This window comes from Helicobacter pylori SA221C, assembly GCF_000476855.1.
GTDB classification, from domain to species: Bacteria; Campylobacterota; Campylobacteria; order Campylobacterales; family Helicobacteraceae; genus Helicobacter; species Helicobacter pylori_DK.
Genome location: NZ_CBPT010000006.1, coordinates 1 through 57,671, shown reverse-complemented (window position 1 = coordinate 57,671; position 57,671 = coordinate 1). Strand labels below are relative to the sequence as shown.

Here is a 57,671-nt window from a genome sequence, read left to right as displayed (position 1 = left end):
ATCTCTTAAAAGGCGCTTAAAAATTTCTTTTTAATCCCTAATTTAGTGGTTTTAGATTGTTTTGAAACCAACAACCCACTCAAGGCGTTTTCAAATAAATTTTCATTTTTTGGTTGTCTAAAATGAGTGTGTCCTTACCCTTAGTTACCGTAAAATTACCCTTAAAATTCTCCATAAATTCCAATTCAAACGCCATTAAATGCTCATCTTTACACACTTTTCTTGAAATCCCGCTATCTTCAATCCCAATGTGCCTATCGCCTTGCCATACATAGCTAGCAAAATACCGGTTGCAATAGCCTTTCCCATAAATACGATTTTCTTTTTGATCAAACACAAACTCTCCCATAGAACTTTTGGGCTTTGGTTTCTTTTTAAAAAGCTCATACCAGTGTTTTCTTTTTTCTTTTTGCTCCTGCTCTTTGGCTTCAATCGCTGTTTTATCTTCAGGCAAAGCGGTATTTAGAGAGGAATCTTGCTCTTCTTCATGCTCTCTAAAAGCGCTATCAGCGAGCATGGTTTCAATGTCATAGACTTGATGGTTCATTTCTACTTTTTGGATATGCCAATCGTTACTAGAAAGTTTTTTATCAAACATTTTTAAAAAAAAACACCCTGAAAAGACACAAGCCGTTAAAACGCTTGCTCCAGCCAATCGTAAATTCAAACAATTCCTCCTTATTTTTTTAACGGGCTTACGCTTTGCGCTTCAATGGCTTTTTTAATCAAAGAAATCGCTTCTTGCATCGCTTGCGTGCTGACATGTTGGAGAGATTGTATCGCGCTTTCTTGAAAATCTTGATTGCCATTTTTACTCGTTTTGGTTGTTTTATTTTCCAAGCTAGAAATATTTTCATGCTTAATGATCACTCCAGAATGCGAATCGCCTTTCACGCTAATATCATAGCCTAGCGCGAATTCCGCCCTATAGGTAGAATTTTCTTTTTCTAAAAGAGAAAACGATAAAATCGTAAAACGAACCGCATAAGTGGGTGCACCTGCGCCATAAGGGGGCAAAGCCACGCCTAAGCATGCTTTTTGCGCTTCTTGCATGAACATGGTTTTTAACATGTTGCGAGGCAAGTCTATCCATTTTTGGTGCTTCCCATGCGTGATCTGCCCATCTTGGGCTTTAAACACGATCTCTTTAGTGTTGAATAAATCCGCGCTCAAAATGCTAATGAGTCTCACTTCAGTCAAAGGTTTAGGGCATTGCGTGATTTCAAAAGAACTCGCATTCAAATCATAAGTTCTGATTTCTGGCAGCATTTGTTTTAAATTGATGCTCAAGCAACCCTGAAGCAACAACGCTAATGCTGATGAGAGTGAAAAGATTTTTATCGCCGTAGCTCTCATGATTATTTCCTTTCTCCAAAAATCGTTTTATAGGGGTTAGCGTCAAATTTATCTATCAAAGCAGAGCCTTTTTCCACAAAATTATCAATGTTTCTTAAGCTCAACTGTGCTTGCATGATTAAGGGAGTAAACATCGCTTTAAAGTCGTATTGCCCCTGTTTTAGGCGTTTATCCACATCTAAAGCCACATTATTGACATTAGAAACAAGGTTGTTAGCGTTGCTGATTAGCGAATCAAATTGAGTCTTTCTTGAATCCAAGTTAGCGATGAGATCATCCACTGAAGCGAGAATGTGCTTGAATTTTTCCACATTTTCATCGTCTAAAATCCTATTCACATTCCTAATCGCTTTCATCACTTCTTGCACCACTTGATTAGCATCGCCGCTCAAGCGATCCATAAGCCCTTCTTTAAAGATTAAAATCCGCTCCCCCTTATCGCCACTACCATAAAATTCTTCATTGTGGCTTTGCTCTAAGGCTAAAAATTTTAACCCCATAAACCCTCTAGAAGAAACCGCTACTTTAGAGTCTTTACGGATCTTAACGCTGGATTTGATCATCAAATCCAAACGGACCACCCCCACTTTATCCTTTGCAAAACCCACTTTGATGACATTACCCACTTGAATCCCTTTGTAATTAATGGGCGAGTTGGTCGCAATGCCTCCCAAGTCTTTGTCCGTATAGACCACATATTCATAATACTTCCCGTCATCTAATCCCAAATGGCCTAGCCATAAAATAAAGCCTACCATGCACACTAAGCATAAAAAGAAGAGCCCGCCGATTAAAGTGTAATTCACATGCCTTTCCAAAATTTCTCTCCTCGTGTTGAATTGAATAAATTGCCTTCATCTAGCCCTTGAGTTTGAGCCTTTTTAATAAAATCTTTTAAATCCCCATTAAATTCTAATAGCCCGTCTTTGAGCATGATAAATCGATCCACGCAATCATGCACGGAGTCTAAATCATGTGTGATCATCACCACCGTAAGCTGTAAGCTCTCTTTGAGCGTCATGATGAGTTCGTCAAATTTGCCCGCACTATAAGGATCTAGCCCACTTGTTGGCTCATCTAAAAATAAGATCTCCGGATTAGTCGCCATAGCCCTAGCTATACCCACGCGCTTTTTCATCCCCCCGCTCAATTCATAGGGGTAAAGGTGGTAAGCCCTAGGGGGCAAACCCACTTTTTCAATCCACATTTTAGAAATTTCTTCAACAATTTTTTTAGAATAAGCGCCGTATTGCTCTAGCATCACGCCCACATTTTCTAAAACCGTTAAAGAGCTATAGAGTGCCCCAAACTGGAAGCAAATGCCGCAACGGTTAAAAATCTTTTGCTGCTCTCCTTCTTTGAGTTTCCATATATCTTCCCCAAAAAGCAACACTTCCCCCTTTGTAGGGCGATTGAGCAAGATCATGCACCTTAAAAGCGTGCTTTTACCGCTCCCTGAACCCCCTAAAATCGCCATCACTTCGCCCTTATGCACGCTAAAACTCACGCCCCTATGGATAATGGTGCTTCCAAAAGCGCTATGGAGATCCTTCACTTCAATTAAGATTTGGTTGTTAGTAGCGTTCATTATATGTTCAACTTAGAAAAGATAATAGAAAAAATAGCGTCTAAGAAAATGATCCAAAATAACGCGTTCACGACACTAATGGTGGTCAAGCGCCCAATGCTCTCAGTATCCCCCTTGACTTCAAAACCGCGCATGCACCCCACCATCGCAATCGCAAACCCCCAAAAAGGGGCTTTGACAATCCCTACCAAAAAATGATTCCAACCCACTGTGTCATGCAGTCTGTCTATATAGCTTGGAAAGCCTAGATCCAATTGGTATTTAATCGCAAACATGCCCCCAAGAATGGCGAACGCATCAGCGATAAACACCAATAAAGGCAAAACAATCACTAAGGCTAACACCCTAGGCAACACTAAAAATTCAAAAGGGTTAAAGCCCATGGTTTTCATCGCATCCAATTCTTCAGTGATCTTCATCACCCCAATTTGCGCGGTAAAACTGCTCGCGCTCCTCCCGGCCACCACAAGGGTTAAAATGAAAGGGCCGATTTCTCTTAGAGCGAGTTTGGCCGTCATTTCCACCGACATCAAAGGCGCGCCCAAGTCTTGTAGTTGTAAAGCCCCTTGCAAAGCAACGGCAAACCCCACGATAAACACCGTTAAAATACTCACCGGCAAAACCTTAAACCCGGATTCATTAATATGATAGAGCAAAGGAGTGATGCAAAAGCGTTTGGGGTTGAAAACGCTTTTAATGAAGTAAAATAAAATCATGCCGCAAAAATTGAATGCGTTTAAAAAGGTGTTATAAGTCTCTACAAGACTCTTACCCAATTTAGTGATCATGAGTTCGTATTTTTTGCCCGCTTTTTTAGATTCCAAATCGTCTTCTTTTTCAAGCCAGTCTTTAACCACTTTCAAAGCGCAAGCGTTATTCTCACTCACATTACACAATTCAATGTTTAAAGAACGCTCCTTGATGAGATCAAATAAAAACATGCCAAAAACAAAATCTATTTTTTGACACCCTGAAAAATCCATTTTTAAAGACCCTTGATGATCTAGTAAATTTTTTTTCAACTCATCTAAACGAAACACGCTCGTTCTAAAATCCCAATCCCCTCTTAAAATCAGCACAGAGTTAGCCCCATCTTTACGCATCTCTAAAAATTTTTGTTTCTCTGTCTTCATTAAAATACATTCTCTCTTAGATTAGGTAAAATCTATTAACAAAATTTTGTTTGTTAAAACGACTATTTTAACACAATGATAAACCAAAAAGTTAAACAATGCTCTATTCAATAAAGGATTAATTATTTTTAAAATGTTTAAAAAAATCATTTTTTTGTGCGTTTTTTTGATAGGGGGATTTGTCATTCCACCCCTTGATGCCATGCCTATTTTGCGCAATAAAACCCCCAAAAAAAATTACCAAGAAGCCCATGAAAAGCTCTATAGAAGCATCATTAACCGCCAAAAGCTCACACGTAAAAAAAGCGGGTGGTATTTTTTAGGGGGGGTTGGCGCTGTAGAAGCCATTAAGGACTATCAAGGCAAGGAAATGAAAGATTGGATCGCCACGCTCAATTTAAAAACCGGCGTGCAAAGTTTTTTTAAAAAATACATCGGGATCAGGGGGGTTTTTGCATGGGATCTTGGGTCAGGAAAAGTGAATTATCAAAGCTATAAAGATCCTACCAACTCTTTTTTTACCATGCTTGCGGTGGGTTTGGATGTGATTATGGAATTTCCTCTAGGGAGTTATAAGCATTATTTAGGGGCGTTTGGGGGAGCTAGGGGGGCTTTAGTCGTTTATACAGACAAGCAAAATTTCAAGTTTTTTAAACATTCTGTGGTTTCAGGGGGATTAGCGATTAGTGGAGGGGTCATGCTCACGCTTTTTTTAAGGCACCGCATTGAATTAGGGTTTAAGATCTTGCCCACCGCCAGATTGCTTTCTAGCTCTAGTCGCTTTGAAACTTCGCCCCTATTTTATGCGGCATACAGCTATAAATTTTAACCTTTTAGCCAACTTCAAAAATCCAATCTTTGGGGGCTTCTTGTTCGCCTTGCTGGATGGATAAAAGCAAATCATAAAGTTGTTTAGTAATATGGCCCGGTGCTTCAAAAAAATAAGACTTGTTGTTGTGCGTGATTTCTTTAATGGGCGTAATGATTGCGGCTGTCCCGCATGCTCCGGCTTCTTTAAACGCACCCAACTCATCAATTAAAATCTCCCTCTCTTCTACTTTTAATTTCAAGTATTCTTTAGCCAAAACCATCAAGCTTTTTCTGGTAATGCTTGGCAGAATGCTTGGCGAATGCGGGGTGATAAAGGCACTATCATGCGTGATGCCAAAAAAATTCGCCGCCCCCACTTCTTCAATTTTAGTGTGCGTGGTGGGGTCTAAATAAATGCAATCATCATAGCCTTGCTCTGTGGCCATTTTGTGGGCTAACAGGCTTGCGGCATAATTCCCCCCCACTTTCACCCCACCGGTGCCTTTAGGTGCGGCTCTATCAAACGCTGTAGTGATAAACCTAGCCCCCCCTTTTTCTATACCCCCCCTTAAAATATGCCCCCACCGGCGCGCAAAACACGATAAAAAGGTATTCATTGGCCGGCTTTACCCCCAAATTATCCCCCACGCCTATGACAAAAGGGCGCAAATACAAACTCGCCCCGCTTTTGTAAGGAGCGAGCCATTTTTGATTCGCTTTGACTACTTCAGCGCATGCCCTTAAAAACAGCTCTTCGCTCACTTTGGGCATGAGCAGTCTTTCGCATGAAGTTTGCAAGCGTTTGGCGTTTTCTAAAGGGCGAAAAAGTAAAGCTTTTCCGTTTTGAGAGCGGTAAGCTTTCAAGCCTTCAAAACAAGCCTGCCCGTAGTGTAAGACCGGCGAGCCTTCACTGAGCTGCAACACATTTTCGCTAACCAATTCGCCTTGCGACCAAGAGCCGTTTTTATAACTAGCGATGAAGCGAAAATCCGTTTTAATATAGCTAAAGCCTAAATTTTTCCAATCTAAATTTTCTAAATTTGCCATTTTCACACCTTTAAATGGATAGTTTCAAGTGTGATTGTATCTAAAAAGGGGTTAAAAATCCCTCAAGTAACTGATCTGAAACGCATAAACTCTACGCACATCAGCCTGTAAGGTGTATCCCTTTTCGTTGGTAAGAGAGAAAAGCTGGTGCGTGATCGTAGGCACTTTAATCCCTAATTCTAGGCTATTGTGTTTAGCGATATGGGTGCGGATCCCAAACTTCCATAAAAACTGGAAATTCGCCGGGCTGTAACTGGAACCGCTGTGGTGCTTTACATAATTAGCGATTTCTTTACTGATGCTCGTTGCCCAACTATCCCCAGCCAATTGAATCCCCACCACAAAACCAAAAACCATGTTTTCTTTATTCACAAAATTCCACAGCGTATCCAACCCTACACCATAAGTGAACAAATTGATATAGTATTGCCCCTGATAGGAATCCCTTTCGGTTAAAGTCGTCCCTCCAAAACTAAAGCTATTGTAAATAAACCCGCTCTCGCCCACCGGAATACCCTTTTTCATCACGCCAAAGCGGTTGTGCGCGTAGTCAAAAAACCCATAATAACGCGCACCAAACCATTTTTTCTTACCAAAAAATTGCTTATAGCCCACTTCAAAACCCGCTCCTGCATAAGGCGGGAATTTTATCAAAGGCTTTTGCAAGCCGTTGTCATTCACCATTTTAGTCTGATTTTGTATCATGCTCACCTGGTAATTGACTCCCACAAAAGCCGCGCTCTCTTCAGCGTTCGCTAAAACACCCAAAGCCCCTAATAATATAATTCTTTTCAACATTCAGTCTTTTCCCTTTATTTTTTGATAATCGCTCTATATTATATTAGCTTAAAATGGCTAAGTATTACTTATAAAGAAATAATAATATATTTTTTCTTAAACTCAATTAAAAAACTAACCTTTTAGTTCATTCCAACGATTCGCCACAAACGCGCTCGTTTCTAACGGCACCCTCAAAGGATACACTTCATCATTGAGAATGCGTTGGATTTCTTGCTGCAACTCTGGGGCGTTTTTTTCTTCAATCTCAAAAATCAATTCGTCATGCACTTGCAAAAGCAGCCTCACTGAAGGGTTATTTTTGAAACGCTCGCTCACTTTGAGCATGCCTAATTTCAATAAATCACTCGCGCTCCCTTGAAAAATCGCATTCACGCCCTCTCGCAAATAATTGCCCTTAACATAGTCATTTGCGCCGGTAAAATCAAACACCCGATAACGCCCAAGCAAAGTGAAGGCTTTAGAAGTTTTTAAAATCTCTTCTTTCATGCGGTTTAAATAATCTTTGATGCTAGGGAATCGTTTGAAATACGCTTCTATGTAGCTTTTAGCCTCATTTAAAGAGATGTTTAAAGTTTCGCTCAATTTCTTACTCCCCATGCCATACACCAGCCCAAAATTAATGCTTTTAGCGATGGATCGTTTTTCTTTGGCCAAATCTTCCCCAAACAACGCCTTAGAAGTTTCTAAATGGATGTCTCGCCCCTTTAAAAACGCATCCATTAAATCCTTATCCTGGCTAAAATGGGCTAACAAGCGCAATTCAATCTGCGAATAATCCACCCCTAACAAACAATATTCTTTAGAGCTAGCGATAAAGCCCTTACGAATGAGTAAGCCTTTAGGGGATCGCACCGGGATATTTTGCAAATTAGGCGAATGCGAGCTTAAACGCCCGGTAGCTGTGCCGGTTTGGATGAAAGTGGTATGGATTTTATCGTCTTTGTCTTTTAAGCGCAATAAGGGGGTGGTATAAGTGTTAAAAAGCTTATTCAATTCTCTGTATTCTAAAATCAAAGCGATGCTTGGGTGCTTGTCTAGGATTTTTAACAAATTTTTTTCATCGGTAGAATGGCTTTTATTTTTAGGAAGCCCTAATTTTTCATACAAAATCTCGCTGAGCTGCTTAGGGGAGTTGAGGTTAAAATCCACGCCAATTAGTTCCAAAATTTGGCGCTCTAAAACATGCAATTCATTCTTAAACTCCTGCTCTAAGCGCTTGAAATAAGGCGCATCAATCTTAAAGCCTTGAAATTCCATATTAATTAAAACTTTCATAAACGGCGTTTCAATTCCACTAGCTAAAGTAAGCAAACCCTCTTCTAGCCCCCCTTTTTCAAAATATTCGCACAAACGCTTTAAAGCGCTTAATTCCCTATCCAATTGCTCTAATTTTTCCGCCTTGCTTGTTGTTTTAAAATCTTTGATTTTTTCATGCGGAATCAATTCTTCTTTTAAATATTCCTTTAAAACCTCATCAAACCCCACTTTTTCCGGATTTTTTAAAAACGCTAAAATTTGAGTGTCCTGGATGCGGATGTTTTCTAAAGACACCTGATATTTGGCTCTTAAAAAGCTCAATAAGGGTTTTAAATCATGCCCAATGATACACGCATGCTGTAACATTTGAGAAAAAGCGTTTTGCAAAAACTCTAAAGAAAAGGGCGAAAATAACGCCTCTTCTAAAGGTAAAAAATAGCCTTGATCTTGTAATAAAAACGCTAGGGCCAGAACTTTTTTTTCTTTATTTAGCACCAAACGTATAAAAACCCTTGCGTTAGGATTTTTTAATTTTTCTAAAAACATGCTCAAAGGCTCAGCACTTTCTAAAACGATCATGCGCGATTTTGTAGGGGCGTTTTCTAATGTGGGAGCGTTGTCTGAAATTAAAGGCGTAGGGGAATTTTCTAAATCCCTTAAAGTAGAAATAAAACCATATTCTTTCAATTCGTCTTTAATTTTCAATAAGGGGTTTTCGCTAGGAAAAGCGCAACTTAAAAAATCAAATTCCTTAATGCATCCTCTTTCTAAAGTGGCTAATTCTTTGCTTAAAAACGCGCTTCCTTTGTCTTGTATCAAGGCTTGATACATTTTAGGGCTGAGTAAATTTTTCGCCAAGTCTAAATTTTCATAGATTTTTTCCAAGCTCCCTAACCGCTGCAGCAATTCCTTAGCGTTCTTGCTCCCAATGCCTTTAACCCCCTTGTAATTATCGCTGCTATCCCCCACAATGCCCTGATAATCCGTGAATTGACTCGGCAAAATCCCGTATTTTTCCACGCAATCTTTCGCCAAAAACTCCGTTTTACCATCAAAAAGCGCGATTTTATCGCTCAAAAGCTGGTTAAAATCCTTATCTTTAGAATAAATGCGCGTTTTATAAGGGCTTAGCGTGGCCAGGCTTGCAATCACATCATCGGCTTCAAACCCGCTCACTTCTACGCAAACAAAACCCATTTTTTGCAACCATTCTAAGGCGATAGGGATTTGCAAAAGCATTTCTTCAGGGGCATCTTTACGATTTTGTTTGTATTCGCCTAGCTTTTCAGCTCTTTTGGTTTTAGTCTGGCTTTCTAGGGCAAACACGATAAAAGGCATGTTTTTTTTATCTTTATAAAATTTTTTAACCATGCCCACAAGCCCCGTTAAAAGCCCTGTAGGAAAGCCCTTATCGTTGGTTAAAGGCTTATTTTTAGCGCTCATGTAATAGCTTCTAAACAAATACGCAAAAGTGTCAATTAAAGCTAAAGTCCCCTCTCTAATGACTGGCTGCTCCATTATCCAACCCTCTTCAATCAAGCAAATTTTAAATTTATTGTAACACAAGCTTGACCTCATCTCTTTCAAAATAACGAGTCTTTTTGAATGGGTGTTTCTTAGCTGATAACTTCTTTTGCGGCTTGGATTTTAGCGCCGCAGTATTGAGCCACGCCTTGAATGGTTTGTTTCATTAGAGCGTTTATAAAGGTGCGCATGAAATTGAAATCAATATCCTCAAGGGTTTGAGTTTTAGCGGTGGGTTTTAGGGGTAGAGAAATTAACTCGTTTTTAACTTTATTTCAACTCGCCTTATTTTCATAACTAAATTTTAGTTTAATAGCCTTATAAATACAGGGTGTAAAAAATAATAGCGTTTCTCTTGTTGGCGTGAATTTTGGTTTTATTAAATAGGCATTATAAAGAACTCCTGTTTTAAGCAGTTGCGGATAAACATTAGCGGTTGAAACTGCTCCATCATTGACAATATCAATTGTCATTTCTGCACTTTCAAAATCACTTGATCTACCGTAATACATGATTCCATTATCACCATTTTTAGCATTGACAAGCGGTAAATCAAACTCGCTCGTTTGGACTTTTGAAATATCTTTTTGCTTATTAAAGGTTTTTTTCTTAAACTTTAAGTCTAATTTTTCAAACAAATCCCCTAGTTTGAAGTGTTGCCATGTCAAGCCGCATGGGGGTATTACCCCCCCCCCAGAATTATTGAAAACATTAAGGGCGTTTTCTTCACCGCTAGAAAGGGTGGTGTTTTCTAGCCCTGCAGCTTTTAAATAAGCCTCAAGTTCGGCGAGCCGACACTGCTCAAGTTCGGCTATGAATGTTTCCATGAAAGGAAAATCAATATCCTCAAGGGTTTGAGCGTTAGCGGTGGGTTTTAGGGGTAGAATGACTTTATCGTTTTTAATTTTTGCCCATGAACACATGTTTTCATAGCCGAATTTTTTAGGGTAATCAAAAAATAGCGTGGATAAAAACAAGCCGATTTTATGGTTGATTTCAAATTTAGGTTTGAGAGAAAATACCCTAGCATGTGTTACCATTTTGTAGGGAAAACTGCGATAAAACGCACAACCAAACATGTCAATAGTAATGGTATGGCTTTCAAAAACTTTTGCTTTTATATCGCTTTGCCCTAAAACGCCATTATTGCTAAGCCCTGCAGTGATGACAAATTCGCCCTTATGATTGATGTGGCGTTTTTGAATGTCAAAATCGCCGTTACTCGCTTCAAACAAATCCCCTAATTTGAACTCGCCCCACTTAATAGCGTTGAGTTGGCTACTAAGGGGGCCAATCACTTTGGGGGCGTTTGGTTTTTTAAAATCAAGCCCACTTCATAAGAAAGGTAATCGGCTATCGTTCTTTTAAAATCCTCTAATTTCGGTTTAGTCTCATTCTTTTGGTGGGCTTCAAAATTAAAGTCTTTAGCATGCTTGTTTTCGCACGGCTTAGCGATAAAATCTTCAATATAGATTGTTTCTAAATCGCCCCACAGCTCTTTAGAAACTTTAGCGTTTAAGCCGGCTTTGTAAATTTTAATGATTTCTTCGTAGCGTTTGGTGGGGTTAGAGGTTTCATTCAAGCCTCTTTTGGTGCGTTTGAAACCATCGTTTCTAAAGTCTATGAATTTAACAGGCTTTTCATAATCGTGTGGCTCATGAGCTTTAAAAATATAAACGCTGGTTTGCACCCCGGCTTGAGGCATGAATAAATCGGTGGGCATTTTAACGCTCGCTAAAAGCGAATGTTTTTTTAAAATTTCAACATTGGATTTTAACGCTTGCCCGCTCCCTGCGCTGTCTTGGATAATGATCGCTCCTAAAGCGCCTTTTTGCATGTGCTCTAACCCGAACTTGATAAAAGGCATGCCGTTTTCTTCGTAGCTAAAAGGAGGGTTTAATAAAAGGACATTGGGTTTAAAATCTTCATAAATCTTTTTACTGGTTTCAAAAGTGTTGCCTTTGATGATTAAACTTGATCCATCGCCTCTTAAAATCATGTTAGTGGTGGCTAGAGAGAACATTTCAGCGTTAAGCTCCACGCCTAAAAGTTGCGTGGTTTTTGCGTCTTTTATTTTTTCGTTAGCTTTAGTGGTGTTTTTGCCATAGGTTTTTTCAATGTCTTCAATCATTAGCACCATAGAAGAAATTAAAAATCCCGCGCTCCCTGTGGCTAAATCCATCACAAAAGATTTCGCATTAACCCCTAAAAGTTCGCTCATCATTTTAGTTACATAAGGCGGGGTTAAAACAATGCCCAATTCCTTACCATCCCCTAAAGCGTATTTTAAAAATTCGCTATAAAGTTCGCCCATGATGTCTAAATGACCGGTATTGTCGCTTTCATTAATGGGCTTATGGACAAATTCATAAAGAAAAGTAAAAATTTGCTTAGTGATGCTTGAATCTTTTTTTAAAAGCGTGCTTATGGCTTTATCAAGGCTCGTTTCTTTATCGCGCTGTGGGTCTTTACTGATTTCTTTAAAACTAGCGAGCATGAGATCTCGTTTTTCTTCGCTCAAGTTTTTGGTTTTCAAAAATTCGCTGATTTGGTTAAACACTAAAACGCCATCACGGCTAGTATCGGTTATTTCGCCTTTTAAATCGCTTGGTTTTAAGCCCCCTTTTTTGCCCTTAATTTCTTGCATGGATAAAAGCATGCCGCTCACGTATAGCACGCGCTGAGGCGCGGTGATGTTATGGTTATGCATAAGGCGGTTGAGTTTTTTAGCGGTTTCGTTTAGATCGGCTTTGGTTTTGATTAAGATAAAATGTTTTTCTTCTTCAGTGAGCGTGCATTCTTTATAAAAAGCGTTAAACGATTCCTGATTTTCTAAAAAATGCAGGGTTTTAGCGCTAGTGAGTTTGTGCGAATTGATCCCGCTTGCAAAAACATAATACACTTCTATCAAAAGGTTTTCTTCATCATCACCGGCTATGCCTATAGCGATACATTCTTTATATTTTTCTTTGTCTCTTAGGATATTTTGAGCGTAGTGTAAAGCCCCATTCACGGCGAATCTTGAAATGGAATTATCATCGTTTTGCAGCGCGTCGTTTTTGAGCTTTTTTAAATTTTTAGCGTAGAGTTTGTTTTCTATGATTATGGGGATAACGCTCTCTTTATTTTTAGGGTGCGTGTATTTTTCTAAGCTAAAATCTGGCTCGCCATAAGAATTTTTATCTTTAGTTTTACTCGCATTCAAAAGGGCGTTTTTAAGGCTAGGACTCATTTGGCTTTTAACATTAAAATCCTTATTTTTCATAAGCCCTAAATTGGTCAATTCTTTTTTGACATAGTCATCAACATCATCTTCTAACCGAAAAGCTTGCATGGTTTTATCCTTTTAAAAAATAAAATTATAACTCATTCATCCGCGCTGCAAAGCGCGATCGCAAAGTGGGCTTTGATGTTTAGGGTTTTAAGGTATTTTAGGGCTTCTTTTAGGGTGGTGCCGGTGGTGATAATATCATCTAATAAAAAATAATCTAAATTCTCATCGCCTTTGAAGGTGAAATTCCGTGGGTTATTGGCACGAAATTCTAAGCTTTTCCCGGCATACGAAACAGCGTTAGTCGCCCTTAAAGTCCCGTAAGTGGGCTTTAAATTGCCTTGACAAAAGCCTTTTAAAAGCGCGGCTGAATGCGAGTAAAAGGATTTGATTTTATCATCAATGGCGATGCCATAAAGGGGGGTAGTCAAGCCTTGTTCTTGCAGGATTTTCACAAATTCCGCACCGGCTTTTTGAGAAAGCAAGGGCAAAATGCGAGAGCCAATCAGCGCGTATTTGCTTTTAATGAGTTCTTCTATTTCGCTATAAGCGTAAAAACTATACACGCTCACGCCCTCTAAAACCCTTACTCTTAAGCTTAAGGGCAAATCGTTTAGGCAATTTGAGCAAAGGGGCTTAAAAGAAAGCTTCAAACAAGTTAAACAACGCATTCAATAAAAGCGGCGATTTTTTCGTGCAAGTTTTTAGCGCTTTCTTTGGCGTCTAATTCCAAAACTTCGCACCCGAATTTTTCTTTTAATAAATAAGCGTGAGCTTTGAGCTTTTGCTGGATTGTGAGTAATTTTTCTATGCCTTGGTTTTCTATTTTGTCTAAACTTTTAAGGCTTAAGCGCTGTTTTAAGCCCTCTTTATCTATCACTAAAAGAATGATTTTTTCAGGCAAGACGCTTTGAGTGGCGAGCAGGTTTAATTCTAAGCTTGAAAATTGGCTATAAGCCATGCCAGAGATCAAACTCCTGTCGCTAATGATGAGCTTTTTTTCTTTCAATGCCGGTTTTATCACGCTTTCTGTATGCTCAGCCCTGTCGCTTAAGAATAAAAACGCTCTAGCCAATTCGCTGATATTTTCATTTAAAGCGATATGCCTTAAACTCTCGCCCATTCTCGTCCCCCCTGGCTCTTTGGTAACAAGGGCGTTTTTAAACCGGTCTTTTAATAACCCTACTTGAGTGCTTTTGCCCGCGCCATCAACGCCTTCTAACACCACATACATTTTAAACCTTTGCAATAAAAGGGTGAATTTCTTTAGGCACTAAATGGCTCGCATCGCCCTTATGCGCGATAATGGATCGCACGATAGAAGAGCTGATGAAAGCGTTTTGCAAAGTGGGCATGAAATACAAGGTTTCTAATTCGTGGTTTAAGGATTTGTTCGCATAGCCCATTTGCAATTCGTATTCAAAATCGCTCACCACCCTTAAACCTCTAACTAGCACCTTGCAATGGTATTCTTTAGCCAGATTGGCTAATAGCCCTTCAAACGCCACGCATTCTACATTTTTAAAACTTTTAGTGGCCAGTTGCATCATTTTTAAACGCTCATCTAAACTAAACATGGGGTTTTTAGCGCTTGAGTGCGCCACAGCAACAATGAGCTTTTCAAACAATTCGCTGGATCGGTGGATAATGTCTATATGCCCGTTAGTGACCGGATCAAAAGTGCCTGGGTAAATGCCGATTTTTTGCATCAGTTCATTCCCCATCGCGGGTATAAGTCATTTTCTATCCCTAAGCTGTCAAACCACTTCCCCACTAAAAAATCTTGCATCGCTTCTAAAGTCTTGCTCTGGGTGTAATAAGTCATCATCGGCGGCGCAATGATTGCATCAGAATGGGCGAGTTTGAGCAAATTTTCCAACATGATAGCGCTTAAAGGCATTTCTCTAGGGGCAATGAGTAAGGGGCGCTTTTCTTTAAGCATCACAGACGCGCTCCTAGAGATCAAATCCCCCCCAAAGCCATGCGCGATTTTAGCCACCATGTCCATGCTCGCTGGAATGATCGCCATTTTATGGATACCATAGCTCCCTGAAGCGATGCTCGCATGGATGTCTTGCTCGTTGAAAAAAGTACCACTAGGCCGTAAATCTTTCATGGCGTTTTTAAGGTTGATGTTAGATTCTTCTAACGCCACGACATGCGCGTTTTTAGACGCCACGACAAAAACTTCAATTTCTTGGGGTAATTTTTCTAAAAACCGCAAGGCTAGGGGTATCCCGCTCGCTCCACTGATGCCTAAAACCAATTTCATGAATGTCCTTTATAAGATTTGCGCTTTAGAGCTGCTCAACACTTTTGCTTTTAAGATTTTATTGCTTTCTAAATTCTTGGCTTGAATGATTTGATTGAGCGCGCCATTTTCTAGGGCTTTTAGGCTTATTTCTATGCTGATTTGCCCCTCTTCATACACCCCGGTGATGATGTCGTTTTTACGCACGATGATTAAGGCTTGGGTTTTATCCATGCTTAAAAGCGTGTCAGGGGGGATAAAATGTTTCGCGCTCACTCTATCAATCGCGCCCTCTAATAAGGGGTTAGAAAGCGTGCCAAACAAAACGCGTTCTTTTTTGGTGTTGTTAGCGGTGATGTTTTCGTCTTTTTTAATCGCTCCTATGCTTTTAAAAGCCTGCATGCTGCCTATCACGCTATAACGCACCGGTAGGCGTAAATTAGGCTCATTTTCCAATTTTAAAAACACGACCCCATCTTTTTTAAGTTTATGAGAAGCGTTCAATTCATAGCTTAAAATGGAAGCGTGAGAAAAGCGCTCTGGGATTTCTAAGTTAATGGTTTCAATTTCTAATTTTAAGTCTTTGTATTCTTTGAGGTAAGTTTCTTTAATCTCTTTTTTAAGCGCGTTCAAATCTAAGGCGAAGAGCGCGTTTAAACCTATCAAAAAAAGGGTTAAAATTTTCAAAATTCGTTATCCACTTTTTCTACAAATTTTTCTGAGATTTTATCATAGACATTCCCTCCGCAATTGATTTTCAAGCACAAACCGCTCAAGCCTTTTTCCACGCCCAAAACCCTACCGGTGCCAAAAATCTTATGTTTGATCAAATCCCCCACTTTAATGGGCACGTCTTTTTGATGATTTTGTTTAGGGGCTTGATCGTTTTTGAGCAACTGGGCTTCTTCTAAAAACACAGAGGGCGAGCAAGAAATTTTCCTCCCAAAATACGAACGCTCTTTGACATAAGAAAGTTGCAATCCTTCTTTAGCCCTAGTGATTGCCACGTAAGCCAAGCGTCTTTCTTCTTCCAAATCGCTTTCTTGATTGAACCCCCTATGCGGGAAAAACCCTTCTTCTAACCCGATCACAAACACATGCTTAAACTCTAATCCCTTACTCATATGCACGCTCATGCAACTCACTTTTTGCGCGTTTTCTGTATTATGGACATCTAGCACGCTTTCATTCAAAAAATCCAGTAAAGAATGCGTGGGGTTAGTTTTAAAATGCTCTTTCAATAAGGTTAAAAGCTCTTTAACAAAGCCCTCTCTTTCTTCATAATTGTCTTCTTTTTCATAGCTTTTTAAAAGGTTAGTCTCTTCTAAAAACTGAGTGCAAAACCTCTCTACTGAAATTTCAAAAGCCTCCCTCAAACGCCCTATCATGGCCATGAATTTCTTTAAAGCGTATTCGTTTTTAGGGTTTAGTTTGTCTTTAAACGCCCCAAGTTTTAACACTTCTTCTAAATTCAAATCCTCTTTATCTAAAAGAGAAAAAATCCATTCTTGAGTGATCTTGCCAAGGCCTCTTGGGGGCTTGTTTAAAACACGCTTAATAAAAAAGCGATCGTCTTTTTTCGCCACTACATGCATGAACGCCAAAGCGTCTTTAACCTCAGCTCTTTCATAAAAACTCAGCGCCCCAATGAGCCTATAAGGGATATTCAAAGCGTTTAGGCTCTCTTCAATGCTGCGGCTAAGCCCGTTTAAGCGATACAAAATAGCGATATTTTCTAAATTCTCGCCCTTCTTTAAAAGGGCTTTGATTTGATAAGCCACATCCAGGCTCTCTTCTTTTTGCGTGGGGTATTCCTTACAAATCACGCTTTTATGCGAGCCTTTGAAACTTTGAAGCGTTTTAATATGGCGGTGTTGGTTGTGGCTGATAAGGGAGTTAGCGCACGCTAAGATTTCAGCGCTGGAGCGGTAGTTGGTCTCTAATTTCACTATTTTAGCCCCTTTAAAATGCTTGGAAAAATTTAAAATATTAGAAATATCGGCCCCCCTAAACCCATAAATGCTCTGATCGTCATCGCCCACCACGCACAAATTATGATGCGTGCAGCTCAATTGTTTTAAAAATTCTAATTGCAAGGCGTTCGTGTCTTGATACTCATCTACCATGATGTAATGGTAGCGCTCGCTAGTTTCTTTGGCAAGTTTTTCATTATCTTGTAAAATCTTAAGGCTTAAACAAAGCAAATCGTCAAAATCCACTAAATTGTCTTTTTTGAGCGCGTTTTGATAAAGCTCATACGCTTTATGACATTCGCTATCTTGCATGCTCAAATCCATCATGCCGTTTTTGATTTGAGAAATACTGGCTCTAAAGTTTGAAATTTTGAGCTGTTTGCACAGCGTTTTGACTTCATCGCTATCTAGCACCGAAAAATCGCACGCTCTTTTTAAAAGATTCATGTGTTGCCTTAAAAACAGCAAACCAAAACGATGGAAAGTGCAAAGCAAGGGGGGGATAAGGGCTTGGTTTTTCAACAATTTCAAAGCCCTTTCTTGCATTTCTTTACTCGCTTTATTGGTGAAAGTGAGCGTTAAAGTGTTCTCACTAGGCACGCCACAAGCACCAATCAAATACGCTAAACGGCTCGTTAAAGTCTTAGTCTTACCGCTCCCAGCTCCCGCTAAAATGAGCAAAGGCCCTTGAATGTGGCTTGCGGCGATTTTTTGCGCTCCGTTTAAATTGTCTAAAATGCTTTTTTCAAAACCCATTATTCTAAAAACTCGCCCTTTTCTTCTTGGTTCAAACGCTCTTTTAAAAGGTTAGTATCAATTTCAAAATCAAAATAAGGCGAAGAAAAATCAGAGGTTTTAATGGCTAAAAAATGGTTTAGCGCTGATTTCAAGTCCCCTTTTCTTTGATACAACAACCCTAAAGCGTAACGGATATTTTCATTATTAGGATCGTCTAATTTCCCAAGCTCTAGCCATAAAGCGGCGTTATTGTAATTCTTTTGCGCAATATAGGTTAAACCCGCTAGGATTTTTAAACGCACCTCATTGTCCTTAAGATCGCTAATTAAGTTTTGATACAACGTGCTCGCTTTTTCATACTGGCCTTGAAACAAGCTCACTAGCGCTAAATTTTCTAACCAATCGTTAGGGGATTCGCCCTCTTCTAAACTGGCGATTTTTTGCTCTAATAATTTTTCTTGATGATCCAAATCATTGACCATAAATCCCATGTAAGTGTAGAAATGACGCCCTAAAATGGGCCCTTGCATGGTTTGATCCCAACTGATTTTATGCGAATCTAAAAGGGTGTAAATGCTTAAAGTGTGCCGGATGCTCGCATCATAATACGAGACGATTTCATAAAAGATGTTAGAGATGAGATCTTTAGGGAGCATTTTTTTTAAATTCCCAAAAGATTGCACCATCAATTTTTTATCCTTGCTCTCTTTAGCGAACACCGCTTCTAGCGCGTAATAAAAGGGGAGCTTTTTAGGGGCGTTTTTAAGCCAGTCCATATCCCAATTGGTGCGGTAATTCAAATAAGCGATGAGCGAAGAGAGTAAAGCTTTTTGCGTGGGGCTAGAAAAATCCTGACTATAAAAATTCTCGGTGATTTCTCTTAAAAACTCCGTGGTGTCTTCGTGGGTGAAATGCGAGGCTAAAATTGCAAAAATCGCGCTCAAATAATCCGCAGAATTCAAATGGAAAGCCCTTAAAAAATGGAAATAGGCTTTGTGGTAATTTTCTAATTGCGCATAAATTAAGCCTGTATTATAATGGAGGAGCGCGTTATTGGGGCTGTTTTTTAAAGACAAATCAAAAAAAGAAAGGGCTTTTTTTAAGCGCTTGTTTTCTAACGCTTTCAACCCTTTGAGCGCGTTTTTATCCGCTATCGCCATCAAACGCCCCCTTTTAAAAGCAAGGCTTGCCCCCTCTAAATCCTTTTGCACATCAGAGTCTAAAAGAAACAGCCCCTCTTCAATCACGCCTAAGGTTTCTTTAGAGTCTAAAACCTTAAAAGGAGCGTAATAAAAGAGCAAGCGGTAGATAAAATCCCTTTTACCTTCAAAATATTGCGTGTTCCAAAAACGCTCTTTGGCCCTTTCTTTATCCAAAAAAACAGGGTTTATAGTGGGCTTAATGGGGTAAAAAGAGTTGGCTAATAGCGTGTCTTCTTGCGTGTGGCTGGCTAGTTTTAAGGCTTCGCTCGCTTTAAGGGTATCGCCCATTTTCAAACTCACCAATTCCAAAGCCATTAAAGCGTTTAAATCTTTAGGGTAGTTGTGCAAATAATGCTGCAAATGCTCCAAAGCCTGCTTGTAATGGCCCAAACGCGCCTGCAAAAGCCCTAAAGCAAGCTCATCTTGGGCGTTTGCGCTTTTTTGTAATTGCTTGTAAGCGTTCGTTTCATCTTTAAACATCAAAAACAATTTAGACGCTAAGCGCGCGTTAGGTTTTAAAAAGGCGTTGGAATTAGGGTGCATTAAAGGCGAAAGGGCTTCAAAATACTCCCCGGCGTAATAGGATTTGAGCGCGTAAGCGTAGGAATAAAAAGACTTTTTGTAGTCTTTATACAAAGTGTCTCTCGCAATTTTTAGATAATGATAATACAAATCCGCATCTTGCAAATGATAAGCGCTCACTAACGCATCAATCGCGCTCACGCTCGCGTTTTCTTTAGAAGCGATGCTAGAATCAAACAAATCCAACGCCCCGTTAAAATCCTTTTCCTTAAACTTAATCACCCCTAAATTATGGCTCGCAATCCCTTGCGAAAAAGAAGCGGCCTTGTCAAACAGGTGTAAGGCTTCATCTTTTTGCCCTTGCTCATACAAAAGGCTCGCTTTTTTCATGATCGCATCCACTTGATTCTCATCGTTTCTTTTCAAAGAGTCTTTGCCGATTAAATCAGGTAAGTCTAAATTCTCTATTTGCCCCTCGGCTTGTGTGTTGTTAGCGTTGTTGGTGTTATTAGGCGTTTCGTTATTAGTGGTGGCGGTATTAGTTTGTAAAGAAGTTTGTTTATTTTCTTTTTTATGCCCTAGTAACAAACTCAAAGCCACAATGAGCGCAATGAGTGAAAGCAATATTCCAAGCGCGATATAAAGCTTTTTTTTATTGTGTAAAATCTGTTTAAAAAACTCTTTAGAACTTTTGATTTTATTAATCGTCTGCTCCAAAGCCTGCTTCAAAGAGGGGATTTTAGAATGAATGCCCTTTAAAGGGGTTTCTTTTTCGTTTTTATTTTCGCCCCCTTTTTCTTCTAATGAATTTTGCTCTTCATTCAGCACAAACTAGCCTTAAAGGTATTTTTCTAACGCCTTAGGAATATGGATGCTCCCATCCTCTTGCTGGTGGTTTTCCATTAAAGCGACCATCGTCCTGCCTACCGCTAAAGAAGAGCCGTTTAAGGTGTGCGCTAATTGGTTTTTTTGATTTTCTTTGAAGCGGATTTTGGCGCGCCTGGCTTGAAAGTCCCTCGTGTTAGAAACGGAGCTGATTTCTCTGTAGCAATTTTGCCCGGGCAACCACACTTCAATATCTATCGTGTTGCTCGCACTAAAGCCTAAATCCCCACTGCACAATTGCACGAACCGGTGCGGTAATTCCAAAGCCCTTAAAATTTCGCTCGCGCTCTCTAGCATATGCTCTTGCATGACATCGCTTTCTTTAGGGTGCGTGATAGCCACAAGCTCTACTTTATCAAACTGGTGCTGTCTTATCATCCCCCTTGTGTCCTTGCCCGCGCTCCCTGCTTCGCTCCTGAAACAAGGCGTGTGCGCGGTCATTTTAATGGGGAGGTTTTCAACGCTAATAATGGTGTCGTTGTATAGATTGGTGAGCGTTATCTCAGCGGTGGGGATCAGATACAAATTTTCATTTTCTATTTTGAAAACATCTTCTTTGAATTTGGGTAATTGCCCAGTCCCAAAAAGCATTTTTTCATTCACTAACGCCGGCGTGTAGATGATTTCAAAGCCATTTTTTTCATTAAAATCCAACATCAAATGAATGAGCGCGCGATAAATTTTAGCCCCAAAACCCCTGATGACCGAAAAACGGCTTTTGGCGAGTTTCACGCCGCTTTCAAAATCAATCCAGCCATTTTGTTGAGCGAGTTCAAAATGCTCTTTGGGTTTGAAAGTGAAAACCCTTGGGGTTAAGATTTTTTTAATCTCTATATTGTCTTCTTCATTCGCGCCTAAAGGGGTTTTTTCATCCACCAGATTGGGGATTATGGAAAGCTTCAAATCAATTTGTTGCTCCAATTTACCCACGCTTTTAGAAAGCTCATTCAATTTGATTTTATTGTTTTCTAGCTCTTTTTTGAGATCGCTTGTATCCACTTTTTGAGCCATTTTGATGCCAAATTCTTTAGAAACCTTGTTTTGAAAGGCTTGCAAGCCTTCCAATTCAATGAGTTGTTTTTTATAATGCGTGATGACTTCGTGCAAACGCTCCAACCCATCATCCATCGCATTATTACGCTTTTTTAAAGAAAGAGCCACCTTATCAAAATCTTGCAATAAAAGTTTTCTATCAATCATTCAACCCTCTTTAATCGTTCTAAAATGCCACAATTTAGCCCATTCATCAATTTCATTTTTATCCATTTGAGCGCTCAAAGCCCCCATTTTACCCTCTAAAGAATCTTCAATAGCGCCATTAGGCAAGGCCACAAAACTATCCCCATAAAATTTCCACAAAAATTCGTTTTTTTGATCTTCTTCTACAATGATTTGGCGATACGCTCCGATCCTATTAGCCCTAACCACCACGCAAGAAGTGCAAAAAGCGCGCATCTGGCACAAAAGCCGCCACCTTTCATTGGATTCAAAAGTGGCCGCACTGCTTAAAAGCACCACATCCACGCCCTGATTTTTAGCCTGAACCCATATTTCATCAAAATGCGCTTCAAAGCCAAACAAAGGAGCGATTTTTAAGCCGTCTCTTTCAAACACGAGCAATTCTTTAAAACCGCTCTTTTCATTGTCAAAAAAGCTCTCTTCGTCCCAGTGAGGATAGGGGATTAAGCGTTGTTGCGTGTAATATTTCACGCTTTCTTTAGAAATGAGGGCGATTTTTTTATAGATTTTAGAATCTTCTTCTAAAAGCACCGGGGCTGAAACGATCAAATCTAATTCTTCGCATTTTTGAGACAAAAACTCTATCGCTCGCACAGACTGATCGCTGATTTCATTCACATCCAATTCCATGTTATGGTGGAAAAAGGGGTTGATCACATACTCAGGCAGCACGATTACGCTTTGCTTGGGTATGGAGTTGAATAAGGATTGCATGAGGGTTTCTTTAAAAGATTCTAATTGCAAAGCAAACACTCGCATGCTTTAAGCCTTTTTGTCTGGCGTTTGGAGTTTCTCATACTCCAAATAAGCGTTTTCTAAAAGCTTTTGAGCCAAAAACAACTCTTGCATGGCCGTTTTATACAAATCCATCCCGTCTTTTAAGGATAAATTGGGATCATTCAAGCGATCTATGGCTCGCTCTAGGGAATGAACATGCTCTTCAAAACTTTTTTTAGGGGCGTTTTTAGTGTTTCTAGTATTTTTTTGGGGGGCTTTTTCGGTTTCAAACAATTCATCTTGCATAACATTCCTTTAGCTTTTTCTAACAAGCATGGTCGTTGAAATTTGAGCGATAGAATCTTCAGTCCTTAAAATCTCAAACCCTGCGTTTTTTAATTCATGTTTCAAATTCTCTAAACTCAAAAACCCCTCAATGGATTGCGGTAAATAAGAATAAGCGCCATAATTCTTACTGATAGCCCCTCCCACTAAAGGCAAAACCTTATTCGTGTAAAACCCTGAGATTTTATCCAGCCATGTGGGGTTGTCTTTTTTTAAAAATTCTAAAATCACTAAAACGCCCCTAGGCTTTAACACCCTAAAAAACTCTTTTAAAGCTTCTTGTCTTTCCACGATATTACGCAAGCCATACGCAATGGAAAGGATATCCACGCTGTTACTTCCAACGCCCTTTAAATCTTTGGCTTGAGCTTGGATGAAAGAAGCTTTGTTTTCAAGCTCTTCACATTTTTTAATGGCTAATTCAAGCATGTTATTAGAGGGGTCAATCCCCAAACATTCCTTAAACTCTATGCCGCAATTGAGAGCGCTTTTTTGCCAAGCCACAAGCATATCCCCTGTCCCGCATGCCACATCCACAAGCCTTAACGCTTTCTTGTTTTCCAAAAACAAAAACGCATGCTCGCAAGCCCTTTGGCGCCATTTAATGTCTAAGCCAAAACTCATCAAGCGGTTGGCTTGATCGTAAGAGCTGGCTATATCATCAAACATGTTGATGATTTTTTCTTGCTTGAGGCGATTTTCTTTCTTCATGACTTTTCTTTTTTCATGGCTTGTCTTTAAAAAGGCTTGACAACCACTAAAATCACAATGAGAATCATTAAAATCGTGGGTATTTCATTAAACACACGATAGAACCTTGCGTTTCTTCTTGTGGGGTCTTTTTCCAACTCGCGCATGCATTTTTTGCAATAAAAATGATAGGCTAAAAGTAAGATCACTAAAGCCAATTTAGCATGCAACCAACCCCCACTTTTAAAGAGCGTGGGCTCTATCAACAGCATTAAAATCCCTGTAATAAGCGTAAAACCCATAGCCGGCGAAGCGATAAAGGAATAAAGCTTTTTTTCTTGGATTTTAACCACTCCTACAAACTCTTTTTTATGCGCGTTTTCTGCATGATAGACAAAAAGGCGCGGCAAATAAAATAACGCCGCCATCCACGAAATGACCGCTATCACATGGAAAGCCTTAACCCATAAAAAATACCCGCTCAAAAATCCCATACCACTCTCCCTAATTTATCTTATTTTGTTGTAAAAACGCTTGCAAATTTTCTCTTTCGCCGCTAATTTCCACTTCCACGCTTTGGTTTGAAAAATTCTTTTTGCTTAATTGTAAGCTAAATTTCTTAATTTCACGCTGAAGAGCGTCTAATTCTTTGTAAGAATAATGAGCGCTTAAAGTTTCTAACTCCACAAAATCCTTCAAAGCGTTTTCTTTTTGAGCGTTTTCTACGCACAATAACGCGCTAGTGGCATAAGCTTTCATCAAGCCCCCCACCCCTAAAAGCGTGCCTCCAAAATAACGCACGCTCACTAATCCTATATTGATTAAATCCTTTCGCTTTAAAACGCTAAGCATAGGCATCCCTGAACTCCCTTTAGGCTCGCCATCATCGCTAAAACCCTCCGTGATTTTGCCCTCTAAAGAATAGCGGAACGCCGTTACAAAATGCGCGGCTTTAAAATGCTCTTTTTTCAATTGCAAAAGGGTTTTTTCAAAATCGCTAAAAGGCATAAGATACCCTAAAAAGCGGGACGCTTTAATCTGGTGCTTGGAAGTGATGAGGTGTTTAAGCGTTTTCACAAGCTTTCTTTAAAGAGCTGAGTTTGAACACGCACCCTATAAAACTCGCAATAAAAATCGCAATAAGCGCGTAAAAATGGATAGAAACATCTACAAATTCCGCATGCATTTGATTCAATCGCCCTAGAAGACTAATCCCATGATAAGCTGGCACGATTTGAACAAAAACCTGTAAATAAGAGGGCAAGGATTCAAAAGGCCACACAAAACCCATCATAAAAATCAAAGGTAAAGAAGAAATCAAAACGATTTGAGTGGTGTGGGCTTCATTTTTAATCCATGCGCCTAAAAACGACCCCAAACTCAAGGTTGCAAGCATGAAAATCAAGCTATTCAAAAACACCATTAAAGCGTTTCCATGCCGTTCGATCCCATAAAAAGAAAACAGCACCCCAAAATACCATAAAATAAAAACGCTAAACGCTGCCATGAACACCAAGAGTCTTGCACACAGCCTTAAAGCGATTTCTTTCTTGTCTAAAAGGGCCAATTCCAAACGCCTGGAGCTAGTAAACATGCTGCTTGCAATGAGCATCACCTGGTGCAAAATGAAAATAAACACGCTAGAGAGCGCGTAATTCAAATACCCCTCACTGGGGTTATACAAGGCGATAGGCCTGATTTTAATCCCGTCTGTCCCTAATTCAGCTTCTTCTATTTGGGCGTTGCGTTTGAACCTTATCTCATCATTTAAAGCGTTGATGCTCTCCACCACCGCATTCGCTAACGCACCATAAATCAAAAAGTAATTGGAATTCGCATAAAAATCTATCGTTACAGGCACTTGCTTATGGATATTGGCTTCAAAATGCGAAGGGATATGCAAGATCCCATAAATTTTTTCTTCTTTTAAAAGCTTTTTGGCTTCCAGCATAGAGGGGCTAAAAAAAGCGATTTCTAACTCGTTGGAGCTTTGCGCCATGAAGGCTAATTGCCTAGAAAGGAAAGAATTGTCTTCATCTACAAGGGCGATTTTTTGCTGCGTTACGATGTCTTTCAAATAAGGCAAGGGATAAAGCAAGCCATAGATTAAAGGAGCGCCTATAAGGATTAACAAAACGCCTTTATGAGAAACAATGGCTCTTAACTCCATTAAAAGGATTTTAAAAAAATTCATGCGCTAGCCTTATCTTTTTTAAAAGAAAAATAAAAAATCAAAAGCCCTAAAGCTAAAAAGATTAAAAAGAACACAAGCGGCATTAACGAATTTAAAGATTCGGTAAAATCCGTCTTATAATAGGCCTCTTGTAAAAAGAACTTCATGAAATGGCTAATAGGCAAGCAATGGCTCCAAAAATCCCCAAAAATTTCCATGTTGTTTTGCGGGTAAGTAACCCCAGCAAACGCAAAGCTTGGAGCGGTATAGACCCCAATCGCACCCGCAGTTTCAATAACGCTTTTTGAAATGCCATAAACTAGCACCACAAACCCGCTCATAATAAGCGCCATTAAAACTACCGCCAAAAAGACCAACAACAAATGCGCATAATTCCCCTGCATGCCAATGAAATTAAAATAAAACGCCATGCCCATCCCCCAAAAGCTAAACACGCACACATTCGCTAAAATACTGATCAAAAGCTCGCGCATGTTAGAGGTTTTTTGAATGAAATTGAGCATGCCAATCGCAATGAAAATAAGCCACATGCAAGGCAGCATCACGCTTAAAAGGTATTGCGTGTAATTGTTTTCTTCATTGTATAGGGCATGCAATTGCAAAACAATAGGCATTGCTTGGGCTTTAGCAGAAATCAAATTGGAATCTCGCACTAAAGCTTTGGTGGCTAAGGTTTTAGCGTCTAAAGTCAAAGCGGTTTGCAAAAAGGCGTTTTTGAGCGTTTTCCCCACCAAAACGTATTCCGCATTATAGTAAAAGGGCAAATCCACCTTTCGCCCCATTTTGATTTTTTTCTCTAAATCTCTAGGCAAAACTAACGCCCCATACGCTTCAGCGGAGTTTAAAAAGCGTTTGGCTTCTAAAAGGCTAGCCACTTGGTGTTTGATTTGAAGCGCGCTCGTTGCGCCTAATTCAAACGCTACCTGATGGCTTGTAGTGGTCTTATCCAAATCCACCACCACGATAGGAAGCTGTCTTGGGATTTCTTGCTTAAAGATTTGCGTGCCTAAAACCCCTAAACAAAAAGGCAATATAAAACACACGACAAACAAGAACTTGTCTTGTAAAACCCATGCGCTTATCAATCTGAACAAAACAATCCTTTCTAAGGTTTAATGGTAACTAACACGCTCATCCCTACCCTAAAATTTTCCAACTCTTCTAAGGGTATGGCTTCCACTTCATAGCTTTTCATGTCGTAAGTGTTGGAATTATTCGTCGCTTTCCAAGTCGCAAAATCCCCCATCACGCTCAAATATTTGACCCTGAATTTCGCGCTTCTTTTCAACGCTGGGATATAGCCTTCAAATTCCTTACCCACTTTAAACTCGTTCAAATACTTTTCAGGCACGCTGATTTTTAACCAACTATCCTTTAAATCAATCATGAGCACCACAGGAAAACCCTTAGGGCTAAGCTCGCCACCGCTTAAAAGCACATTACTCACTTCCCCATCAATTGGGGCTGTCGCTTTGACATCTTTTAAATAAGATTCCACTTCATTCACTTGCCCTAAAGCCGCGCTCTCTTTAGCCTTAGCGGCAATCTTGCTTTCAGAGCTCGCCCCCCCTAAAGCCATTTTATACTTTTGGTAAGCCGCGCTCTCGTTGTATTTGGTGCTTTCATAAGCCGCATAGGCTTCATCGCGCTTTTGCAAGCTCGCCACGCCGTTATCATACAAATCTTGAACGCGCTTATAAGTCTCTTTGGCTAAAGTCGCTTGAGATTTTGCCGCTTGCCAAACGTCTCTCGCAGAATTAATCGTTTCATCTCTTGAGCCTCTTTTGACTTCATCGCTAAGCGCTTTAGCGGCTTTATGCCCGGCTTCAGCTTGAGCGAGCTTGGCTTCTAATTCAGGGCTAGAAATGCTAAAAACCAAATCGCCTTTTTTAATGTGATCGCCTTTTTTAACAAACACCTTTTCAATGCGGCCAGGGACTTTGGAGCTCACGCTGTATTCTCTGGCTTCCAAAAACCCTTGCAACACTTCAGCCTTAGGGCGATAAGCCAAATAAAAAAGCACGATTAGCCCTAATAATAAAGCCCCACCCCCTGTAAGAATCGCTTTATTTTTATCCAACATGCTGTTTGACATGATTTTTTCCTTTAATAAACAAATTCATAAAATAAATCAATATGATCGCTTAACGCCATTAAATTCGCTAATGAAACGATGTATTTATAAGCCACGCTTTTTTGCTCCACGATGATAGAAGAAAGCGTGTTCCTCGCATCAATGACTTGAGCGTTCGTGCTTAAGCCTTGTAAAAAAGCCTGCTCTTGGAGCTTTAAATTTTCCTTAGCTAATTCCACGCTAGAAAGCAAGCTTTTGTATTCTTTCAAATAAGAAAGCGTCTCTTTATAAGTCTTATTCACTAATAATTCCATGTTTTTTTTAGCTTGGATTTGTTCGCTACTCACTTGCAACTCCGCTAATTTGCTCGCTTGGTATTTTTGGATACGCCCTGTGGGAGAAAGGATAGGCATGCGCCCAGCTACGCCCACAAACCAACTAGGGATCATGTCTTCAAACACCGAATTGTTTTGTTTCATGAGATAAGAGCCAAAAAAACTCACTTGGGGCAAGAATTTAGCGATCTGTAGTTTCGTGTTTTCTTTAGAAATTTGAACCTGATTTTCTAAAGTCTTTAAAACCGGGTAAGAATTGAGCGTGGAAGCAACAAAAAAGCTCAGATCGGGCAGATTTTTCTCCGTGCGGATCTCTAATTTGCTTGAAGGCTCTAGATCGTCCTTGCTAGATAAAATGGAATTGAACGAGAGTTGCGAAACTTCTAACACGTCTTTAGCCTTAACGCTAGCGATATGGGCCTTATCATAAGCCACTTGAGCGCCTAAGGTTTCTACCCTAGCGATTTGCCCTACTTTTTGCATTTTCAAAGCGTTTTGGAAATGCTTATAATGGCCTTTTTCCACCTCTTCTAAAGTTTCAGCCACTTCTGCGTTTAACACCATGCCATAATACACGCTCACAAGCTCTTGAAAAGTGGAAAGCTTTTTCAAACGATACACTTCGTTAGCGTCTTTTTGCATCAAATCCGCAATGCGCACCATCGTGAATCTTGCCCCACCCATATAAAGGGGATAAATAATGCTCAAAGCCCCAATCACCACATTTTGCTTAGAAAACAATAAGGGGGCTTCTAAAGTGCTGCTCAAAGCCCCAAAACCTTGCATCACCCCTTGCATGCCCGCTTGGATTTGAGGGGTTAATACTTGAGGGGGGATATTTTGTTGGATGTTTTGCAAGCCTTGGTGGATCTGGTTGGTGGCTTTTTGCACGCCCGGTTGTTTTTGGCTGGCAAAATCCATTTTAATGGGGTTAGAGAGGTACACATAAAAAGCGCTCAAATCAATTTGAGGCAAAAAAGAAAGCTTAGCCGCTAATTTCATTTTACTCGCTCTTTTAATGGCGTATTCTTGTGCATGCAAGCCTTCATGGTTAGACAATACCCTATTCCATGCGTTTTTTAAAGAGAGCTTTTGAGCGTTAGAATGGTTCAAGGGCGCGCTGTCTTCAGCCAAATTCAAAGAAGAAGGCTCGGTTTTAGGAACTCCATCAACAGCGCTTAAAGAGCTATTGAATAATAAGCCCAATACAAAGAGGGTTGTTTTTTTCATGCTTCATTTTCTCCCTGATCTTGTTTAACCGCTTTTAAGCGTTTTATCCTGGCCCCATCCACGCTTAAGACTTCAAAGGCATACCCATGCGAAACGATTGTATCTCCCTCCATAGGCATGCGTTCTAACAAGCTAAAAACATAGCCCCCAAGCGTTACCTGCTCGCATTCTTTGTCAAATTGGATATGAAGCACTTCTTCTACGCTCTCTAAATCCAGCATGCCCTCTAATTCAAACACGCCCTCTTCAAGCTTGTTTACGCCCTCTTGTTTCAAGTCGTATTCGTCGCTAATCTCGCCCATGATCTCTTCAATAATGTCTTCCATAGTGAGCAGCCCAGCCGTGCCGCCGTATTCATCAATCACCAAAGCGGTATGGATTTGCTCTTTTTTCATTTTAATAAGGATTTGAGAAATGGAAGCGCTTTCGGGGACGATGATCATTTTCCTAACGATTTGATTGAAATCATGCATTTTAGGGGTAAAAATAGAGCGCGAAAGCAAATCCCTGATATGCACCATGCCGATAATGTTATCCTTAGAACCCTTACAATAAGGGTAGCGCGTGAAATGGCCTTTTAAAACAATGTCTATATTTTCTTCATAGCTGTTTTCTTCGTCCAAACACACCATGTCTTTTCGTGGGGTCATGATTTCTTTAGCGCTCGTGTCAGAAAAATCCACCGCGTTTTTAATGATTTCACCCTCCACTGAATCAATAATACCCTCTCTCAAACTCTCGCCCACAATGATTTTTAACTCTTCTTCAGAATGCGTGCCGTCATGCTCTTTAGGATTGATGCCCACTTTTTTTAAAAAGAAATGAGCGATCACATCAAACAAGCGCACCACTGGGTAAAACACGACCCAAAACACATGCAAAGGGCGCGCGGCAAAAAGAGCGGCTTTTTCAGATTTAGCGATCGCTAAAGATTTAGGCACAATCTCGCCCAACACGACATGCAAAAAAGTGATGCTTAAAAACGCTATGACCACGCTCATTGAATGGATAAAAATAGGATTTTCTCTCAAATCCATAGACTCAAACAGCGCAACTAACAATTTTGCGATAGCGGGCTCACCCACCCAGCCTAAAGCTAATGAAGAAAGGGTGATGCCTAACTGCGTAGCGCTCAAATAAGTGTCTAGTCTTTGACTCATCTTTAAAGCGAGTTTAGCGTTGGAATTACCGATTTTAACCAGCTCTTCTAAGCGGGTTTTACGCACTTTCACAAGGGCAAACTCTGAAAGCACAAAAAAAGCGTTCAACAGCACCAATAAAAAAGCAACCATCAACATCAAAATCGATTCAGACGGATCCAAATAAGCTCCTTGATTCCTCCCCATGACTTTAAACCTAAAACCTAACGATAAAGATAAAATATAAATATAAAATCTCAGAATTTTAACATAAAAGATTAAGCCTAACTTTAAAAATCAAGCCTTTAAAAACCCTAGAAATACTTTTCTATAAAACCAAGAGCCACAAAAAGAAGCGCACCTAAAAGTGCAGAAACCGGCACGGTTACCAACCAAGCGGTAACAATCTTTTTTAAAATGGAGCGTTTGATCACTTCTTCTTTATACACTTTTTTAAGCGACTTTTTTTCTTTCTTTTTCAATTCCAAAGCGATGGCGGTGTTCTTGCTTTTTTTCAAGCTCTCTAGCATGAGCGATTTTTCTTTCAAATTGGCTTTATCAAAGCGCTCTAAAAAACCTTCAATTTCTTCTAAATCTTCCCCAAAGTGCGCCGCTACAATGTTGTCTCTGATCCTAGCAAAACGCCTTCTTGATTGCTCTCTTAAGCGCTCTCTTAAAAAGCCCACCCCAAACACCGCGCCCACCACAATATGCGTAGAGCTTACGGGCAAGCCTAATTGAGAGGCTAAAAGCACGGTAATGACTGCAGAAAGCGCGATGCAAAAGGCTTGCATTTTGTCTAATTCTGTGATTTCTGACCCCACCGTTTTAATGAGCTTTGGCCCATACAAACTCAAGCCTAAAGCAATCCCAGCTGCCCCTACCACCATAATCCACAACGGCACAGAGCTTAAAGTATTCCCTATGGGGCTATTTGCATCTTCTAAAGTTTGACTGATGGCCGCTAGTGGGCCTATAGCGTTAGCCACATCATTAGCCCCATGTGCAAAGCTTAAAAGCGCAGCGGCAAAAATCAAAGGGACATTGAAAAGCTCATTAACGCTTTCATGGCTGTTTTCTAATTGCGGGGCTTTTTTTAACACAAATCTTTTAAAAAGAATAAAGATTAAAAGCGCAAGGATGCAGCCGCAAGCCAGTTGGATTTCAAAATTCAGCGCATAGAGGCGTTTTAAAACCTTAATCATCAAATACCAGCTAAATGTTAAGCTCATCAACGCTACCAAATAAGGCACGACCTTTAAAGCCGCACTCTTTTTATCTTCTTTATAAGCGATAGTCTTTTTAATGAGCATTAAAAAAAACATGGCTATCAAAGCCCCCATTAAAGGCGAAATTACCCAACTCGCCACAATGCCTGATAAAAAATGCCAATTAATAGCAGACATTCCAGCTGCTGCCATTCCAGCCCCCATAATCCCCCCCACTACGGAGTGTGAAGTGGAAACAGGAGCGCCAATTAAAGTCGCTACATGCAACCACAACGCCCCACTCAAAAGGCTAGCCAACATGACATTAATGAAAACATGCGCATCATTAATAAATTCAGGCGAAACGATACGGCCCTTAATCGTAGAAACCACTTCCCCCCCAGCAATGATCGCTCCAAGCATTTCACAAATCGCAGCGATCAAAATCGCCCCGCCCATGCTAATGGCTTTAGAGCCTACGGCAGGGCCGACATTATTAGACACATCGTTCGCGCCAATATTCATCGCCATATACCCCCCAATCACGGCCGCAAAAATAAGCAACAATCCCTTAGAATTAGCCTGCCCAAAAATGAGAGCGAGCAAAGCAGCGCCGATGAGGAACAAAAGAGCGAGAGCGATCTTTAAAGTGTCTTTTTGGAGTTTTTTGGAAGCTTTTTCAAACTCTTTGATGTTTTTAATTTCCATACCGTCATCAAAACCTTATTCTAATAGTGGTCTTATTCTATCCAATTAGCCCTTGAGCCACTCTTAAAAAGCGTTGTTTGATAAAAATGGCTCATTATATGGTATCTTAAAGTAAAATTTTAAAGAGAGTTTTAAAAAATGATAGAATTTAGCGATGAAGATTTACAAAAACCGGTGCGTATTGTAATAGAAAAAATCCGCCCTTACTTGCTCAAAGATGGCGGTAATATTGAAGTGCTAGGGGTGAAAAGCATGAAAATTTATGTGGCTTTAGAGGGAGCGTGCAAGACTTGCTCTAGCAGTAAAATCACTTTAAAAAATGTCATTGAAAGGCAGCTTAAAATGGACATCCACCCCAATTTAGAAGTGGTGTGCTTAGAAAACGCTAAGGAGTTTGATAAGCTTTAAGGATTATAGGCATGCAAAAGTTTGATTATGAATTTAAAAAGCGCGCGTTGATTAAAGAGGGATTTTTAGCGTTCAAGCAAGCCCATTACGCTGAAGCGTTACGCCTTTTTTCTGAAGTTTTGTTTTTGGATAAAGACAACCAAAAAGCTAAAGTGGGGGCGTTATTAAGCGACATCGCTAAGGATTTCCCTAAAGAAGCCCATAGCTTTTATGAATTGTATCAAAGCTTGATCGCTATGCAAAAACGGAGTTTAAAAAACCAGGCTGAAGAGCAAATCATCAATTTGATCGCTTCTTTTGATGAGGGATTGAACCAAATGACTGAAAAGATTGATGCGCAAATTTCTCAAAAAGGCGAGGAATTGAATGGCATTTTGTATGCGGATTTCAAACGCTTGAGCTTGGAGCGCGGTTTTAAGGAAGCGTTTGAAGATTTGATGTTCAGCTCTAGGGTGATTTTTGACAATAAAGAGGATTTTTATGAATTTTTGAAAGAATTGAACCACTATGGCTATTATGAATTAGCAATCAATTACATTGAAAACATGCATGAAGATTCTTTTATTTACGATAAGTTTTTGCGTTCTCTTTTAGAAGACGCCCTCAAATCCAATAAGGCTTAAAGAATGAAGCTTCAAAAAACCCTGACTTATCAAAACCACACCTACTCTTTTTTAAGCGATAACACTTGCGAAGTTTTAGAAAACCCTAAAGAAATCCTTTTTGTCAAAACGCCCTTAAATGAAAGATACTCCCCTTTAATTGCAGAAAAAAACCTGGCTGTTTTAGATTTTAACGAGCTTAAAAACTACTTTGATTTTAAAATGAAAATTGTAGGGATTACTGGCACTAATGGTAAAACGACCACAGCGAGTTTGATGTATTCCTTGCTCTTAGATTTGAATAAAAAGACCGCCCTTTTAGGCACAAGGGGGTTTTTTATTAACGATGAACGCATTAAAGAAAAGAGCTTGACCACGCCCACTCTTTTAGAGCTTTATAGCGATTTAGAAGAAGCAATGCGTTTAGAATGCGAATACTTTATTATGGAAGTGAGCTCCCATGCGATTGTCCAAAATCGCATTGCTGGGCTTGATTTTGCCCTTAAAATCTTAACTAATATCACAAGCGATCATTTAGATTTCCACGAAAGCATAGAAAATTACAGAGACGCTAAAAACAGCTTTTTTAAAGATGAGGGCTTGAAAGCGATTAACAGAGATGAAACAAACGCCCTTTTTAACCCCATTAACGCGCACACTTACGCGCTGGATAAAAAAGCGCATTTAAATGTTCAAGCCTTTTCGCTCACCCCCTCTATTAGCGCGTCTTTATGCTACCAACAAGATTTAAGAGATCCTAACAATAAAGAGACAGCTCTAGTCCATTCCCCCCTTTTAGGGCGTTACAACCTTTATAATATCTTAGCGGGCGTTTTAGGGGTCAAACTGCTCACCCAATTAGCGCTAGAAACGATTGCGCCGTTATTAGAAAACTTTTATGGGGTTAAGGGGCGTTTGGAAGTGGTGCATGCCAAACCCTTGGTCATCGTGGATTTTGCCCACACCACAGACGGCATGCAACAAGTCTTTGAAAGCTTTAAAAACCAAAAAATCACCGCTCTTTTTGGAGCAGGGGGCGATAGGGACAAGACCAAGCGCCCTGAAATGGGAGCAATAGCGAGCTATTACGCGCATAAAATCATCTTAACTTCAGACAATCCTAGAAGCGAGAACGAAGAAGACATTATTAAGGATATTCTAAAAGGCATCAATAATTCTTCTAAAGTGGTTATAGAAAAAGACCGAAAAAAAGCCATTTTAAACGCTTTAGAAAATTTAAAAGACGATGAGGTGTTATTGATTTTAGGCAAGGGCGATGAAAACACTCAGATTTTTAAAGACAAAACGATTTTTTTTAGCGACCAAGAAATCGTTAGAGATTATTATCTCAATTTAAAACAAGGATAAAACATGCAAGAATTCAGTTTGTGGTGCGATTTTATAGAAAGGGATTTTTTAGAAAACGACTTTTTAAAGCTCATCAATAAGGGGGCTATTTGCGGGGCGACGAGTAACCCTAGTTTGTTTTATGAAGCGATCACAAAAAGCGCGTTTTATAAAGATGAAATCGCTAAACTCAAAGGCCAAAAAGCTAAAGAAATTTATGAAACTTTGGCGCTAAAGGATATTTTACAAGCCTCTAGCGCGTTAATGCCTTTATATGAAAAAGACCCTAACAATGGCTACATTAGCCTAGAAATTGACCCTTTTTTAGAAGATGATGCTATTAAAAGCATTGATGAAGCCAAGCGGTTATTCAAAACATTAAACCGCCCCAATGTGATGATTAAAGTCCCGGCGAGCGAGAGCGGTCTTGAAGTCATTAGCGCTTTAACTAAAGCTTCTATTCCTGTTAATGTAACTTTAGTCTTTTCGCCTAAAATTGCCGGTGGAATCGCTCAAATCTTAGCCAAAGAAGCGCAAAAAAGAGCGGTTATTAGCGTGTTTGTCTCACGATTTGATAAAGAAATAGACCCTTTAGTGCCAAAAAACTTGCAAGCTCAAAGCGGGATTATCAACGCTACCGAGTGCTATTATCAAATCAACCAGCATGCTAATACGCTAACAAGCACCCTTTTTGCATCCACCGGCGTTAAATCCAATTCTTTAGCTAAAGATTATTACATTAAAGTGCTGTGTTTTAAAAACTCTATCAATACAGCCCCCCTAGAGGCTTTAAACGCTTATTTGCTTGACCCAAACACCGAGTATCAAACCCCTTTAAAAATTACAAAAATTGAAGCGTTTAAAAAAGAATTAAAAACGCACAACATTGATTTAGAAAATACCGCTCAAAAACTCCTTAAAGAAGGCTTGATAGCGTTCAAACAATCCTTTGAAAAGCTTTTAAGCAGTTTTTGATTTTTAAGGGTTTTTTGGATAGAATAGGCCCTTATTTTATTTTAAAGGATTGACATGTTAGAAGGCGTTATTAGAGAGAGTATTACTAAAGCTAACGCTAAAGCTTTAAAAAAAGATGGCTATCTAATCGCAAATGTTTATGGGAAGGGTGTTGAAAATGTGAATTGCGCGTTCAAATTAAACCCTTTCATTAAATACCTTAAGGAAAAAAAGCATTTGATTTTTCCGGTGAAATTAGGGGATAAGACTTTTGAAGTCGTGGTTCAAGAATACCAAAAAAACCCTGTTACTAACGAGCTTATCCATGTGGATTTGCTCGCTGTTACTAAAGGCGTGAAGTCTAAGTTTAAAGTCCCCGTTAAACACCAAGGCACTCCGGTGGGCTTGAAAAATAAAGGGATTTTAATGCTCTCTAAAAAGCGTATCAGCGTGGAATGCGCTCCAGAGCATTTGCCCGATCACTATTTAGTGGATGTGGCCCCTTTAGATGTGAATGAGTCTATTTTGGTGCGCGATTTAGAAAAACACGAGAATGTTAAGATCTTAGATCATGATTCTATCGCTGTGATCGGTGTGATTAAAGCGAAGTGATTTTTAGGTGATGACGCTTTTAGTGGGTTTAGGCAACCCTACTTTGCGTTACGCTCACACCAGACACAACGCTGGTTTTGATATTTTAGATTCGCTCGTTAGCGAATTGGATCTTTCTTTCACTTTTTCTCCCAAACACAACGCTTGTTTGTGCGTTTATAAGGATTTTATCTTACTCAAGCCCCAAACTTACATGAATTTAAGCGGCGAGAGCGTTTTAAGCGCTAAAAATTTTTACAAACCCAAAGAGCTTTTAATTGTCCATGACGACTTGGATTTGCCTTTAGGCGTTGTGAGGTTTAAAAAGGGTGGGGGGAATGGAGGGCATAACGGCCTAAAATCCATTGATTTATTGTGTTCTAATTCTTATTACCGCTTGAGGGTGGGGATTTCTAAAGGGATCGGTGTGATTGAGCATGTGCTTTCAAAATTCCACAAAAACGAAGAGCCTTTAAAAAACGCTGTGTTTGAACATGCCAAAAACGCCTTAAAATTTTTTATAGAAAGCCATGATTTTAACGCCATGCAAAATCGTTTCACGCTTAAAAAACCTTTAAAAATAGAAAGTTAAATGCGCTCTATCAAAAATTTCAAGTTTTTATCGTGGTTTGAATAAGGGTTTAAAGTGCGTTTGTTTAGATTTGTTGGATGGTATTATTTCAAATACTTTTTAATCGTGCTTTTGGCTTTGGAATTGTTTTTTGTAGGCATTGACAGCCTAAAATACGCCGATAAAATGCCCGATTCTGCGAACATGATTATTTTATTTTTCACCTATGACATCCTATTCGCCCTCAATTACACCTTGCCCATTTCCTTGCTTTTAGCGATGGTTTTATTTTATATCGCATTCATTAAATCCAACCAATACACCGCCCTGCTCTCCATTGGCTTTTCCAAATGCCAGATTTTAAGCCCTATTTTTTTGATTAGCCTGTTTTTCACGGCTGTTTATGTGGGGTTGAACGCGACTCCTTTTGTGTATATGGAAGAAAAAACGCAAAATTTAATCTATAAAGACAATTCTTTGAGCGTCTCAGAGCATTTGTTAGTGAAATATAACGACGATTACGTGTATTTTGATAAGATTAATCCCTTATTGCAAAAAGCCCAAAATATCAAGGTTTTTCGCCTAAAAGATAAGACTTTGGAATCTTATGCTGAAGCTAAAGAAGCTTTTTTTGAAGACAAGTATTGGATTTTGCATGACACTACTATCTATGAGATGCCCTTGAGTTTTGAACTGGGCAACAACGCCTTAAACACCACGCGTTTAGAAACCTTTAAAACGCTCAAAAATTTCCGCCCTAAAGTTTTAGACACCATTTATCAAAACAAGCCTGCGGTTTCTATCACAGACGCTCTTTTGTCTTTGCATGCTTTAGTGCGCCAAAACGCCGACACGAAAAAAGTGCGCTCGTTTTTGTATGTGTTTGCGATTTTGCCCTTTTTTGTGCCGTTTTTAAGCGTTTTAATCGCTTATTTTTCGCCCAGTCTCGCCCGCTATGAAAACCTGGCTCTTTTAGGGCTAAAGTTTATCATTATCACGCTCGTTGTTTGGGGGCTATTCTTTGCTTTAGGGAAGTTCAGCATTTCAGGGATACTCGTTCCTGAAATAGGCGTTCTATCGCCCTTTTTCGTATTCTTAGCCCTCAGTCTTTGGTATTTTAAAAAGCTTAATAAGAGATTGTAGGATTTATAAACCTATAGCAACTCAAGCTCTCATTAGAGATCTAAATTAAAAGACCTGCAATGCAACATTAACCTAAGACTTATAAAATAACCTAAAAAATTGTTAAGGTTTTTGGTGAGTTCTGTTCAAATCCTATCTAATCTCAATTATCCCAAAGTGATTACCGAAGGGCTGAGGAATTCTTTAAACACTCACATTGCAGTTGCTTTTTTAAAATACAGTGGGGTTGAAGTGATTCAAGATGCCTTGATTAATTCTTTAGAAAAGGGGGCAGAATTTGAGATTATTGTAGGACTTGATTTTAAAACAACCGACTCAAAATCCATACGATTTTTGCTAGACTTAAATAAAACTTATAAAAAATTAAGATTTTATTGCTACGGCGACAAAGAAAATAACAAAACAGATATTGTCTTCCACCCTAAAATTTATATGTTTGACAACGGAAAAGAAAAAACTTCCATTATAGGTAGTGCTAATTTAACCAAAGGAGGGTTGGAGAATAATTTTGAAGTCAATACCATTTTTACAGAAAAGAAACCCTTATATTACACGCAGTTAAACGCTATTTATAATTCTATAAAATATGCAGATAGTCTGTTCACTCCTAATGAAGAGTATTTAGAAAACTATGATGAAGTTTTTAGCGCCATTATTAAAAATGAACAAAAAATCTCAAAAGATAAAATCATTCAAGAAAAGATTAAAAAGATTGAAAAACAAGAAAAATTGCTTCCTGGAACTATCCCCTCTATCAAGGCAATGATAGTAGAATTTATTTTTGCCTGTGAGGAAAAAGGCGTTAAACAAGTAGCATTACAAGATATTTATCAGGCATTAGAAGAGAGAATAAAAAAAGAAGAGTGGGGATACAAATACAAAAGCGATACTTTTAAAAATAGCATTAGGGGCGAACTCAACCACCATCAAAAAGATAGCCATTCAAAACAAGGTTTAGGACTCTTTGAGAGATTGCAAAAAGGTTTTTATGCGCTAACACCAAAAGGGCGTTCGTATAAAGGACGCTAAAGGTATTTATTTTAGACATTACTCAGTCTAGCCTAATTAAACTCTTTGCGAGACTATCTCTATCAATCAAAATAAAGAATTGAAAGAAAAATTTGACTCCAATGAATATATCTTTAGCGATGAAGAATTAGAGCGCATTATAGAAATATCCCCACAACAGCATAAGGACTCATTAGTGGTAATGATAGATTTATCAAAAAAGTAGAAAATAGCATAGAGTTATTGCAACTCAATGACAACCCTAAAGCTTGACAAATCAAGCTTTCAAATCTAAGCTATAAGCCTTGCCTAAAAACCCTACCAAACTTAAAAAGTATAAACATAACGCAAATACATAGAATACTGACGGCGTAAGGTTTGGGTTAAGCTGAAATTGGTTTCTGCTCCGGTGATAGTGGTTGGTTGGCCATTCTCTAGCGGGCCTTGTTTTTTCGCTCTTATAGTAGTAGAGCCTTTAAAAAAGTGATTAGGGAGCGTGGGGATTTTGATGCCAAACTCAATGCCATGGTGTTCAAAAATATTAGTCCTAACGCCCACATTCACTAAAAATTGGAAAATCGTGTGATTCACTTTAGCGTTTAATTTTCCTGTGGTATAGACGCTATTAGGGTTAATCCCCACATTGCAACTCGCCGGCGTCGTGTCCCCGCAAGTGATCGTGCCATCAGCGTTAGTCATGTAAGCGTCAGCGTCGGTATTGACGCCATAAACATACCCGTCCTTAAAATACCCCACACGATTATTGGTCCAAGTGTTACCCGCAAAATTCACGCCTAGAAAAAACCCGGCCGTGGCTTTAGGCTTATCTATAATATTAAAAAGCATGTCTGTGCCAAAACCATAAGTATACATGTCCGCTTTTTGATCGCTCAAATAAAAAGGCGATATAGCGTTAGCGGCTCTGGAGTTAGAGAAATTGGTATGCCCATAATCAAAAAAGCCATAATAGCGCAACCCAAACCACCTTTTTTTACCGACAAAATGCTTATAGCCTGTCATCACGCCTAGCCCATACATCGGCTGGTTACGGCCAGGAATGTTTTTATTGGTGCTAAGCATGGTGCGAGAAGTCCAATTGACCACGCAATTAGCTTTAGTATAGCCTGGCGTTCCTGGCGTCCCTGAAGCTGGCTGACAGCCACCGGTCTGCCCGTCAGGAACTTTGCCATTATCATTGGCTGAAACATCGCCAAAAGGCACTTGAAACAACTCGCCGTTTTTATAAGCGTTTGTCTTTTGATCAGCCCTACCCACTTCCAAGCTAATCCCCACAAACGCGCCATTCTTTTCATGGGCATTTAAGGGGTTTGTCAGCCATAACGAACTCAAAAGAGCGCCTAAAATTACCGAGCCTTTTTTAGAAATATCTAAAGATTGAGCTATCAAAACAGATTCCTTACGATTAAAATTTTTACCAACCATTTTGCAATCTTGCATTCTATTTTTCTTCTTTGTCATAAAATTGAGCATCACTCTCTAGGGTCTCCGCTTAAGTATTACTTTTTTAATTATTTTATTATAGCTAATTGCAATCTTAAAAGTCAAACAAAAACCACCCCTAAAATTCCCATAATAGTGGGATACTTGACAATAAAATCCTTTTATAGTAGATTAGAAACTCTTTAATTTTCCCATGAATAAAGGATTTTAAATGGATGCGATTTATCCTTATGTGTTGGTTGTTCATTTATTGTGCGCCATTATTTTTATTGGCTACTTGTTTTTTGATGGGGTAATTTTCCCTAATGTGAAGAAAATGTTTGGCGAAGAGTTTGCCAATAAAGCGAATACAGGAATCACTCAAAGAGCGATCAAAATCATGCCCTTATGCGTTTTAGGGCTTGTTTTAACAGGGGGCATGATGCTTAGTCAATACATGGGGGGCGATAAAGGTTGGTGTGAAACCCCTTTTCAAAAGATACTCATGCTTAAAGTGATCTTAGCATTAAGCATTTTTCTTTTGGTGCTTTTTTCTTTATCGTGTAAGTTTTTGGGCAAGAAAAACCCTATTGGCAAATATATCCACCCTATCGCTCTAACTTTTGGCTTTTTAATCGCCATTTTAGCCAAAACGATGTGGTTTGTTTAAGAGCGTTTCAACCTCAAAGAGTTTAAAACCACTAAGAGAGAGCTAGCGCTCATGCTCAAACTCGCTATTAAAGGGTTGATGTATCCTAGCATAGCGACTGGGATTAAAATAGCGTTATAAATCAAGCTCAAAACAATGTTTTGCAACACCACTTGATAGACTTTTTGAGCGTTATGAAACGCTTTTTCTAACAAACTCAAATCCTCTTCTAAAAGCAAAATATCGCATGCGCTTTTACTCAAAGCGCTTTTTTCAAACCCTAAAGAAACGCTCGCTTGTTTTAAGGCTAGCGCGTCATTATTGCCATCGCCTATCATCGCGCACACGCCCTTATAAGAGCTGACGATTTGAGCCTTATCTTCAGGGGTCAAATGGGCATGATATTTAGAAATCCCTAATTTTTTCGCGCACTCCTTAACCGAGCTTTCATTATCCCCGCTTAAAATTTCTAATTCTAAACCTTGATTTTGTAAAGCCTGAATGACTTCTTTAGCGTTAGCTTTCAAACGCTCTTCTAAAATGAATAACATGCATAAAGTCTTATTTTTCGCAAAGCCTACCATGATATTAGCGCTCTCTTTAGCCTTTATATTAACCCCCATAGCGTTTAAAAATTTCAAGCTCCCCACTAGTAGGGTTTCATTTTGATAATTCGCTTTTAGGCCATGAGCGAAAAACTCTATCTTTTCTAAATTAACCTCATCGCTATCTAATGTTTTAAGAATCGCATTATGGGCTAAATGCTCTCTCACTTTTAAAAGGCTCTTCAAAAGCCTTTCATCAAATCCTTCATAAATGATTTTTTCTTTTAAAAGGACTTCTTTTTGCGTGAGGGTGCCGGTTTTGTCTATAAAGATTTTTTTCACTTTAGCCAGAGTTTCTAAAAACAACGCTTCTTTAAACACGATCAAAGGGTTTTTAAACACCCCTATCACTAACGCAATGGGCGTAGCTAAAGCGAACGCGCAAGGGCAGCTGATGACTAACACGCTAATACACACCATTAAGGCTTTTTCAAAATTACCCCCCAAACCAAATTGCCATAATAAAAAGCTTACAAAGGCTAAAAACAACACCGCTTTAGAAAAAATATCCGCAATTTTATTCGCGCTGCTCTCAATTAAGGGCTTTTCTAAAAAACTCTTTTTTAAAGTTTCTAACAAACTAGAAAGGCGTGAGTTTTGAAAAGTAGCGCTCACTTGATAGCTAAAAGGCACGCCCACATTCACATAACCCCCTAAAATTGGATCATTAACCTCCAATTCCAAAGGTTTAAACTCCCCGCTGATCAAAGATGCATCCACGCTAGCGTTATTTAAAAGCACGCCATCTAGTGCGATTTTAGCCCCGCTTGGCACCCAAACAACAGAGCCTATCGCCACATCTTTAGGGTGTTTTTCTGTTTGCTTGCCATTTTCTACAACAATCACGCTATGGATTTCATGCGATTCTAGGGCCAGGCATTTTTCATTCGCAAACAGCCTGGCTTTTAATTCCAAAAACTTAGAGCCAAAAACCAGCGTTAAAATCGTGCTGCTCGCTTCAAAATAAGTTTCTTGAGACACCAACATGGCATAAATAGAATAAACAAACGCCGATAACGCCCCAAAAGATACGCTCAAATCCATGCCCAAAACGCCATTTTTTAGCCCATAAAACGCCCCCTTAATGAAAAAACGCCCCACCACCACTAGCACCAACAAGCTTAAAAAGAGCGATACGAGATCCAAATTCCTTTGCATGAGTTTATCCATGCCAGTGCCATAATTCGCACCGCCATAACTTGCGCTACCATAACTAGCGTATTTGGCAATAGCAATAAACATCAAATTCATGGTAGCAAAAAACCCCACGCTTAAAGTGAGCAAGTAGGAGCGTTGCTCTTTTTGGGCTTTCAGAGCGTAATTTTTTGCGTTATAGATTTTAGCCCCATAGCCCAAACTTTCAATTTTTTGAACGATCTCTTTAGGGTCTAAGGACTTGTCAAACACGATTTGTAAATGGTGGGTGGTGAAATTCACGCTCACTTTTTTAACCCCCTTTAAACGCTCTAAAACCTTTTGATTGAGCCACAAGCAAGCGTTACAATGCGTTTTTTCCAGCAAAAGATTGAGGATAAAATCGCTTTTATTGTTTTCTTCAAGGGCCTGTTCTAATTCCAAAGCGCTCATTGAATCTTGGGGCGTTACAGGGGCTAAAGTGGAATCGTTTAATTTGTCATAAAAGCTCTCTAAATTCAAATCCAACAATAACGCATACACCCTAGCACACCCTGTGCAACAAAAATGCAATTCTTTATGGTTGATAGTCTCTTTAAAAAGCTCGCTTTCTTTAAGCTCTAATTGGCAATGCGAACATTTCATTTTTAATCCTTAATCTAAAAGCGCTTTGATAGAATAAGTGTTACAAATTTGATAGATGCTTAAAACTTCTTTGGTGTTGTCGCTTTGGTTTTTGGAATGGTGCGTGATTAAAGGGGGTAAAACTTTTAGAGCGCTTTTGGAATTATTCCTAGCCGCTCCAAGCATCAAATGGGCGTTTTTGTCTTTAAAACTTTGGACAAACCTTAAAGCCTCTAGCGTGAGCTTAACGCTTTTTAAGCTCTCTATGACCAAGCAAAGCGACAAGGCTTCATAGCAAAAAATAAAATACCCTTTAGGTTTTAAGCATTTTTTCACTTTAGCCACCAAAGAAGCGAAGTCTAATTCGCTCTGGTGCCTCGCATGCCCTTTAATTTTGGATTTGATAGAGCCTAAAGCGTAAAAAGGAGGGTTGCACACAATCACATCATACAAAATCGGAGGGTTGAAATCTAAAAAATCGCCCTCAAACACTTGAGCGTTAGAGAATTTAAGGGCGTTTTTTTGGGAGCAAAACGCCATTTTGCTATCCTTTTCCACTAAATGAACGCTCGCTAGCGGGTTGTCTCTAGCACAAAGCAAGCCTAAGATCCCACACCCTGAGCCTATGTCTAAAATCGCACCGCTATTTTTGATAAAAGGGCGTGAAAAATCGTATAAAAAAAGCGAATCGCTATTGTAAGAATAAGCGTTTAAGGGCTGGTATAATCTTAAGAGTTTTCTATCCATAAAAGGGCTTCATTTTCTAAGATTTGCGCATGCAACAACCGCCCCTTAAAAGGGGTTTTTAGAGCGAGCGTATTAAACGCTTCACTAATCATAGATGCATGCGAATGCAAAAGCAATACATCTATTTTGTCCCTCAAGCTCTCAAACAATCCCCACCCCCCTTCAATGAAATTAAACCCTTTCTCTAGGGGTAAATCTTTAGGGTTGTTGAAAATATTAACCAAACGATTAGGTGCAGAAAAAACTTTTGAATGGGGGTTAATTGAACGCTTAGACAAAATAGCGATATTGGGGTTTTTATTGTGATAAAAGCTGCCGCAAAAGCGAGCGTCTAATAAGGGGTTATCCGTTCTTATGGTTTTCCCAGAAATGATGAGAGTGTCGCATATTGCTCGTTGGTTGTGCGTGAAAATAACGCTTTTTTGCCCGGTGATCTTGCCATGGTAATAATCCCCATTCATCCTTAAAGCGAGTTTGAACAAATTAAAACGCCCCTTTTGTTCCATTACCCTAAAAGGCAAGAGCAAGTCTTTAGCCTTGTTTTCTAAATTGTGGCAAATTATTGTTTCAATACAAGCCTTTTGTAGCCTTGCTAAACCCCCTTTTTTAGCTTCGTTTTCTTCTGTGGCAATGACCACCCTTTTAGGCTTTAAAATTTCTAACAATTCGCTGCATGCCGGGGTTTTGCCATAAGAATTGCATGGCTCTAGGGTGATTAAAAAAACGCAGTCTGTAAAAGCGTTATCGTGGCGTGTTTTTAAAAAATCGCTTAAAGTTTTAGGGTCTTCTAATTTTTCTAAATCGTTTTTTAAATGGGGGCGTAAAATCTTTAGCGCTGATTTAGCGGCTAAGACTTCTGCATGCGGGGTTTTGGCTTTTTTGTGGGTTTCTAAACTCAAGATCTCATGGTTTTTATCTAACACCATGCAAGCCACGCTTGGGTTTTCTAAGGCTAGGGTTTGATACTCCCATGCCTTATTCAAGCACATTTCTAATAAACTCTCATAAAGTCTCATGACGGGAAAAAAGGCAAGAGCAAAAAGCCTTTAATCGCTAAAGCGTTGATAATATCCACAAAAAACGCTCCCACTAAAGGCACGACGATAAACGCTACATGCGATGGCCCGTAGTGGTTGGTGATGGTTTGCATATTCACCATAGCCGTTGGGGTCGCTCCAAGCCCAAAACCGCAATGCCCCGCGCACAACACCGCCGCATCATAATCCTTCCCGCATATCCTAAAGGTTACAAGCACCACATAAAGAATCATAACCACCACTTGAACGCTCAAAATAACCGCTAACGGCACAGCGAGTTTTAACAATTCCAATAAATTCACGCTCATTAAAGCGTAGGCTAAAAACAGACTCAAACTCACATTCCCTATGACTGAAACCTCTCTGTCAAACACGCTATGGATTTTAAAAAACGACAAGGTGTTTCTTAAAATAACCCCTACAAACAAGCACCACACAAAAGTCGGTAAAGTGAAGCTTTTAGGCATCAAATGCGATAAAAAAGTCCCCACCAATAAAGCGATCGCAATGAGAGCTAAAGTTTCTACAAAACTGGATGCGGTGATTAGGCGCTGCTCTTTAGGGGTTTCAAAGCCTTTAGACGCTACGCCCTCTAAAGTGTCTTTTTCTTTAGTGTCTTTAGGTTCTAGTTTGTATTTTGAGATCAAATATTTAGCGACAGGCCCTCCAATAATCCCCCCACTCACCAAGCCAAAAGTCGCGCACGCCATGCCCACTTCCAAGCTGGAGCTAAAATTATAAGGCGCTTGGGTGAAAAAATTAGCCCATGCTGCGCTAGTGCCATGCCCTCCCACTAAAGCGATAGACCCCCCCAAAAGCCCCATTAAAGGATTGACCCCTAAAAGGCTAGCGATAGAAACCCCCACCACATTTTGACACACCACAAACCCCGCCACAGCCAGCAAAAAAACCGCAAGCATCTTCCCGCCTTTTTGCAAAGATTTGAAATCCGCGCTCAAACCAATGGTGATAAAAAAAGTCAGCATTAAAGGATCTTTTAAAGAAGAATCAAACTGCAAGCCAAAATGGTAAAACTGACGCGCTAACATGATAAAAAAAGCGACTAAAACCCCGCCCACAACAGGCTCTGGAATATCATAATCTCGTAAAAACTTGACTTTAGAAATCACATAACGCCCCAAGAGTAACACTAAAACCATGCACACCAAAGTGGCATAAATATCCAACTTAATTTCTTGCAAGCTTGCATCCTTATTAATCAAATTTATCTTATTATAATATAATACCCCCCTAAAAGAACGAGATCAGTTAGAAAGTAGGTGTTCCTTGCATACAGTATTACAAATTGGAGCTGGTGGCGTAGGCAGTGTGGTAGCACACAAAATGGGCATGAACAGAGATGTGTTTAAAAATATCATTTTAGCGAGCAGGAGCTTAGACAAATGCTATGCGATTAAAGAAAGCATGCTCAAAAAGGGTTTGGGGGAAATTGGCGTTGAGCAAGTGGATGCTGATGATACGCAAGCCTTAGTCGCTTTAATCCAAAAACACAAGCCTAAAGTCGTTGTTAATGTGGCTTTACCCTATCAAGATTTAACGATCATGCAAGCATGTTTAGAAACTAAAACGCATTACATTGATACCGCCAATTACGAACACCCGGATTTAGCGAAGTTTGAATATAAAGAGCAATGGGCGTTTGATAAGGCTTATAAAGAAGTGGGGATTTTAGGGGTTTTAGGGGCTGGGTTTGATCCGGGCGTGACTAACGCTTATGTCGCTCACGCTCAAAAACACCATTTTGACACTATCCACACTTTAGATATTTTAGATTGTAACGCTGGGGATCACAAACGCCCTTTTGCGACGAATTTTAACCCTGAAATCAATTTGAGAGAAGTCAGCTCTAAAGGGCGTTATTATGAAAACGGCAAATGGATTGAAACCAAGCCTTTAGAAATCAAGCAAGTGTGGGCTTACCCGCAGATTGGCGAAATGGATTCGTATCTTTTATACCATGAAGAATTGGAATCGTTAGTCAAAAACATTAAGGGCTTAAGGAGGGCGAGATTTTTTATGACTTTCTCTCAAAATTATTTAACCCACATGAAATGCTTGGAAAATGTCGGCATGCTAGGCATTAAAGAAATAGAGCATCAAGGCGTAAAAATCGTGCCGATACAATTTTTAAAAACCCTGCTTCCTGATCCGGCCACTCTAGCCAAAGACACCACCGGTAAAACCAACATCGGGTGCTACATGACCGGCATTAAAAACAACCAAGACAAAACGCTCTACATTTACAATGTGTGCGATCATAAAAAATGCTATGAAGAAGTGGGTTCGCAAGCCATAAGCTACACCACCGGCGTGCCAGCGATGTGCGCGGCTAAAATGATTTGCAATGACACTTGGAGCGTGGATCATTTTAGGGCTGGGGTGTTTAACATAGAAGAATTAAACACCGATCCCTTCATGGAAGAATTGATCAAACAAGGCTTGCCTTATGAGGTGATTGAGCGCTAGTTTATTGAACGCTAGTTTTAGGCTTCAATCTTCACTTGGCACAATAAACACCGATTCCCTTTCTATCGTAATATTCTCATCGTCTGCACTATAAGCTTGTATGGTAATAGGGATTAAAGCGTCTTTAGCGCGTTTGTATTCTGTGGCGTTACTCTTTAGGGGTTTTCTTAAAATCACTACCGCTTTAATCTTTTGCCCGGCTTTAATGGCGATAGGATTTAAAGGCTTTTTGATTTGAATGTCTTTTTGCCTTAAAATTTTGAAATAAAACTCATGGTCTTTGTTGTCCGTGTTGTGGAATAAAAACACGTAATCGTTATCCACATACCCACTCGATCGCAATTCATACAGATCGCTGTTGCGGTTAATGTCTAAGAGCATGCGTTCTTTTTTAAACGAAGTGATGGCTAAAAGAGCGATCACAATAGCGATAACCCCCAAATAAGCGATCGTTTTTAAACGCACCAGGCGCACTTTTTGGTGCGTGTTAATGGCGTTAGTTGAAGACCATTGGATGAGTGAAGGGCGCTTGAACTTAGCCATGGTAATGGTGCATGCATCCACGCACTCTAAGCAATTGATGCATTCTAATTGCAAGCCCTTCCTGATGTCAATATGCGTGGGGCAAACCTGCACGCAATGCAAACAATTCACGCATTCGTTTTCTGGGTTGCGCTTTTTGGGGGGTAAGGGGAAGAGATGGCCCTGATTATTATAAAGCACCCCGCCGCGCTTTTCATCATAAATGGGGTTTAAGGTGTCATTGTCATACAACACCGATTGCACCCTAGCGTAAGGGCATAAATAGATGCAAAAACGCTCCGCAACCACCACTATATCAAATAGCACCACAGCCGTGCTAAAAAGCCAAAAACCCATAGCAACAGGGTGATCGCTAGGGTTTTTAAGATACATAAAAAAGTCTTCTGGGGCGATGAAATAAAAGAAAAACAACATCATTAGCCCCGCCACAACAGGAGCGAACAATAAAACGCTCAATACTTTACGGATCTTATAGCTTGGGGTGTTTTTAGGGCTTTCTTGCTTGTTGCTGATCTTTTTATGGAGTTTGAAAATCTTGGTTTCAATCACATCTCTATAAAGCACCCTTAAAAAGGTTTGCGGGCAAGCCCAACCGCACCACACGCGCCCAAGGCTAGTGGTGATGAAAAAAATCCCTATAAAAAGCAAAATAACCATAAAAGGCATGACTTGCAATTCTTCAGCGCTAAAGATCTTGCCTAAAAAATGCAGTTGCTTATGCTCAAAGGAGATCAAAAACAAATGCGCCCCATCAATGCGAACAAAGGGCGTGATTAATAGCGCTAAAGAAATCAATAAAAACCCTATATAACGCTTCAAGCGAAACGATTTTAAAAAATGGCTAGAAGATTCAAGCATTCTCAATATCCTAAAATTTTTAAGCCACTATACCCTAACAACTTAACGCTTTCACTTAAAAAGCAACATGTTATAATGATCGCTATTTTATTTGAAAGGGTATTTATGGAAAGCGTTTTAAATTTCCTAACCAATATCAATGTGATTTTCACCCTTTTGGGCTATTTGATTGGGGGGATTCCTTTTGGCTATGCGTTAATGAAAATCTTTTACGGCATGGATATTACTAAGATTGGATCGGGGGGCATTGGCGCGACGAATGTCTTACGCGCTTTACAAAGTAAGGGCGTGAGTAACGCTAAACAAATGGCCTTATTAGTCTTGATCTTGGATCTCTTCAAAGGCATGTTCGCGGTGTTTTTAAGCAAATTGTTTGGGTTGGATTATAGTTTGCAATGGATGGTCGCTATCGCTAGCATTTTAGGGCATTGTTATTCGCCTTTTTTGAATTTCAATGGAGGTAAGGGCGTTTCTACAATCATGGGTTCTGTGGTGTTGCTCATCCCTATTGAAAGTCTCATCGGTTTAACGGTGTGGTTTTTTGTGGGTAAGGTGCTTAAAATCTCTTCACTCGCTAGCATTCTAGGGGTAGGCACAGCGACTGTTCTTATCTTTTTTATCCCTTATATGCATATCCCAGACAGCGTCAATATCCTTAAAGAAGTCGGCACGCAAACGCCTATGGTGCTTATTTTTATTTTTACCCTTATCAAGCATGCGGGCAATATTTTTAATTTATTAGCCGGCAAGGAAAAGAAAGTCTTATGAAAACTAAACAAGGCGTTCATGTCCATAACTTCGTGTTTGAAACGATTTTGGGGATTTTAGAATTTGAACGCTTAAAACCCCAAAAAATAAGCGTGGATTTGGATCTTTTCTACACGCAATTACCCAACAAGGCTTATTTAGACTACATGGAAATCCAAGAGCTTATTCAAAAGATGATGCAAGAAAAACAATACCTTCTCATTGAAGACGCCCTGAAAGATTTAAGCCAAATTTTAAAAACGCGCTACAAGGAGATCACTGAACTTTATTTGAAAATCAGCAAGTTAGAAATTTCTCCCAATTCTCAAGTGGGAGCGAGCGTGAAAATTTGCTATGAAAGCAATCTTTAGCCTCTTTTTTCTCCTTATTGTTTTAAAAGCGCACCCCATAAACCCTTTACTAGAGCCGCTATATTTCCCCAGTTACGCGCAATTTTTAAATTTAGAACCTCATTTTATCGTTAAAAAAAAGCGCGCTTATAGACCCTTTCAATGGGGGAATACCATCATTATCAAACGCCATGACTTAGAAGAACGCCAGAGCAACCAGCCAAGCGATATTTTCCGCCAAAACGCTGAAATCAATGTGTCTTCTCAAACTTTTTTAAGAGGAATGAGCAGCGCTTCTTCATGAATAGCGTTTGATTCAACCGCTCAATAATCAACCACTCAATAAAATGCTAAAACTTTTTTTAATCACATTTTTCTTGGTATTTTCTTAATCCTAAAACAAATTTAAGGTATTATTAAATAGAATAATGTAATAATAACCTTAGGTTTAAAACTTGACTAAATTTTTAGAAAAAAGTAAATAAAAAGGCTAAAAGAAATGCTTAGAAATAAATTTCGTATCGTGTTTGTCTCTTGTATTGTCGCTAGCAGCTTGCAAGCTCAAGAAAAAACCCACACTTTGGGTAAGGTAACCACTAAGGGTGAAAGGACTTTTGAATACAACAATAAAATGTATATTGACAGAAAAGAGCTCCAACAACGCCAAAGCAACCAGATCCGTGATATTTTTAGGACTAGAGCGGATGTGAATGTGGCTAGTGGGGGCTTAATGGCGCAAAAAATCTATGTTAGGGGGATTGAGAGCCGTCTCTTAAGGGTAACGATGGATGGCGTCGCTCAAAATGGTAACATTTTCCACCATGACGCTAACACGGTGATCGATCCCAACATGATTAAAGAAGTGGAAGTGATTAAGGGAGCAGCAAACGCTTCAGCAGGCCCTGGCGCGGTGGCAGGTAAATTGTCTTTCACCACGATTGACGCTAACGACTTCTTAAGAAAAAATCAAACTTATGGGGCTAAAGCGGAAGCGGCCTTTTATACCAACTTCGGGTACCGCATGAACGCCACTGCAGCCTATCGTGGGAAGAATTGGGACATTCTAGCTTATTACAACCATCAAAATATTTTTTACTATAGAGATGGGAACAACGCTTTTAGGAATGTCTTCCACCCTAACTACGATTTACAAGATCCAAGCAATAGCGAAATGAGCGTAGGGACTCCGAGTGAAGTCAATAGCGTTTTAGCTAAAATTAATGGCTATATCAACGAAACCGATAGCATCAGCGTGAGCTACAACCTCACACGAGACAATTCTACAAGGCTTTTACGGCCTAACACCACTTCAGCCCTCTCCAAAGCCAACGACCCAGGAAGTCAGCCAGCCCCCTTTGTGATTGACTTTGGGAAAGAATTAGCCCATACCATTAACTTCAACCACAATTTGAGCTTGAAATACAAGCATGAAGGCGGCCCTAATTTTAACCAGCCGCGCGTTGAATCCACCGCCTTTTTAGGGGTAAGGGGGGGCAATTATAACCCTGTGGTGAATCCTTTCGCTTACAATTCTAACGAGCCAGCCAACCCGGATTATATCCCTGAAGTGAAAGAGTGGTGTAATAATCCGGATAATATCAGCCAATGCACGCAAGGGGCTATCAGGCCTTCTAATGGAGGGTATCAAATAGGCTATGGCGCGCCTAACTCTATTAATTGGCAAGGGGATAGCGATTCTAGTGGAGGGGTGCAAGCAGGGTATGGGCAACTTAGCGCTACCATGCTTTCTGCAAGCGCGAATGTTTATCATGGGCTTGTCCCTAAAAATCCTGATTATGACATGACCCCCCCTAACGCTCAAAACCCTAGTGCGAACGATTGGACATTAGGGAATGCGGACGCTGAGGGCACTTTAGCCAGAAGGATTTTCTTAATCAACTCAGGCGTTAATTTTAAAGTAACCCACCCCATTAGCGAAGATTATGGGAATGTGTTTGAATACGGCATGATTTATCAAAACCTGAGCGTTTTCTCTGGACTGGATAAAGGCAAAAACGGCTATTATAAAAACAATATTGATCCTAACGACCCTAACGGGCCGGGCTTGCCTTACCGCCATTACTACACCGATCAAAGCTCTCAATACCCTCAAAATCTCAACACCCCTAACCCGCTCTATCGTAACATGCCCCAAAATTCGCATGCGATCGGTAATATCATCGGAGGGTTTATGCAAGCGAACTACAATATTTTAAGCAATGTGATCGTGGGTGCGGGAACTCGTTATGATATTTACACCTTGCTAGACAAAAACGGCCGCACGCATGTAACTTCTGGTTTCTCGCCTTCTGCAACCGTGCTTTATAACCCCATTGAAAGCATCGGCTTGAAAGTGAGCTATGCGTATGTAACTAAGGGGGCTTTGCCTGGCGATGGCGTTTTGATGCGCGATCCTACGGTGATTTATCAAAGGAACTTACGACCTGCGATCGGTCAAAATGTGGAATTCAATGTGGATTTCAACAGCAAGTATTTCAATGTGCGCGGGGCAGCGTTCTATCAAGTCATCAATAACTTCATCAACAGCTATGGGCAAGACACTTCTAAAAATGGTGGAGGTAACGCGACCGCAAAAAACATGTCAGGGAATTTACCCGAAACCATTAACATTTATGGTTATGAAGTTTCAGGGAATGTGAGGTATAAGAATTTCTTAGGGACTTTCTCAGTGGCTCGCTCTTGGCCAACGGCTAGGGGGCATTTATTAGCGGACACTTACGCTCTAGCTGCAACGACTGGGAATGTGTTTATCTTAAAAGCCGATTATGATGTTCGCAGATGGGGGCTTACTTTAACCTGGCTCTCACGCTTTGTAACTAACATGTATTATGAGGGCTATTCTATCTATTACCCGCAATACGGCTTGATCAAAATCCATAAACCCGGGTATGGCGTGCATAATATCTTTATCAACTGGACTCCGCCTTCTAAAAAATGGCAGGGTTTAAGGATTTCAGCCGTGTTTAATAATATCTTAAACAAGCAATATGTGGATCAAACTTCTGTGTTTCAAGCGAGTGCGGACGCTCCAGCGAGCGATATGATCCCAAAAGGTAAGCGCATGGCGCTCCCGGCTCCTGGATTTAACGCGCGTTTTGAGGTATCCTATCAGTTCTAAAATGAAAGAAATCTTAGGATTTCTTTTTGAATTTTAAACATGGAAACAAACATGAAAAAGCCTTATAGAAACCGCCAAACTCTATGGAAAAAGTTCCGATCGCTCAATAAGCTCATTAAGACGCTCTTAAGGATTTTAAAAAAGTAGTTTTATCAAAAATTTAGCGGGTTTAGTTTAAAATAACGCTTATTTTAGCTCTCAAAAAAGGAACCAAACGCGCTCATCATGGCTAACATCACGACTAAAGAAACGCTCCTAATAACCCCGGATCTGTTGAAAAGCCCTTATCAAAAAATCATCAATGCGAGCGCGAGCGTTTTTGATGAAAAGCATGGGCGATCGTTTTTTAGCCCACAATTTTATGAAAAAATTGAACCTTATTTAAAAGAAGTTTTAACCCAACCCATTGATTTAGAATGCGATCTCAACACCGCTAAAAAAAAGAACCGCTTAACCCCTTTAAAACAGCTTTTTAAGGTGTGCTTTGGCACTGAAGAAATTTTAATTGTCAATAACAACACCAGTGCGATATTCCTCATCGCCAACGCTTTAGCGCAAGAAAAAGAAATCGTTGTTTCTTATGGCGAATTAGTGGGGGGGGATTTTAACCTTAAAGATATTTTATTGAGTAGTGGGGCTAGGCTGCATTTAGTGGGGAATACCAGTCGCGCTTATTTAAGGGATTACCGCTTAGCCTTGAATGAAAACAGCAAAATGCTCTTTAAAACCCACAACCCCACTTTCAAAAAAGACACGCCTTTTAAAGATTTGCAAACTCTGGCTAAAGAGCATGATTTGATAGATTATTACAATTTAGGGGATGTGGATTTGTTAAACAGAACGGCTTTAGAAGAGGTTTTAGCCCTAAAACCATCGCTTTTAAGCTTTAGCGCAGATAAATCCTTTAACAGCGTTCAAGCCGGTATTATTATGGGGCAAAAAGAATGGGTTGAAGCGTTAAAAAACCACCCCCTTTATAGAGCCTTGAGAGCGGATAAAATCACGCTCACTTTGCTTTTTCACAGCCTAAACGCATGGGTCAATCATCAAGAAGAAATCACAATCCATGTGCTACTAAACCAAACTAAAGACGCGTTATTGCAAAAAGCCTTGAAACTCTACGCCCTTTTAAAGCCTTTAGAATTGAACGTGAGCATAGCCTCTAGCTTTTCTAAAATAGGGAATTTGTTTGGTAGGGAATTGGAATCCTTTTGCGTGAAAATCCAATCCAAAAACACCCGTGCTTTAAATAGTGAGAAACTTTATTTAAAGCTTTTCCAAAAAGGCGTTATTACAAGGATTTCATGCGAATTCGTGTGCTTTGAAGTCTTTAGCTTGAATGAAAAAGATTTTGAAAAAATCGCTCTGGTTTTAGAAGAAATTCTTAATAAGGCTTAAAAATTCGCTATAATAAAATTTCTTTTAAACATGCCATATCCCCCACAAAACGCTAGAGAATGATAGAAAACGATAGAAAATCAATTTAAAGGAACTTAAGAATGGAAAAAATCAGTGATCTTATAGAATGCATTGCGTATGAAAAAAATTTGCCTAAAGAGATGATTTCAAAAGTGATTCAAGGCTGTTTGTTAAAAATGGTGCAAAATGAGTTAGACCCCCTAGCGCGCTACTTGGTGGTTGAAGAAAACAAGCAGCTCCAGCTTATCCAGTTGGTAGAAGTTTTAGAAGATGATGATGAAAGATTGGTTAACGACCCTTCTAAATACATCAGTTTGTCTAAAGCCAAAGAAATGGATCCAAGCGTCAAGATTAAAGACGAATTGTCTTACAGCTTGAGTTTGGAGAACATGAAGCAAGGAGCGATCAACCGCCTTTTTAAAGATTTGCAATACCAGTTAGAAAAAGCCTTAGAAGACAGCCACTTTGAAGCGTTTCAAAAGCGTCTTAACAGCGTTTTAATGGGGCAAGTGATTTTAGTGGATCACAATCAAAACACCTTTATTGAGATTGAGCAGCAATTTCAAGGCGTTCTTTCCATGCGCCATCGCATCAAGGGCGAGAGTTTTAAGATAGGCGATAGCATTAAAGCGGTTTTAACGCAAGTCAAACGCACGAAAAAAGGCTTACTCTTAGAGCTGAGCCGCACCACCCCTAAAATGCTTGAAGCTTTGTTGGAATTGGAAGTCCCTGAAATTAAAGATAAAGAAATTGAAATCATCCATTGCGCGCGAATCCCAGGCAACAGAGCGAAAGTGAGCTTTTTTTCCCATAACGCTAGGATTGACCCTATAGGTGCGGCCGTGGGGGTTAAGGGCGTGCGCATCAATGCGATCAGTAACGAATTGAATAAAGAAAATATTGATTGCATAGAGTATTCTAATGTGCCTGAAATTTATATCACTCTCGCGCTCGCTCCAGCCAAAATTTTAAGCGTTGAAATTAAAAAAATCCCCATAGAAGAATTGAATGCTGAAGAAAAAGAATCCATTCAAGAGCGTTTCATTGTCAATAACCATTTGCAAAAGGCTAAGGTGCGTTTATTGGACATTGAAAAATCTAAGGCTATCGGTAAAGGCGGAGTGAATGTGTGCCTAGCATCCATGCTTACAGGCTATCACATAGAGTTTGAAACCATTCCTAGCGTCAAAGAAAACGCAGAAAATGAAAGCGAAAAAGAAACGCCAAAAGTAGGGGTAGAAGCTTTAGAGTCTTTGTTTAAGAATTGAAATGATTTCTGTGAAACTTATTGAGTTCTTAATCAAAAGGACTTTAAGCTAAGAGCGGTGTTAAATAAGCGCGTGATTGAATTTCTTAAGGCTAAATTTGAAAGAAATAATTTAGGTTTTTCAATGAGTGTTGAGATTTTCAAAATTGCAAAAAACACTCAATTAAGAAAAATTTGCATCAAATTTTATTGGAATGGACGCAAAAAATGGGTTGGGTTGAATTAAAAATATTTAGAAGCTAATCTTTGTATTATATGCAATTCTCCACAAAAACCAATCACAAACAGAATTGCAACTACTAGATTAAACCGAAACATAGATTTTTTGCAAAAATTTTCTTGTTTATCTTTTTTCTCTTTTGGTAAGGATATTTTTGATAAAAAAGAAAAAAGCAGATACAAAATATTCCCAAAAAATAAAGCTATAAAAGCCATAACAAAAACCAAACGATAGGCGTTCGCTTTGTCAATATTTGATAAAACAGAAGTGGAAAACGCCAATCCTGCAACAAATGTTAAAACAATAGAGGCAAAAATACCTAAAATTGTTATGTATTGTGTTTGTTGCTTATTCAATTCTTCGCTTAATTTTTTATAGTTTTTATTTAGATCATCTTCCAACTTATTAGAAACATCTTTAACTCTACTCATTTTCTCATTAAAATCTTGCAGTCTGATACACTCTAAATTCATGTGATCATAAAGCTTTTCTAATTTTGGTTTAATGCTTTCAACTTCTTTGTTATCTTGAATCTCTTTGAGTGTCCTTATATTTTGTGTGAGCGTCATAAAGGCTTGCTCTCTATCCCTTGTGGAATTTAAAATAATAGTTGTAATTTTTGAGTATTTATACCTGTATTCTCCTTGATAGATTTCTTTGAGATCTTTGATGATTTGATCTGTTTGGCTAGACAAATCCCCCTTTTCACACAGCGATACAATAATTTCTTCTAGCTTTTTATCTTTATCTTCTTCTTTAGTTTCCATTTGTTTGTTTGGCTTCTTGTCTGATCAAATCTTTACTAATGATTTCTTTTCTATCTTCTTTGAAGCTTTTATGCCAAGCGCCATCTTCTTTATGACTCTCTTTCACTAAATCCCAATAGGATTTTTTGCTGCATTTTTCTATGGAGTGGTTGATGGTTTCAAGTTCATCTTTTCTAAGATTTTGTGAGAGCGTTTCTTCTTTGGGTTTGTCAATGGAATTGGCACCATAATTGCGGTATTCATAATACACTTCCCTTGCAACAGGCCCGTATTTCCAAGCTTCAAAATCATCAGAAACTAGGTGTTTGTCAAACTTTTTGATATAATCAAGCTCTGTGAAATACAAAGTTTTTTGCAATTCTAAGTTACTCAATTCTTTGTTTGAATGCTTAAGAATATATTTTGCTAGTTCCAAAGTATTGACCATTAATACCTCCTAGTCAGTTTTTGCTAATTTTAACTAAATATTGTTAACTTTTCTAACCATTTCTTTTTCAATGATTTTAATCTCTTGAATTTCTTAAAGCTAATTCTAGAGAAATAATTCAAGTTTTTTTTCAATGGATATTTAGCCTTTCAAAATAGCAAAAATCAATTGATGGTTCAACTAATGAGCTATTTCACATATTAAGGGAATTTAGTAACCTTTTTAATTTATTTTTGAAATTCTTTTTTGATGAATGAAACCCTTTTTTTTGACAATTCACTCCAACCATTGCAATTTTTTAGTGCATTTTCGTTTTCAACTCTCAATACTTCATATGCAAAAAGCCAAAA

General features: G+C 39.4%; 53 protein-coding genes and 2 pseudogenes. 18 read left to right on the top strand and 37 right to left on the bottom strand.

Annotated features, from left to right (window positions below; genetic code table 11):
- Positions 1 to 79: 79 nt before the first annotated feature.
- The 5 genes from QU01_RS04405 to QU01_RS04385 are packed head-to-tail and all read right to left on the bottom strand — an operon-like array spanning position 80 to position 4,077.
- Positions 80 to 667 (bottom strand): META domain-containing protein, encoded by a 588-nt coding sequence (locus tag QU01_RS04405; RefSeq protein WP_001053525.1) that lies wholly within the window; start codon positions 665 to 667, stop codon positions 80 to 82.
- A gap of 11 nt (positions 668 to 678) precedes the next feature.
- Positions 679 to 1,356, bottom strand: a complete 678-nt coding sequence (locus QU01_RS04400; RefSeq protein ID WP_001202842.1) for a hypothetical protein — start codon at positions 1,354 to 1,356, stop codon at positions 679 to 681.
- A gap of 2 nt (positions 1,357 to 1,358) precedes the next feature.
- Complete coding sequence (locus QU01_RS04395) at positions 1,359 to 2,174, bottom strand: MlaD family protein (RefSeq protein ID WP_000439508.1); 816 nt, start codon at positions 2,172 to 2,174, stop codon at positions 1,359 to 1,361.
- Positions 2,159 to 2,944: an ABC transporter ATP-binding protein gene (locus QU01_RS04390; RefSeq protein WP_033762430.1), complete on the bottom strand. Its 786-nt coding sequence runs from the start codon at positions 2,942 to 2,944 to the stop codon at positions 2,159 to 2,161. The genes QU01_RS04395 and QU01_RS04390 overlap by 16 nt, the downstream gene beginning before the upstream one ends.
- On the bottom strand, positions 2,944 to 4,077 hold the full coding sequence (locus QU01_RS04385) for an ABC transporter permease (RefSeq protein WP_000845812.1): 1,134 nt from the start codon (positions 4,075 to 4,077) through the stop codon (positions 2,944 to 2,946). Before QU01_RS04385 ends, QU01_RS04390 begins: the two co-directional genes overlap by 1 nt.
- A gap of 133 nt (positions 4,078 to 4,210) precedes the next feature.
- Here QU01_RS04385 and QU01_RS04380 point away from each other — a divergent pair, with 133 nt between their 5' ends.
- Positions 4,211 to 4,906 (top strand): outer membrane protein, encoded by a 696-nt coding sequence (locus tag QU01_RS04380; RefSeq protein ID WP_000473441.1) that lies wholly within the window; start codon positions 4,211 to 4,213, stop codon positions 4,904 to 4,906.
- Positions 4,907 to 4,910: 4 nt separating this feature from the next.
- Here the strand turns inward: QU01_RS04380 and ilvE are convergent.
- From ilvE to QU01_RS04260, 24 genes and pseudogenes are all read right to left on the bottom strand, one after another.
- Positions 4,911 to 5,934 (bottom strand): annotated as a pseudogene (gene ilvE, locus QU01_RS04375) (branched-chain-amino-acid transaminase).
- A 51-nt stretch (positions 5,935 to 5,985) separates the two neighbouring features.
- The gene (locus tag QU01_RS04370) at positions 5,986 to 6,732 is read right to left on the bottom strand and encodes an outer membrane protein (RefSeq protein ID WP_033762436.1); all 747 of its coding nucleotides are present in this window, start codon (positions 6,730 to 6,732) and stop codon (positions 5,986 to 5,988) included.
- Positions 6,733 to 6,846: 114 nt separating this feature from the next.
- On the bottom strand, positions 6,847 to 9,510 hold the full coding sequence (gene polA / locus QU01_RS04365) for a DNA polymerase I (protein WP_033762508.1): 2,664 nt from the start codon (positions 9,508 to 9,510) through the stop codon (positions 6,847 to 6,849).
- Between the two features lie 281 nt (positions 9,511 to 9,791).
- On the bottom strand, positions 9,792 to 10,814 hold the full coding sequence (locus tag QU01_RS04360; RefSeq protein ID WP_411326680.1) for a restriction endonuclease subunit S: 1,023 nt from the start codon (positions 10,812 to 10,814) through the stop codon (positions 9,792 to 9,794).
- Positions 10,811 to 12,850 carry an HsdM family class I SAM-dependent methyltransferase gene (locus tag QU01_RS04355; RefSeq protein ID WP_033762438.1) on the bottom strand — a complete coding sequence of 680 codons (2,040 nt, stop codon included), beginning with the start codon at positions 12,848 to 12,850 and terminating at the stop codon, positions 10,811 to 10,813. Before QU01_RS04355 ends, QU01_RS04360 begins: the two co-directional genes overlap by 4 nt.
- A 32-nt stretch (positions 12,851 to 12,882) precedes the next feature.
- Positions 12,883 to 13,458: a ComF family protein gene (locus QU01_RS04350; protein ID WP_033762440.1), complete on the bottom strand. Its 576-nt coding sequence runs from the start codon at positions 13,456 to 13,458 to the stop codon at positions 12,883 to 12,885.
- The gene (tmk, locus tag QU01_RS04345; protein WP_033762443.1) at positions 13,446 to 14,021 is read right to left on the bottom strand and encodes a dTMP kinase; all 576 of its coding nucleotides are present in this window, start codon (positions 14,019 to 14,021) and stop codon (positions 13,446 to 13,448) included. Before tmk ends, QU01_RS04350 begins: the two co-directional genes overlap by 13 nt.
- A 1-nt stretch (position 14,022) precedes the next feature.
- Positions 14,023 to 14,496: a pantetheine-phosphate adenylyltransferase gene (gene coaD, locus QU01_RS04340; protein ID WP_033762445.1), complete on the bottom strand. Its 474-nt coding sequence runs from the start codon at positions 14,494 to 14,496 to the stop codon at positions 14,023 to 14,025.
- On the bottom strand, positions 14,496 to 15,059 hold the full coding sequence (locus QU01_RS04335) for a UbiX family flavin prenyltransferase (RefSeq protein WP_033762448.1): 564 nt from the start codon (positions 15,057 to 15,059) through the stop codon (positions 14,496 to 14,498). Before QU01_RS04335 ends, coaD begins: the two co-directional genes overlap by 1 nt.
- Positions 15,060 to 15,068: 9 nt before the next feature.
- Positions 15,069 to 15,725, bottom strand: a complete 657-nt coding sequence (gene flgA / locus QU01_RS04330) for a flagellar basal body P-ring formation chaperone FlgA (protein ID WP_033762451.1) — start codon at positions 15,723 to 15,725, stop codon at positions 15,069 to 15,071.
- Positions 15,722 to 17,767: a DNA helicase UvrD gene (uvrD, locus tag QU01_RS04325; RefSeq protein WP_033762452.1), complete on the bottom strand. Its 2,046-nt coding sequence runs from the start codon at positions 17,765 to 17,767 to the stop codon at positions 15,722 to 15,724. Before uvrD ends, flgA begins: the two co-directional genes overlap by 4 nt.
- On the bottom strand, positions 17,767 to 20,301 hold the full coding sequence (locus QU01_RS04320) for a tetratricopeptide repeat protein (RefSeq protein WP_033762453.1): 2,535 nt from the start codon (positions 20,299 to 20,301) through the stop codon (positions 17,767 to 17,769). The genes uvrD and QU01_RS04320 overlap by 1 nt, the downstream gene beginning before the upstream one ends.
- Before the next feature lie 9 nt (positions 20,302 to 20,310).
- On the bottom strand, positions 20,311 to 21,558 hold the full coding sequence (gene serS / locus QU01_RS04315; RefSeq protein ID WP_033762455.1) for a serine--tRNA ligase: 1,248 nt from the start codon (positions 21,556 to 21,558) through the stop codon (positions 20,311 to 20,313).
- Positions 21,559 to 22,356 carry a carbon-nitrogen hydrolase family protein gene (locus QU01_RS04310; RefSeq protein WP_080248359.1) on the bottom strand — a complete coding sequence of 266 codons (798 nt, stop codon included), beginning with the start codon at positions 22,354 to 22,356 and terminating at the stop codon, positions 21,559 to 21,561. It abuts the gene before it with no gap.
- Positions 22,357 to 22,359: 3 nt separating this feature from the next.
- Entirely contained in the window at positions 22,360 to 22,620 is a 261-nt protein-coding gene (locus QU01_RS04305) for an exodeoxyribonuclease VII small subunit (RefSeq protein ID WP_033762457.1), read from the bottom strand.
- Positions 22,621 to 22,629: 9 nt separating this feature from the next.
- Positions 22,630 to 23,370, bottom strand: a complete 741-nt coding sequence (gene ubiE, locus QU01_RS04300; RefSeq protein ID WP_033762459.1) for a bifunctional demethylmenaquinone methyltransferase/2-methoxy-6-polyprenyl-1,4-benzoquinol methylase UbiE — start codon at positions 23,368 to 23,370, stop codon at positions 22,630 to 22,632.
- A gap of 26 nt (positions 23,371 to 23,396) precedes the next feature.
- Positions 23,397 to 23,843: a protoporphyrinogen oxidase HemJ gene (gene hemJ / locus QU01_RS04295; protein ID WP_000506512.1), complete on the bottom strand. Its 447-nt coding sequence runs from the start codon at positions 23,841 to 23,843 to the stop codon at positions 23,397 to 23,399.
- 10 nt (positions 23,844 to 23,853) lie between these two features.
- Positions 23,854 to 24,426: a YigZ family protein gene (locus QU01_RS04290; RefSeq protein WP_033762461.1), complete on the bottom strand. Its 573-nt coding sequence runs from the start codon at positions 24,424 to 24,426 to the stop codon at positions 23,854 to 23,856.
- On the bottom strand, positions 24,413 to 25,543 hold the full coding sequence (locus tag QU01_RS04285; protein WP_033762462.1) for an ABC transporter permease: 1,131 nt from the start codon (positions 25,541 to 25,543) through the stop codon (positions 24,413 to 24,415). Before QU01_RS04285 ends, QU01_RS04290 begins: the two co-directional genes overlap by 14 nt.
- Positions 25,540 to 26,637 carry an ABC transporter permease gene (locus QU01_RS04280; RefSeq protein ID WP_033762466.1) on the bottom strand — a complete coding sequence of 366 codons (1,098 nt, stop codon included), beginning with the start codon at positions 26,635 to 26,637 and terminating at the stop codon, positions 25,540 to 25,542. Before QU01_RS04280 ends, QU01_RS04285 begins: the two co-directional genes overlap by 4 nt.
- A gap of 11 nt (positions 26,638 to 26,648) precedes the next feature.
- A complete protein-coding gene (locus QU01_RS04275) occupies positions 26,649 to 27,638 on the bottom strand; it encodes an HlyD family secretion protein (protein ID WP_000071823.1) in 990 nt (329 codons plus the stop codon).
- A gap of 11 nt (positions 27,639 to 27,649) precedes the next feature.
- Positions 27,650 to 29,182 carry a TolC family protein gene (locus QU01_RS04270; RefSeq protein ID WP_033762467.1) on the bottom strand — a complete coding sequence of 511 codons (1,533 nt, stop codon included), beginning with the start codon at positions 29,180 to 29,182 and terminating at the stop codon, positions 27,650 to 27,652.
- Positions 29,179 to 30,528 (bottom strand): hemolysin family protein, encoded by a 1,350-nt coding sequence (locus QU01_RS04265; RefSeq protein WP_033762469.1) that lies wholly within the window; start codon positions 30,526 to 30,528, stop codon positions 29,179 to 29,181. The genes QU01_RS04270 and QU01_RS04265 overlap by 4 nt, the downstream gene beginning before the upstream one ends.
- A 107-nt stretch (positions 30,529 to 30,635) precedes the next feature.
- A complete protein-coding gene (locus QU01_RS04260; RefSeq protein WP_033762471.1) occupies positions 30,636 to 32,237 on the bottom strand; it encodes an inorganic phosphate transporter in 1,602 nt (533 codons plus the stop codon).
- A gap of 138 nt (positions 32,238 to 32,375) precedes the next feature.
- Between QU01_RS04260 and QU01_RS04255 the strand changes: the two genes are divergently transcribed.
- From QU01_RS04255 to QU01_RS08370, 9 genes and pseudogenes are all read left to right on the top strand, one after another.
- Complete coding sequence (locus QU01_RS04255; protein ID WP_000569296.1) at positions 32,376 to 32,645, top strand: NifU family protein; 270 nt, start codon at positions 32,376 to 32,378, stop codon at positions 32,643 to 32,645.
- A gap of 11 nt (positions 32,646 to 32,656) precedes the next feature.
- Positions 32,657 to 33,268, top strand: a complete 612-nt coding sequence (locus QU01_RS04250) for a hypothetical protein (RefSeq protein WP_001168627.1) — start codon at positions 32,657 to 32,659, stop codon at positions 33,266 to 33,268.
- Positions 33,269 to 33,271: 3 nt separating this feature from the next.
- Positions 33,272 to 34,615 carry a UDP-N-acetylmuramoyl-L-alanyl-D-glutamate--2,6-diaminopimelate ligase gene (locus QU01_RS04245; RefSeq protein ID WP_033762472.1) on the top strand — a complete coding sequence of 448 codons (1,344 nt, stop codon included), beginning with the start codon at positions 33,272 to 33,274 and terminating at the stop codon, positions 34,613 to 34,615.
- A 3-nt stretch (positions 34,616 to 34,618) separates the two neighbouring features.
- A complete protein-coding gene (gene tal, locus QU01_RS04240) occupies positions 34,619 to 35,569 on the top strand; it encodes a transaldolase (protein ID WP_033762473.1) in 951 nt (316 codons plus the stop codon).
- Between the two features lie 54 nt (positions 35,570 to 35,623).
- Entirely contained in the window at positions 35,624 to 36,160 is a 537-nt protein-coding gene (locus QU01_RS04235; RefSeq protein WP_000889347.1) for a 50S ribosomal protein L25/general stress protein Ctc, read from the top strand.
- 10 nt (positions 36,161 to 36,170) lie between these two features.
- Positions 36,171 to 36,731 (top strand): aminoacyl-tRNA hydrolase, encoded by a 561-nt coding sequence (pth, locus tag QU01_RS04230; protein ID WP_000173972.1) that lies wholly within the window; start codon positions 36,171 to 36,173, stop codon positions 36,729 to 36,731.
- Positions 36,732 to 36,785: 54 nt separating this feature from the next.
- Positions 36,786 to 37,853 (top strand): LptF/LptG family permease, encoded by a 1,068-nt coding sequence (locus QU01_RS04225; RefSeq protein ID WP_033762475.1) that lies wholly within the window; start codon positions 36,786 to 36,788, stop codon positions 37,851 to 37,853.
- Between the two features lie 114 nt (positions 37,854 to 37,967).
- A complete protein-coding gene (locus QU01_RS04220) occupies positions 37,968 to 38,882 on the top strand; it encodes a phospholipase D-like domain-containing protein (RefSeq protein WP_033762476.1) in 915 nt (304 codons plus the stop codon).
- Positions 38,883 to 38,940: 58 nt separating this feature from the next.
- A pseudogene (locus QU01_RS08370) lies at positions 38,941 to 39,051 on the top strand (restriction endonuclease); the annotation flags it as partial.
- A 137-nt stretch (positions 39,052 to 39,188) separates the two neighbouring features.
- Here the strand turns inward: QU01_RS08370 and QU01_RS04210 are convergent.
- On the bottom strand, positions 39,189 to 40,352 hold the full coding sequence (locus QU01_RS04210; RefSeq protein ID WP_195742654.1) for an outer membrane protein: 1,164 nt from the start codon (positions 40,350 to 40,352) through the stop codon (positions 39,189 to 39,191).
- A gap of 181 nt (positions 40,353 to 40,533) precedes the next feature.
- Between QU01_RS04210 and QU01_RS04205 the strand changes: the two genes are divergently transcribed.
- Complete coding sequence (locus QU01_RS04205; protein WP_000338876.1) at positions 40,534 to 40,971, top strand: CopD family copper resistance protein; 438 nt, start codon at positions 40,534 to 40,536, stop codon at positions 40,969 to 40,971.
- Here the strand turns inward: QU01_RS04205 and QU01_RS04200 are convergent.
- The 4 genes from QU01_RS04200 to gltS are packed head-to-tail and all read right to left on the bottom strand — an operon-like array spanning position 40,968 to position 46,299.
- Positions 40,968 to 43,334, bottom strand: coding sequence for a heavy metal translocating P-type ATPase (locus QU01_RS04200; protein WP_033762480.1), 2,367 nt, complete (start codon positions 43,332 to 43,334; stop codon positions 40,968 to 40,970). The genes QU01_RS04205 and QU01_RS04200 overlap by 4 nt on opposite strands.
- A 9-nt stretch (positions 43,335 to 43,343) precedes the next feature.
- Positions 43,344 to 44,060 (bottom strand): tRNA1(Val) (adenine(37)-N6)-methyltransferase, encoded by a 717-nt coding sequence (locus tag QU01_RS04195; protein ID WP_033762482.1) that lies wholly within the window; start codon positions 44,058 to 44,060, stop codon positions 43,344 to 43,346.
- The gene (locus tag QU01_RS04190; protein ID WP_033762484.1) at positions 44,042 to 45,076 is read right to left on the bottom strand and encodes a bifunctional diaminohydroxyphosphoribosylaminopyrimidine deaminase/5-amino-6-(5-phosphoribosylamino)uracil reductase; all 1,035 of its coding nucleotides are present in this window, start codon (positions 45,074 to 45,076) and stop codon (positions 44,042 to 44,044) included. The genes QU01_RS04195 and QU01_RS04190 overlap by 19 nt, the downstream gene beginning before the upstream one ends.
- Entirely contained in the window at positions 45,073 to 46,299 is a 1,227-nt protein-coding gene (gene gltS / locus QU01_RS04185; RefSeq protein ID WP_033762486.1) for a sodium/glutamate symporter, read from the bottom strand. Before gltS ends, QU01_RS04190 begins: the two co-directional genes overlap by 4 nt.
- 85 nt (positions 46,300 to 46,384) lie before the next feature.
- Between gltS and QU01_RS04180 the strand changes: the two genes are divergently transcribed.
- Complete coding sequence (locus QU01_RS04180) at positions 46,385 to 47,584, top strand: saccharopine dehydrogenase family protein (RefSeq protein WP_033762488.1); 1,200 nt, start codon at positions 46,385 to 46,387, stop codon at positions 47,582 to 47,584.
- A 24-nt stretch (positions 47,585 to 47,608) separates the two neighbouring features.
- Here QU01_RS04180 and ccoG read toward each other — a convergent pair whose 3' ends face one another.
- Positions 47,609 to 48,985: a cytochrome c oxidase accessory protein CcoG gene (ccoG, locus tag QU01_RS04175; protein ID WP_033762489.1), complete on the bottom strand. Its 1,377-nt coding sequence runs from the start codon at positions 48,983 to 48,985 to the stop codon at positions 47,609 to 47,611.
- A 105-nt stretch (positions 48,986 to 49,090) separates the two neighbouring features.
- On the opposite strand from ccoG, the gene plsY reads away from it, so the two are divergent.
- From plsY to nusA, 6 genes are all read left to right on the top strand, one after another.
- A complete protein-coding gene (gene plsY / locus QU01_RS04170; RefSeq protein ID WP_001875223.1) occupies positions 49,091 to 49,753 on the top strand; it encodes a glycerol-3-phosphate 1-O-acyltransferase PlsY in 663 nt (220 codons plus the stop codon).
- Positions 49,750 to 50,103, top strand: a complete 354-nt coding sequence (locus QU01_RS04165) for a dihydroneopterin aldolase (protein WP_033762491.1) — start codon at positions 49,750 to 49,752, stop codon at positions 50,101 to 50,103. The genes plsY and QU01_RS04165 overlap by 4 nt, the downstream gene beginning before the upstream one ends.
- A complete protein-coding gene (locus tag QU01_RS04160; RefSeq protein WP_033762493.1) occupies positions 50,087 to 50,386 on the top strand; it encodes a hypothetical protein in 300 nt (99 codons plus the stop codon). The genes QU01_RS04165 and QU01_RS04160 overlap by 17 nt, the downstream gene beginning before the upstream one ends.
- Positions 50,387 to 50,581: 195 nt before the next feature.
- The gene (locus tag QU01_RS04155) at positions 50,582 to 53,221 is read left to right on the top strand and encodes a TonB-dependent receptor (RefSeq protein WP_033762495.1); all 2,640 of its coding nucleotides are present in this window, start codon (positions 50,582 to 50,584) and stop codon (positions 53,219 to 53,221) included.
- 225 nt (positions 53,222 to 53,446) lie between these two features.
- Entirely contained in the window at positions 53,447 to 54,619 is a 1,173-nt protein-coding gene (locus QU01_RS04150) for an aminotransferase class V-fold PLP-dependent enzyme (RefSeq protein ID WP_033762498.1), read from the top strand.
- A gap of 101 nt (positions 54,620 to 54,720) precedes the next feature.
- On the top strand, positions 54,721 to 55,908 hold the full coding sequence (gene nusA, locus QU01_RS04145; protein ID WP_033762500.1) for a transcription termination factor NusA: 1,188 nt from the start codon (positions 54,721 to 54,723) through the stop codon (positions 55,906 to 55,908).
- A gap of 221 nt (positions 55,909 to 56,129) precedes the next feature.
- Here the strand turns inward: nusA and QU01_RS04140 are convergent, their stop codons facing one another.
- Both QU01_RS04140 and QU01_RS04135 read right to left on the bottom strand, forming a co-directional pair.
- Positions 56,130 to 56,894 carry a UbiA prenyltransferase family protein gene (locus QU01_RS04140; RefSeq protein WP_033762502.1) on the bottom strand — a complete coding sequence of 255 codons (765 nt, stop codon included), beginning with the start codon at positions 56,892 to 56,894 and terminating at the stop codon, positions 56,130 to 56,132.
- Positions 56,884 to 57,321 carry a Panacea domain-containing protein gene (locus QU01_RS04135; protein WP_033762503.1) on the bottom strand — a complete coding sequence of 146 codons (438 nt, stop codon included), beginning with the start codon at positions 57,319 to 57,321 and terminating at the stop codon, positions 56,884 to 56,886. Before QU01_RS04135 ends, QU01_RS04140 begins: the two co-directional genes overlap by 11 nt.
- Positions 57,322 to 57,671 lie beyond the last annotated feature (350 nt).

Bases quoted from the DNA above. Each gene is read 5' to 3' on its own strand.
- QU01_RS04400 (WP_001202842.1), bottom strand. From the start codon at position 1,356: ATGAGAGCTACGGCGATAAAAATCTTTTCACTCTCATCAGCATTAGCG.
- QU01_RS04390 (WP_033762430.1), bottom strand. From the start codon at position 2,944: ATGAACGCTACTAACAACCAAATCTTAATTGAAGTGAAGGATCTCCAT.
- QU01_RS04385 (WP_000845812.1), bottom strand. From the start codon at position 4,077: ATGAAGACAGAGAAACAAAAATTTTTAGAGATGCGTAAAGATGGGGCT.
- QU01_RS04380 (WP_000473441.1), top strand. From the start codon at position 4,211: ATGTTTAAAAAAATCATTTTTTTGTGCGTTTTTTTGATAGGGGGATTT.
- QU01_RS04370 (WP_033762436.1), bottom strand. From the start codon at position 6,732: ATGTTGAAAAGAATTATATTATTAGGGGCTTTGGGTGTTTTAGCGAAC.
- polA (WP_033762508.1), bottom strand. From the start codon at position 9,510: ATGGAGCAGCCAGTCATTAGAGAGGGGACTTTAGCTTTAATTGACACT.
- QU01_RS04355 (WP_033762438.1), bottom strand. From the start codon at position 12,850: ATGCAAGCTTTTCGGTTAGAAGATGATGTTGATGACTATGTCAAAAAA.
- QU01_RS04350 (WP_033762440.1), bottom strand. From the start codon at position 13,458: ATGCGTTGTTTAACTTGTTTGAAGCTTTCTTTTAAGCCCCTTTGCTCA.
- tmk (WP_033762443.1), bottom strand. From the start codon at position 14,021: ATGTATGTGGTGTTAGAAGGCGTTGATGGCGCGGGCAAAAGCACTCAA.
- coaD (WP_033762445.1), bottom strand. From the start codon at position 14,496: ATGCAAAAAATCGGCATTTACCCAGGCACTTTTGATCCGGTCACTAAC.
- QU01_RS04335 (WP_033762448.1), bottom strand. From the start codon at position 15,059: ATGAAATTGGTTTTAGGCATCAGTGGAGCGAGCGGGATACCCCTAGCC.
- uvrD (WP_033762452.1), bottom strand. From the start codon at position 17,767: ATGGGTTTTGAAAAAAGCATTTTAGACAATTTAAACGGAGCGCAAAAA.
- serS (WP_033762455.1), bottom strand. From the start codon at position 21,558: ATGATTGATAGAAAACTTTTATTGCAAGATTTTGATAAGGTGGCTCTT.
- QU01_RS04310 (WP_080248359.1), bottom strand. From the start codon at position 22,356: ATGCGAGTGTTTGCTTTGCAATTAGAATCTTTTAAAGAAACCCTCATG.
- QU01_RS04305 (WP_033762457.1), bottom strand. From the start codon at position 22,620: ATGCAAGATGAATTGTTTGAAACCGAAAAAGCCCCCCAAAAAAATACT.
- ubiE (WP_033762459.1), bottom strand. From the start codon at position 23,370: ATGAAGAAAGAAAATCGCCTCAAGCAAGAAAAAATCATCAACATGTTT.
- hemJ (WP_000506512.1), bottom strand. From the start codon at position 23,843: ATGGGATTTTTGAGCGGGTATTTTTTATGGGTTAAGGCTTTCCATGTG.
- QU01_RS04285 (WP_033762462.1), bottom strand. From the start codon at position 25,543: ATGAATTTTTTTAAAATCCTTTTAATGGAGTTAAGAGCCATTGTTTCT.
- QU01_RS04275 (WP_000071823.1), bottom strand. From the start codon at position 27,638: ATGTCAAACAGCATGTTGGATAAAAATAAAGCGATTCTTACAGGGGGT.
- QU01_RS04270 (WP_033762467.1), bottom strand. From the start codon at position 29,182: ATGAAAAAAACAACCCTCTTTGTATTGGGCTTATTATTCAATAGCTCT.
- QU01_RS04265 (WP_033762469.1), bottom strand. From the start codon at position 30,528: ATGGGGAGGAATCAAGGAGCTTATTTGGATCCGTCTGAATCGATTTTG.
- QU01_RS04260 (WP_033762471.1), bottom strand. From the start codon at position 32,237: ATGGAAATTAAAAACATCAAAGAGTTTGAAAAAGCTTCCAAAAAACTC.
- QU01_RS04255 (WP_000569296.1), top strand. From the start codon at position 32,376: ATGATAGAATTTAGCGATGAAGATTTACAAAAACCGGTGCGTATTGTA.
- QU01_RS04250 (WP_001168627.1), top strand. From the start codon at position 32,657: ATGCAAAAGTTTGATTATGAATTTAAAAAGCGCGCGTTGATTAAAGAG.
- QU01_RS04245 (WP_033762472.1), top strand. From the start codon at position 33,272: ATGAAGCTTCAAAAAACCCTGACTTATCAAAACCACACCTACTCTTTT.
- tal (WP_033762473.1), top strand. From the start codon at position 34,619: ATGCAAGAATTCAGTTTGTGGTGCGATTTTATAGAAAGGGATTTTTTA.
- QU01_RS04235 (WP_000889347.1), top strand. From the start codon at position 35,624: ATGTTAGAAGGCGTTATTAGAGAGAGTATTACTAAAGCTAACGCTAAA.
- pth (WP_000173972.1), top strand. From the start codon at position 36,171: ATGACGCTTTTAGTGGGTTTAGGCAACCCTACTTTGCGTTACGCTCAC.
- QU01_RS04210 (WP_195742654.1), bottom strand. From the start codon at position 40,352: ATGCTCAATTTTATGACAAAGAAGAAAAATAGAATGCAAGATTGCAAA.
- QU01_RS04205 (WP_000338876.1), top strand. From the start codon at position 40,534: ATGGATGCGATTTATCCTTATGTGTTGGTTGTTCATTTATTGTGCGCC.
- QU01_RS04200 (WP_033762480.1), bottom strand. From the start codon at position 43,334: ATGAAATGTTCGCATTGCCAATTAGAGCTTAAAGAAAGCGAGCTTTTT.
- QU01_RS04195 (WP_033762482.1), bottom strand. From the start codon at position 44,060: ATGGATAGAAAACTCTTAAGATTATACCAGCCCTTAAACGCTTATTCT.
- QU01_RS04190 (WP_033762484.1), bottom strand. From the start codon at position 45,076: ATGAGACTTTATGAGAGTTTATTAGAAATGTGCTTGAATAAGGCATGG.
- ccoG (WP_033762489.1), bottom strand. From the start codon at position 48,985: ATGCTTGAATCTTCTAGCCATTTTTTAAAATCGTTTCGCTTGAAGCGT.
- plsY (WP_001875223.1), top strand. From the start codon at position 49,091: ATGGAAAGCGTTTTAAATTTCCTAACCAATATCAATGTGATTTTCACC.
- QU01_RS04165 (WP_033762491.1), top strand. From the start codon at position 49,750: ATGAAAACTAAACAAGGCGTTCATGTCCATAACTTCGTGTTTGAAACG.
- QU01_RS04160 (WP_033762493.1), top strand. From the start codon at position 50,087: ATGAAAGCAATCTTTAGCCTCTTTTTTCTCCTTATTGTTTTAAAAGCG.
- QU01_RS04155 (WP_033762495.1), top strand. From the start codon at position 50,582: ATGCTTAGAAATAAATTTCGTATCGTGTTTGTCTCTTGTATTGTCGCT.
- QU01_RS04150 (WP_033762498.1), top strand. From the start codon at position 53,447: ATGGCTAACATCACGACTAAAGAAACGCTCCTAATAACCCCGGATCTG.
- nusA (WP_033762500.1), top strand. From the start codon at position 54,721: ATGGAAAAAATCAGTGATCTTATAGAATGCATTGCGTATGAAAAAAAT.
- QU01_RS04140 (WP_033762502.1), bottom strand. From the start codon at position 56,894: ATGGAAACTAAAGAAGAAGATAAAGATAAAAAGCTAGAAGAAATTATT.
- QU01_RS04135 (WP_033762503.1), bottom strand. From the start codon at position 57,321: ATGGTCAATACTTTGGAACTAGCAAAATATATTCTTAAGCATTCAAAC.